Origin of the sequence: Mycobacterium sp. 94-17 (assembly GCF_035617725.1) — a bacterium.
Classification (GTDB): Bacteria; Actinomycetota; Actinomycetes; order Mycobacteriales; family Mycobacteriaceae; genus Mycobacterium.
This window is the reverse complement of sequence record NZ_JAPIYN010000011.1, coordinates 1-57,671: the sequence shown is the minus strand read 5'-3', so window position 1 is coordinate 57,671 and position 57,671 is coordinate 1. Positions and strand designations below refer to the sequence as shown.

General features: G+C 67.9%; 51 protein-coding genes (1 of these 51 running past the window's edge). 27 read left to right on the top strand and 24 right to left on the bottom strand.

The genetic code is table 11. The features are described 5' to 3' along the window. Both OQ789_RS14495 and tatB read left to right on the top strand, forming a co-directional pair. Positions 1-1,411 carry the 3' portion of a S1C family serine protease gene (locus tag OQ789_RS14495; RefSeq protein WP_420716116.1) on the top strand. The gene continues 137 nt to the left of window position 1, outside the view, so 1,411 of the gene's 1,548 nt are visible here — the last part of the coding sequence; its start codon lies beyond the left edge, outside the window; it ends in the stop codon at positions 1,409-1,411. Further along, the gene (tatB, locus tag OQ789_RS14490) at positions 1,411-1,827 is read left to right on the top strand and encodes a Sec-independent protein translocase protein TatB (protein ID WP_324686626.1); all 417 of its coding nucleotides are present in this window, start codon (positions 1,411-1,413) and stop codon (positions 1,825-1,827) included. The genes OQ789_RS14495 and tatB overlap by 1 nt, the downstream gene beginning before the upstream one ends. Before the next feature lie 35 nt (positions 1,828-1,862). On the opposite strand, the gene OQ789_RS14485 is transcribed toward tatB, so the two are convergent. From OQ789_RS14485 to OQ789_RS14465, 5 genes are all read right to left on the bottom strand, one after another. Next, positions 1,863-3,020 (bottom strand): Mrp/NBP35 family ATP-binding protein, encoded by a 1,158-nt coding sequence (locus OQ789_RS14485; RefSeq protein WP_324686625.1) that lies wholly within the window; start codon positions 3,018-3,020, stop codon positions 1,863-1,865. 122 nt (positions 3,021-3,142) lie between these two features. Continuing rightward, positions 3,143-4,465, bottom strand: coding sequence for a lytic transglycosylase domain-containing protein (locus OQ789_RS14480; protein ID WP_324686624.1), 1,323 nt, complete (start codon positions 4,463-4,465; stop codon positions 3,143-3,145). A gap of 107 nt (positions 4,466-4,572) precedes the next feature. Continuing rightward, positions 4,573-5,115 carry a DUF1003 domain-containing protein gene (locus OQ789_RS14475; RefSeq protein WP_324686623.1) on the bottom strand — a complete coding sequence of 181 codons (543 nt, stop codon included), beginning with the start codon at positions 5,113-5,115 and terminating at the stop codon, positions 4,573-4,575. After that, complete coding sequence (locus OQ789_RS14470; RefSeq protein ID WP_324686622.1) at positions 5,112-6,419, bottom strand: magnesium transporter MgtE N-terminal domain-containing protein; 1,308 nt, start codon at positions 6,417-6,419, stop codon at positions 5,112-5,114. The genes OQ789_RS14475 and OQ789_RS14470 overlap by 4 nt, the downstream gene beginning before the upstream one ends. Before the next feature lie 58 nt (positions 6,420-6,477). After that, entirely contained in the window at positions 6,478-7,080 is a 603-nt protein-coding gene (locus tag OQ789_RS14465) for a DUF4190 domain-containing protein (protein ID WP_324686621.1), read from the bottom strand. 178 nt (positions 7,081-7,258) lie between these two features. Between OQ789_RS14465 and OQ789_RS14460 the strand changes: the two genes are divergently transcribed. From OQ789_RS14460 to OQ789_RS14435, 6 genes are read left to right on the top strand one after another with little or no spacing between them, the layout of a single operon-like run. Then, a complete protein-coding gene (locus tag OQ789_RS14460) occupies positions 7,259-7,783 on the top strand; it encodes a general stress protein (protein WP_067355668.1) in 525 nt (174 codons plus the stop codon). Between the two features lie 22 nt (positions 7,784-7,805). Beyond that, positions 7,806-9,218: an extracellular solute-binding protein gene (locus OQ789_RS14455; RefSeq protein WP_324686620.1), complete on the top strand. Its 1,413-nt coding sequence runs from the start codon at positions 7,806-7,808 to the stop codon at positions 9,216-9,218. After that, positions 9,215-10,150, top strand: a complete 936-nt coding sequence (locus OQ789_RS14450) for a carbohydrate ABC transporter permease (protein WP_420716115.1) — start codon at positions 9,215-9,217, stop codon at positions 10,148-10,150. The genes OQ789_RS14455 and OQ789_RS14450 overlap by 4 nt, the downstream gene beginning before the upstream one ends. Then, entirely contained in the window at positions 10,140-10,982 is an 843-nt protein-coding gene (locus OQ789_RS14445; protein WP_324686619.1) for a carbohydrate ABC transporter permease, read from the top strand. The genes OQ789_RS14450 and OQ789_RS14445 overlap by 11 nt, the downstream gene beginning before the upstream one ends. Before the next feature lie 4 nt (positions 10,983-10,986). Further along, entirely contained in the window at positions 10,987-12,159 is a 1,173-nt protein-coding gene (locus tag OQ789_RS14440; protein ID WP_324686618.1) for a sn-glycerol-3-phosphate ABC transporter ATP-binding protein UgpC, read from the top strand. Continuing rightward, the gene (locus OQ789_RS14435) at positions 12,159-12,725 is read left to right on the top strand and encodes a suppressor of fused domain protein (protein ID WP_324686744.1); all 567 of its coding nucleotides are present in this window, start codon (positions 12,159-12,161) and stop codon (positions 12,723-12,725) included. Before OQ789_RS14440 ends, OQ789_RS14435 begins: the two co-directional genes overlap by 1 nt. Before the next feature lie 74 nt (positions 12,726-12,799). Here the strand turns inward: OQ789_RS14435 and corA are convergent, their stop codons facing one another. Then, positions 12,800-13,900, bottom strand: a complete 1,101-nt coding sequence (gene corA / locus OQ789_RS14430; RefSeq protein WP_324686617.1) for a magnesium/cobalt transporter CorA — start codon at positions 13,898-13,900, stop codon at positions 12,800-12,802. 213 nt (positions 13,901-14,113) lie between these two features. Between corA and OQ789_RS14425 the strand changes: the two genes are divergently transcribed. Genes OQ789_RS14425 through OQ789_RS14415 form a run of 3 tightly spaced genes read left to right on the top strand, consistent with a single transcriptional unit; the run spans position 14,114 to position 17,209 of the window. Then, complete coding sequence (locus OQ789_RS14425) at positions 14,114-15,103, top strand: malate dehydrogenase (protein WP_324686616.1); 990 nt, start codon at positions 14,114-14,116, stop codon at positions 15,101-15,103. A gap of 58 nt (positions 15,104-15,161) precedes the next feature. After that, positions 15,162-16,361 (top strand): NADP-dependent malic enzyme, encoded by a 1,200-nt coding sequence (locus OQ789_RS14420; protein WP_324686615.1) that lies wholly within the window; start codon positions 15,162-15,164, stop codon positions 16,359-16,361. Further along, on the top strand, positions 16,358-17,209 hold the full coding sequence (locus OQ789_RS14415; RefSeq protein WP_324686614.1) for a glycine betaine ABC transporter substrate-binding protein: 852 nt from the start codon (positions 16,358-16,360) through the stop codon (positions 17,207-17,209). The genes OQ789_RS14420 and OQ789_RS14415 overlap by 4 nt, the downstream gene beginning before the upstream one ends. A 3-nt stretch (positions 17,210-17,212) precedes the next feature. On the opposite strand, the gene OQ789_RS14410 is transcribed toward OQ789_RS14415, so the two are convergent. The 3 genes from OQ789_RS14410 to OQ789_RS14400 all read right to left on the bottom strand — a co-directional run bounded on the left by OQ789_RS14410 (position 17,213) and on the right by OQ789_RS14400 (position 22,854). Next, entirely contained in the window at positions 17,213-18,040 is an 828-nt protein-coding gene (locus tag OQ789_RS14410) for an SDR family oxidoreductase (RefSeq protein ID WP_324686613.1), read from the bottom strand. A gap of 77 nt (positions 18,041-18,117) precedes the next feature. Next, complete coding sequence (locus tag OQ789_RS14405; RefSeq protein ID WP_324686612.1) at positions 18,118-21,864, bottom strand: multifunctional oxoglutarate decarboxylase/oxoglutarate dehydrogenase thiamine pyrophosphate-binding subunit/dihydrolipoyllysine-residue succinyltransferase subunit; 3,747 nt, start codon at positions 21,862-21,864, stop codon at positions 18,118-18,120. Positions 21,865-22,074: 210 nt separating this feature from the next. After that, positions 22,075-22,854, bottom strand: a complete 780-nt coding sequence (locus tag OQ789_RS14400; protein ID WP_324686611.1) for a hypothetical protein — start codon at positions 22,852-22,854, stop codon at positions 22,075-22,077. 239 nt (positions 22,855-23,093) lie between these two features. Between OQ789_RS14400 and OQ789_RS14395 the strand changes: the two genes are divergently transcribed. Then, positions 23,094-25,067 (top strand): MFS transporter, encoded by a 1,974-nt coding sequence (locus tag OQ789_RS14395; protein ID WP_324686610.1) that lies wholly within the window; start codon positions 23,094-23,096, stop codon positions 25,065-25,067. 9 nt (positions 25,068-25,076) lie between these two features. Here OQ789_RS14395 and OQ789_RS14390 read toward each other — a convergent pair whose 3' ends face one another. Both OQ789_RS14390 and OQ789_RS14385 read right to left on the bottom strand, forming a co-directional pair. Next, a complete protein-coding gene (locus OQ789_RS14390; protein WP_324686609.1) occupies positions 25,077-28,493 on the bottom strand; it encodes a TM0106 family RecB-like putative nuclease in 3,417 nt (1,138 codons plus the stop codon). 60 nt (positions 28,494-28,553) lie between these two features. Then, the gene (locus OQ789_RS14385; protein WP_324686608.1) at positions 28,554-29,138 is read right to left on the bottom strand and encodes an LppP/LprE family lipoprotein; all 585 of its coding nucleotides are present in this window, start codon (positions 29,136-29,138) and stop codon (positions 28,554-28,556) included. A 28-nt stretch (positions 29,139-29,166) separates the two neighbouring features. Here OQ789_RS14385 and OQ789_RS14380 point away from each other — a divergent pair, with 28 nt between their 5' ends. The 3 genes from OQ789_RS14380 to OQ789_RS14370 are packed head-to-tail and all read left to right on the top strand — an operon-like array spanning position 29,167 to position 32,793. Continuing rightward, complete coding sequence (locus OQ789_RS14380; RefSeq protein WP_324686607.1) at positions 29,167-30,876, top strand: DEAD/DEAH box helicase; 1,710 nt, start codon at positions 29,167-29,169, stop codon at positions 30,874-30,876. Continuing rightward, positions 30,873-32,027, top strand: coding sequence for an acyltransferase (locus tag OQ789_RS14375; RefSeq protein WP_324686606.1), 1,155 nt, complete (start codon positions 30,873-30,875; stop codon positions 32,025-32,027). Before OQ789_RS14380 ends, OQ789_RS14375 begins: the two co-directional genes overlap by 4 nt. A 49-nt stretch (positions 32,028-32,076) precedes the next feature. Next, on the top strand, positions 32,077-32,793 hold the full coding sequence (locus OQ789_RS14370) for a siderophore-interacting protein (RefSeq protein ID WP_324686605.1): 717 nt from the start codon (positions 32,077-32,079) through the stop codon (positions 32,791-32,793). Positions 32,794-32,818: 25 nt separating this feature from the next. On the opposite strand, the gene OQ789_RS14365 is transcribed toward OQ789_RS14370, so the two are convergent. From OQ789_RS14365 to OQ789_RS14355, 3 genes are all read right to left on the bottom strand, one after another. Then, a complete protein-coding gene (locus OQ789_RS14365) occupies positions 32,819-33,400 on the bottom strand; it encodes a helix-turn-helix domain-containing protein (protein WP_324686604.1) in 582 nt (193 codons plus the stop codon). Further along, entirely contained in the window at positions 33,400-34,641 is a 1,242-nt protein-coding gene (locus OQ789_RS14360; RefSeq protein ID WP_324686603.1) for a cytochrome P450, read from the bottom strand. Before OQ789_RS14360 ends, OQ789_RS14365 begins: the two co-directional genes overlap by 1 nt. Positions 34,642-34,778: 137 nt before the next feature. Further along, positions 34,779-35,261 carry a MarR family winged helix-turn-helix transcriptional regulator gene (locus tag OQ789_RS14355; RefSeq protein WP_324686602.1) on the bottom strand — a complete coding sequence of 161 codons (483 nt, stop codon included), beginning with the start codon at positions 35,259-35,261 and terminating at the stop codon, positions 34,779-34,781. Positions 35,262-35,358: 97 nt separating this feature from the next. Between OQ789_RS14355 and OQ789_RS14350 the strand changes: the two genes are divergently transcribed. From OQ789_RS14350 to OQ789_RS14335, 4 genes are all read left to right on the top strand, one after another. Continuing rightward, on the top strand, positions 35,359-35,982 hold the full coding sequence (locus tag OQ789_RS14350) for an NADPH-dependent F420 reductase (RefSeq protein ID WP_324686601.1): 624 nt from the start codon (positions 35,359-35,361) through the stop codon (positions 35,980-35,982). 36 nt (positions 35,983-36,018) lie between these two features. Then, positions 36,019-36,957: an SDR family oxidoreductase gene (locus OQ789_RS14345; protein ID WP_324686600.1), complete on the top strand. Its 939-nt coding sequence runs from the start codon at positions 36,019-36,021 to the stop codon at positions 36,955-36,957. A 50-nt stretch (positions 36,958-37,007) separates the two neighbouring features. After that, positions 37,008-37,742: an SDR family NAD(P)-dependent oxidoreductase gene (locus OQ789_RS14340; RefSeq protein ID WP_324686599.1), complete on the top strand. Its 735-nt coding sequence runs from the start codon at positions 37,008-37,010 to the stop codon at positions 37,740-37,742. Between the two features lie 93 nt (positions 37,743-37,835). Continuing rightward, complete coding sequence (locus tag OQ789_RS14335; protein WP_324686598.1) at positions 37,836-38,261, top strand: nuclear transport factor 2 family protein; 426 nt, start codon at positions 37,836-37,838, stop codon at positions 38,259-38,261. Between the two features lie 76 nt (positions 38,262-38,337). On the opposite strand, the gene OQ789_RS14330 is transcribed toward OQ789_RS14335, so the two are convergent. Then, the gene (locus tag OQ789_RS14330; RefSeq protein WP_420716120.1) at positions 38,338-39,657 is read right to left on the bottom strand and encodes an FAD-binding oxidoreductase; all 1,320 of its coding nucleotides are present in this window, start codon (positions 39,655-39,657) and stop codon (positions 38,338-38,340) included. Between the two features lie 69 nt (positions 39,658-39,726). Further along, positions 39,727-40,974, bottom strand: coding sequence for an MFS transporter (locus OQ789_RS14325; RefSeq protein WP_324686596.1), 1,248 nt, complete (start codon positions 40,972-40,974; stop codon positions 39,727-39,729). A gap of 70 nt (positions 40,975-41,044) precedes the next feature. Between OQ789_RS14325 and OQ789_RS14320 the strand changes: the two genes are divergently transcribed. From OQ789_RS14320 to OQ789_RS14310, 3 genes are read left to right on the top strand one after another with little or no spacing between them, the layout of a single operon-like run. Next, a complete protein-coding gene (locus tag OQ789_RS14320; RefSeq protein WP_324686595.1) occupies positions 41,045-41,872 on the top strand; it encodes a uracil-DNA glycosylase in 828 nt (275 codons plus the stop codon). Positions 41,873-41,878: 6 nt separating this feature from the next. Next, positions 41,879-43,009 carry an FAD-binding protein gene (locus OQ789_RS14315; RefSeq protein ID WP_324686594.1) on the top strand — a complete coding sequence of 377 codons (1,131 nt, stop codon included), beginning with the start codon at positions 41,879-41,881 and terminating at the stop codon, positions 43,007-43,009. A gap of 53 nt (positions 43,010-43,062) precedes the next feature. Beyond that, positions 43,063-44,094, top strand: a complete 1,032-nt coding sequence (locus OQ789_RS14310; RefSeq protein ID WP_324686593.1) for an LLM class flavin-dependent oxidoreductase — start codon at positions 43,063-43,065, stop codon at positions 44,092-44,094. Positions 44,095-44,121: 27 nt separating this feature from the next. Here OQ789_RS14310 and OQ789_RS14305 read toward each other — a convergent pair whose 3' ends face one another. Then, on the bottom strand, positions 44,122-44,556 hold the full coding sequence (locus OQ789_RS14305; protein WP_324686592.1) for an HIT family protein: 435 nt from the start codon (positions 44,554-44,556) through the stop codon (positions 44,122-44,124). A gap of 76 nt (positions 44,557-44,632) precedes the next feature. Here OQ789_RS14305 and OQ789_RS14300 point away from each other — a divergent pair, with 76 nt between their 5' ends. Next, on the top strand, positions 44,633-46,018 hold the full coding sequence (locus OQ789_RS14300; protein WP_324686591.1) for an amidase: 1,386 nt from the start codon (positions 44,633-44,635) through the stop codon (positions 46,016-46,018). A 48-nt stretch (positions 46,019-46,066) separates the two neighbouring features. Here OQ789_RS14300 and OQ789_RS14295 read toward each other — a convergent pair whose 3' ends face one another. Further along, positions 46,067-46,591: a DNA-deoxyinosine glycosylase gene (locus OQ789_RS14295; protein ID WP_324686590.1), complete on the bottom strand. Its 525-nt coding sequence runs from the start codon at positions 46,589-46,591 to the stop codon at positions 46,067-46,069. A 40-nt stretch (positions 46,592-46,631) separates the two neighbouring features. On the opposite strand from OQ789_RS14295, the gene OQ789_RS14290 reads away from it, so the two are divergent. Both OQ789_RS14290 and OQ789_RS14285 read left to right on the top strand, forming a co-directional pair. Beyond that, positions 46,632-47,753 (top strand): adenylate/guanylate cyclase domain-containing protein, encoded by a 1,122-nt coding sequence (locus OQ789_RS14290; protein ID WP_324686589.1) that lies wholly within the window; start codon positions 46,632-46,634, stop codon positions 47,751-47,753. Between the two features lie 273 nt (positions 47,754-48,026). Beyond that, positions 48,027-48,626, top strand: coding sequence for a hypothetical protein (locus tag OQ789_RS14285; protein ID WP_324686588.1), 600 nt, complete (start codon positions 48,027-48,029; stop codon positions 48,624-48,626). Between the two features lie 27 nt (positions 48,627-48,653). Here the strand turns inward: OQ789_RS14285 and OQ789_RS14280 are convergent, their stop codons facing one another. The 4 genes from OQ789_RS14280 to OQ789_RS14265 form a co-directional block, all read right to left on the bottom strand. Further along, positions 48,654-50,522 carry a serine/threonine-protein kinase PknH/PknJ gene (locus OQ789_RS14280; protein ID WP_324686587.1) on the bottom strand — a complete coding sequence of 623 codons (1,869 nt, stop codon included), beginning with the start codon at positions 50,520-50,522 and terminating at the stop codon, positions 48,654-48,656. A 173-nt stretch (positions 50,523-50,695) separates the two neighbouring features. Beyond that, a complete protein-coding gene (locus OQ789_RS14275) occupies positions 50,696-51,838 on the bottom strand; it encodes a BTAD domain-containing putative transcriptional regulator (RefSeq protein WP_324686586.1) in 1,143 nt (380 codons plus the stop codon). Positions 51,839-51,989: 151 nt separating this feature from the next. Continuing rightward, on the bottom strand, positions 51,990-53,900 hold the full coding sequence (locus OQ789_RS14270) for an ABC transporter ATP-binding protein (protein ID WP_324686585.1): 1,911 nt from the start codon (positions 53,898-53,900) through the stop codon (positions 51,990-51,992). Beyond that, complete coding sequence (locus OQ789_RS14265; protein WP_324686584.1) at positions 53,897-55,663, bottom strand: ABC transporter ATP-binding protein; 1,767 nt, start codon at positions 55,661-55,663, stop codon at positions 53,897-53,899. The genes OQ789_RS14270 and OQ789_RS14265 overlap by 4 nt, the downstream gene beginning before the upstream one ends. Before the next feature lie 181 nt (positions 55,664-55,844). Here OQ789_RS14265 and OQ789_RS14260 point away from each other — a divergent pair, with 181 nt between their 5' ends. After that, entirely contained in the window at positions 55,845-56,402 is a 558-nt protein-coding gene (locus OQ789_RS14260) for a DUF3558 domain-containing protein (RefSeq protein WP_324686583.1), read from the top strand. 8 nt (positions 56,403-56,410) lie between these two features. Continuing rightward, a complete protein-coding gene (locus OQ789_RS14255) occupies positions 56,411-56,968 on the top strand; it encodes a DUF3558 domain-containing protein (RefSeq protein WP_324686582.1) in 558 nt (185 codons plus the stop codon). 36 nt (positions 56,969-57,004) lie between these two features. On the opposite strand, the gene OQ789_RS14250 is transcribed toward OQ789_RS14255, so the two are convergent. Continuing rightward, positions 57,005-57,508 (bottom strand): histidine phosphatase family protein, encoded by a 504-nt coding sequence (locus OQ789_RS14250; protein WP_324686581.1) that lies wholly within the window; start codon positions 57,506-57,508, stop codon positions 57,005-57,007. A gap of 35 nt (positions 57,509-57,543) precedes the next feature. Beyond that, positions 57,544-57,671 (bottom strand): hypothetical protein (locus tag OQ789_RS26010; RefSeq protein WP_420716119.1); only part of this gene is annotated, 128 nt, incomplete at its 5' end.

Here is a 57,671-nt window from a genome sequence, read left to right as displayed (position 1 = left end):
GTTCGGCCGTCCGGACGGGCTGCGCGGGTCGTTCGTGGCCGAACGGGTTCGTCCGCAGAAGTACCGGGATCAGTCCGAATTCCGGCCCAGTAGCCGAGGCGCCGACCCGGTCCTGCAGGAGGCATTTCACCGTCCGGACGGAAGTCCCGACTCGCTGCAACGCCACCCGGTGGACGCCGGCGCGCTGACCGCCGAGAAGAACGGCGCCGAGCCCGACGAGTTCGACGATCCCTGGCGAGACCCGGGGGCCGCGGCGGCGCTGGGCACGCCGGCGGTGGCGCCGTCGCGACCCGGGATCGCGGCGGGCTACGGCGGCAAACTGGGCGTGCGCGACGTGTTGTTCGGCGGCAAGGTGTCCTATCTCGCGTTGCTGGTGCTGCTGCTGATCGCGTTGGTCATCGGCATGCTCGGCGGTCTGATCGGGCGCAAGACGGCCGAGGTCGCCGAGGCGTTCACCACCTCCAAGGTGACGCTGTCGACCAACGGCAACGGCGAAGGCCCGGCGGGGCGCTTCGCCAAGGTGGCGGCCGCGACGACGGGCGCCGTGGTGACCATCGAGTCCAAGAGCGACCAAGAGGGCATGCAGGGCTCCGGCGTCGTCATCGACGGCCGCGGCTACATCGTCACCAACAACCACGTCATCTCCGAGGCGGCGAACAACCCCAGCCAGTTCAAGACGACGGTGGTGTTCAACGACGGCAAAGAGGTGCCGGCAAACCTGGTGGGCCGCGACCCCAAGACCGACCTGGCCGTGCTGAAGGTCGACAACGTCGACAACCTGTCGGTGGCCCGCCTCGGCGACTCCGACAAGGTCCGGGTGGGTGACGAGGTCCTGGCCGCGGGTGCGCCGCTGGGCCTGCGCAGCACCGTGACGCACGGCATCATCAGCGCGCTGCACCGGCCGGTGCCGCTGTCGGGGGAGGGCTCGGACACCGACACGGTGATCGACGCGCTGCAGACCGACGCGTCGATCAACCACGGTAACTCCGGCGGTCCGCTGATCAACATGGATTCGCAGGTGATCGGCATCGACACCGCGGGAAAGTCGTTGTCCGACAGCGCAAGTGGGCTGGGCTTCGCGATCCCCATCAACGAGGCCAAGCAGGTCGCCGAAACGCTGATCAAGGACGGCAAGATCGTGCACCCCACGCTGGGGGTCAGCACCCGGTCGGTGAGCAATGCGATCGCGTCGGGCGCCCAGGTGGCCAACGTGAAGGCGGGCAGCCCCGCGCAAAAGGGCGGAATCCTGGAGAACGACGTCGTCGTCAAGGTCGGCAACCGCAAGGTGGCCGACGCCGACGAGTTCGTCGTCGCCGTGCGGCAGTTGACAATCGGGCAGGACTCCCCGATCGAGGTCGTCCGCGACGGCAGGCACGTCACGCTGACCGTCAAACCAGACCCCGACAGCTGATGTTCGGCAGCCTGAGCTGGGAGCACATGCTCGTCCTCGTCGTGGTCGGGCTGGTGGTCCTCGGTCCGGAGCGGCTGCCGGGTGCCATCCGGTGGACGTCGAACGCCCTGCGCCAGGCGCGGGACTACCTCGGCGGTGTAACCAGTCAGCTGCGCGAGGACCTCGGGCCGGAGTTCGACGAGCTGCGGGTTCCGCTCAGCGAATTGCAGAAGCTACGGGGCATGACCCCGCGCGCGGCGTTGACCAAGCACCTGCTGGACGGCGACGACTCCTTCTTGACCGGCAGCTTCGAGCGACCGGTCAACGGCGCGCCGTCACTCACTCCGCAGCCGGGTCCGGCCGATGCAACAAGGCAGGCGCCGGGGCCGGACAGGCAGCCCGGCGATCACGCGCCCTTCGACGTCGACGCGACCTGACCGCCGTCGAGCGGCGCATCGTCGGCGTCGTGCGCTCAGCGCCGGGTCGGATCGAGCCCGAGCGATACGCCGGCGAGTCCACGCTTGCGCGCTGACAAGGTGTCGGCCACTCCGCGTAGCGCCTTGCCGACCGGCGAATCGGGCGCGCTGAGCACCAGCGGCGTGCCGGAGTCGGCCGCGGCCACCAGCTCGGGATCCAGCGGGATCTGCCCCAGCAGCGGCACGTCGGCGCCGACCGCCCGGGACAGCCGCTCGGCCACCTGCTGGCCGCCGCCCTCGCCGAACACCTGCAGCGTGGAGCCGTCGGGCAGGGTGAGCCCGGACATGTTCTCCACCACGCCGACGACGCGCTGGCGGGTCTGGATCGCGATGCTGCCGGCCCGCTCGGCAACCTCGGCAGCGGCCAGCTGGGGTGTCGTCACCACCAGGATCTCCGCGTTGGGGATCAGCTGCGCTACCGAGATCGCGATGTCGCCAGTCCCCGGCGGCAGGTCGAGCAGCAGCACATCCAGATCACCCCAATAGACGTCGGCCAGGAACTGCTGCAGCGCGCGATGCAGCATCGGCCCGCGCCACACCACCGGGGTGTTGCCCTCGGTGAACTGAGCGATGGAGATGACCCGCACGTCGTGCGCGATCGGCGGCAGGATCATCGACTCGACCTGGGTGGGCCGATCGGTGGTGCCCATCATCCGGGGGATGGAATGGCCGTGGATGTCGGCGTCCAGCACACCGACCGACAGGCCGCGGGCCGCCATCGCCGCCGCCAGGTTGACCGTGACGGTGGACTTGCCGACCCCGCCCTTGCCGGACGCGACGGCGTACACCCGGGTCAGTGAATTCGGTTGTGCGAACGGGATAACCGGCTCGCGCGCATCCCCGCGCAACTGCTTGCGCAGCTCGGTGCGCTGCTCGTCGTTCATCACATCCAGAGTGACCTTGACCGCGCCGGTGCCCGGGACGTCGGCGACCGCCTGGCTGACGCGATCGCTGATCTCGGTTTTCTTCGGGCAGCTGGCGGTGGTCAGGTAGATCGCGACGTGCACCGCGCCGTCGGGCTCGGTGTCGATGCTTTTGACCATCCCGAGTTCGGTGATCGGACGCCGCAGTTCGGGGTCGATCACCTTGCCCAGGGCGGCGCGGACAGCCGCGGTCAGGTCGGTTGCTGAATGAGAAGAGTCATCGCGGGACATCACCGCCGAGTGTAGGCGTGCGCGACGGAGCTGTTTGGCGGCGACCCGCTGCGCCCGGTTTCACCGCGCTTGCGATCGCGACGGAGCTGTTTGGCGGCGACCCGCTGCGCCCGGTCACCCGCTCAGTTGGCCGACGCGGGTCCCGGCTGCTTCGGCGTGCCCGACTGGCCGGCACGCTTGGGAGCCGGCGCGGCCGGTGCGGGCCCTGCGGCGGGATCCACCGGCGGGGGGCCGGCGTCCGGCGGCGCACCGAACGGCGGCGGCGCACCGAACGGCGGGGGCGCGGGGGGCGCCAACGGTGGCGGCGGAGCGGGCGGCGCGAACGGTGGCGGCGGGCCCGCGGGCGGCGTGCCCTGCGAACTGATGCAGATCACCGTGCAACCCGGGGTCTGGGCCGGCGCCTGCTGGGGCGTCATCCACGGGAACATCGGCTGAGGACTGCCCGCCACCGGGCTGCTCAAATCGATCAGCGGGACGCGGGCCAGCGGGTCGTTCAGCGGCAGGCCGTTGATGTTCATCGGCAGGTTGGGCCCGAGTCCTTCGGGGTGCTCGAAGTGCGCGTCGCCCAGCGGCGGGGGCGGTCCGGTCATCGGCGGCAGGTCGACCGGCACGACGCCGGTGGCGTAGGCCGCCGCCCAGCCCAACACGTTCTGCGCGTAGGGCATCGAGTTGTTGTACCGCAGGATCGCGGTCAAGACCTGCGACTGGTCACGCAGGTTGAGTCCGCCGGTGCACAGGTACCGGGCGGCCGCCAGGGTGGCGTCGAAGATGTTCTGCGGATCCGCGACGCCGTCGCCCTTGCCGTCGGAGGCGTAGCGCGCCCAAGTCCCCGGCAGGAATTGCATCGGCCCCATCGCGCGGGCGTAGGTGACGCGGTTGCCGGCGCTGCTCTGAATGATGGTCTCGTTGCCGGGCAGCGTGCCGTCCAGGGACGGACCGTAAATCGGGCTGATCGCGGTGCCGCGCGCGTCGACCGCGCCGCCGCCCGCGTGGCCCGATTCGATCCGGCCGATCCCGGCCAGCAGGTTCCAGCTGACACCGCAGCCCGGTGCGGCGACGGCCATCTTCTGTTCCGCATTGCGGTACGCGGCCAGCGCGATGCTTGGAATACCCAGCGCGCCACGCGCATTCACGATCATCGCCGGCGGCGGAGCGGACAACGCGGGCTCGGCGACATGGAAGACGGTCGGACCATGGTCGACCGCGACGACGGCGGGGCCGGTGAGGTCGGGATGGGTGGGGGAGATCGCGGCCACCGGCGTGACGGCCGTGTGTACCGGCGGCATCCGCACCGGAAGCGAAGGAGCCGCTCCGCTGACGGCGCCCGCGAATACCAATGGTGCGATCATTGCCACGCCGAAAATCGGCTTGCGCGTGTCCCGGAGTGCTCGCTGCCGCAGAGTTGCGGCGGCGGGGTCTTCACCCCGGCTTCCCCCTATGCGCACTCGACCGTCCTAGATGTGAGCCTGGGTCTGCTTTCTGTCCAGCTGCGTGAACCAGATCACCATACATAACTCTCGTGTTACGAGCGGCGCAATGGTGGAAATGGTTCTCATCTCGATTTCTTAGCCGTCCGCTCCAGTGCGTCGCCGTGCGCAACCGGGTCGGCATCCGCCATTTCCGGTCGCGGGTGTGTCAGTAATTCGCGCAGGTCATCGAGCTCGTGGCGCAAGTATTCACGCGTCACGACCTCGCCCACGGCCAGCCGCAGGGCGGCAAGTTCGCGCGCCAGATACTCGGTGTCGGCCTTCGTCTGCGCCGCCCGGCGGCGGTCGTCTTCGAGCGCGACGCGGTCCCGGTTCTCCTGGCGGTTCTGCGCCAGCAGGATCAGTGGCGCCGCGTAGGCGGCCTGCGTGGAGAAGGCCAGGTTCAGCAGGATGAACGGGTAGGGATCCCAGCGCAGCCCCACCGCGAGCAGGTTCAGCGCGATCCACACGAAAACCACGATGGTCTGCAGCAGCAGGTACCTGCCGGTGCCGAAGAAGCGCGCGATCGACTCGGTGAACTGCCCGACGGTGTCGGGGTCCAGCCGAGGCGAGTACCTGCGGGATGTCCGTGGGGTGTAGAGCCCCCGGGGAGCCGCGGACTTGCTCACGAGGATCCTCCCAGTGCGTCGAACCGGCCGGCGGTGTCGAATTCCTGCATGTCAACCCGCCAGTCCTGGGGCAGCAGGTGATCGAGCAGGTCGTCGACCGTAACCGCACCCAACAGATGGTTCTGGTCATCGACGACGGGCCCGCACGTCAGGTTGTACGCGGCGAAGTAGCGGGTCACGGAGAACATCGGTGTTTCGGGCGCCAAGGTCAGCAGGTCGCTGTCGACGATCCCGCCGACCAGTTCGCCGGGCGCCTCGCGCAGCAGTCGCTGCAGGGCCACACAACCCAGGTAGCGCCCGGTGGGGGTGGCCGTGGGCGGACGCACCACGAACACCATGGACGACAGCGCGGCGCTGAGGTCGGGATCGCGGACGCGGGCCAGCGCCTCGGCGACCGCCGTATCGGCGGTCAGCACGACCGGGCTCGAGGTCATCAAGCCGCCCGCGGTGTCGGGTGAATGTGTGAGCAGGCGGCGAACCGGGGCCGAATCCCCGGGATCCATCCGGGTCAGCAGCGTCTCGGCGTCGGTCGGGTTCAGCACGCCGAGCAGGTCGGCCGCGTCGTCGGGATCCATCTCCTCGAGCACGTCGGCGGATCGCTCCGTACCCAGCTGCGACAGCACGTCGGCCTGATCCAGCTCGGGCAGCTCCTGCAGGATGTCGGCCAGCCGATCGTCGTTGAGCGCCTTGAGCACTTCGTAGCGGCGCTTCGGCGGCAGCCCGCGGATGGCGTCGGCCACGTCGACAGGTTTGCGACCCTCGAACTGGTCCAGCAGTTGCGCCACGCCTTGGCCCGGCAGCGCCAGGGCCGAGGGCGTCAAACCCTGCACGTTGTGCCAGTTGACGACGTGGACCGGGCCCCGCCGTCGCAGCCGGCGCTGCGTGCGCACGGCGACCCGGCCCACCATCCAGTCCCGCGTTCGGATCTGCTCGATGCCCAGATCGGTGACGACCACGTCCAGGCCGGCCAGCTCCGGCAATTCCGGGTCGCTGACCTTGACGACGGTGTCGAGCACCTGACCGATCGCCAGCACCTCACCGGGCCGCTGGACGAAATGACGCAGAGACACGCTGCCGGTGCTCAGCGTCACCGCATTGGGCTCGATGGCGGCGACACGCAAGATCGGGATGAAGATGCTGCGCCGGGTCGCCAAGTCGACGACCAACCCGAGCACGCGCGGCTGCTGGCGCACGATGCTGATGCTGATCACGACATCGCGCACTCGCCCGACTGATTCGCCGAGCGGACCCAATACCAACATCCGCGACAGCCGCGCGACGTAAACCCTGTTGACCGATCCCATGGAGGTAGAGCCTAGGCAGCCGTCGGCCCGTTGGCTTAGCGCCCGGCTTCGCCGCGCGCTAATGCGTGTGCAGCGCGAAGAGCAGGAACACGAAAGTGACGCCCAAGGTGGCGATTCCGATGACGATGCCGGCGACTGCCAGACCGAAGCCGTCCTGGCCGGTCCGCTTGATCTGGCTCACGGCGATCGCGCCCAGCACCATGGCCACGATCGATCCGATGCAGCACAACAGCCCGGTGAACGACGAGATGAGAGAGGCGATCGCCAGCGCGTTCGTCCCGGCCTTCTGTGGCGTCGCGTAGTACGCGCCCCGGTAGTCCGGCGACGGGTAGTAGCCGCCCGGATACGCGGGAGGCCCGTAGGTGGGCGGGCCTCCATAGGGCGCAGGTGGCGGCGGATAGGCCGGAATGCCGTAGCCGGCCGACTGCTCGTACCCCGGTGGCGGAGGGACGGGCGGTGGGTAGTACGGCGGGTAGGCGGATGCATAGTCGGGGTTCGGCGGGGGATACGCCGGCGGCGGCGCCGATGCGGCTGGCGGTGGCGCGGCGGGCGGCTGCCAGGGCGCGGTCGCGTCCGACTGGCCGGCGGCTTCGCCGCCGGCGGGCGGGCCGGCCTTGTCGTCGTGCCCGCCCTCGCCGAAGCCGCCCCCGGGAGCTGTCATGGTGTTCAACCTAGCCCATGCGCAGGTGGCGGATGCCGCCGCGAATCGCCGGCGGTCACGCGAGGACGCCGCGACGGTTCGAACTCCCACCGCCCGGGCGCGGCGTGTTGACGCAGGTGACGGGGAGTGGGGAACCCTGAGATGAAACGACGGCCGAGGCGGAGCACAATGAGCGGCGATGACTAATCCTTTCCAGCCTGGCCAGGTTCCCGGCGCAACGCCCGCGGGTGCGGCGGGGCGTCGCGGGACGCCCGGATTGCCGACGCCGCCGCGGGGTTGGCCGGTCGGGTCCTATCCCACCTACGCCGAGGCGCAGCGCGCCGTCGACTACCTGTCCGACCAGCAATTCCCCGTGCAGCAGGTGACCATCGTCGGTGTTGACCTGATGCAGGTGGAGCGGGTCACCGGCAGGCTGACTTGGCCGAAGGTGCTTGGCGGCGGCGTGCTGAGTGGGGCATGGCTCGGGTTGTTCATCGGGCTCGTGCTCGGCTTTTTCAGCCCCAACCCCTGGGGGGCGCTGGCCACGGGTCTGGTCGCGGGCGTCTTCTTCGGGCTCATCACTTCCGCTGTTCCCTATTCGATGGCCCGTGGCACAAGGGATTTCAGCTCGACCATGCAGTTGGTAGCCGGACGCTACGACGTGCTCTGCGATCCGCAAAACGCAGAAAAGGCGCGGGACCTGTTGGCGCGCTTGGCGATCTGAGGCGCGCGAGAGGTGTGAACTGGTGGTGAGTCGTCGTGGGCTCGTGCGCCGGATAGGCGCCATCGCGCTCGCGGCGTCGATCATCGTCGCGGCGGCTTCGGGGTGCGGTTCGGGTACTCGCGGGCTGGTCATCAGCTTCTACACGACGGCCGCCGACGGCGCGACGTTCACCGCGGTGGCCCAGGACTGCACGAAGCAGTTCAACGGCCGCTTCGCGATTGCGCAGATCAGCCTGCCGCGGGCCCCCGGCGAGCAGCGTCTGCAGTTGGCCCGCCGGCTGACCGGGCACGACCGCACGCTGGACGTGATGTCGCTGGACGTGGTGTGGACGGCCGAGTTCGCCGAGGCCGGTTGGGCCTTGCCGTTGTCCGACGATCCCGAGGGGCGCGCCGAGGCCGACGCCACGATGGACACGCTGCCGGGGCCGCTGTCGACGGCGCGCTGGCAGGGCAGGCTCTTCGGCGCACCCGTCACCACCAACACCGAATTACTGTGGTATCGACCTGATTTGGTGACTCAGCCGCCGCGAACATGGGACGACATGGTGTCCGAGGCCACTAGATTGCACGACGCGGGCCGGCCCAGCTGGATCGGCGTGCAGGCCAACGAGGGCGAAGGACTGGTGGTCTGGTTCAACACGCTGCTGGCGAGCGGGGGAGGCCAGGTGCTCTCCGAGGACGGCCGCCACGTCACGCTCACCGACACCCCGGCGCACCGGGCCGCGACCGTCAATGCGCTGCGCATCCTCAAGTCGGTCGCCGTCGCGCCCGGAGGCGATCCGTCGATCAGCCGGACCGACGAGAGCACCGCGCGGCTGGCGGTGGAACAAGGCCGGGCGGCGCTCGCGGTCAACTGGCCGTACGCGCTGGCGTCGATGCTGGCGAACGCCGTGAAGGGCGGGGTGCCCTTCCTGCCGCTCAACAGGAATCCGCGACTGGCCGGCAGCATCAACGGCGCGGGGGTGTTCGTGCCGACCGACGAGCAATTCGGCATCGCGTATCAGGCGAGCCGTAAAGTCTTCGGCTTCGCGCCGTATCCGGGTGTGGCGCCGGGCCGCCCGGCCAAGGTGACCATCGGTGGGGCGAACTTGGCGGTGGCGAGCACCACCCGTCACCGTGCCGAAGCGTTCGAAGCCATTCGCTGCCTGCGTAATCTGCAGCACCAGAAGTACGTTTCGGTGGAAGGCGGCCTGCCCCCGGTGCGGGCCTCGCTGTATTCCGATCCGCAATTCCAGAGCAAATACCCGATGTACACCATCATTCGACGCCAGCTCACCGATGCGGCGGTGCGCCCGGCGACGCCGGTCTACCAGGGCGTGGCCATCCGGCTCGCCGCGGCCCTGAGTCCGATCGGCCGGATCGACCCCGAGCGGACCGCCGACGAACTGAGCACCCAGGTGCAGAAGGCGATCGACGGGAAAGGATTGCTGCCGTGACGCATGCTGGCACCGAAACCAGCACCGCGCGAACACCTTTCGTGCCACTGCGGCTGCGCGCCCGTTCGTCGGAGCGGCGGCTGGCGTTGTACCTGGTCGCACCGGCGGCGGTCCTGATGCTGGCGGTGACGGCATATCCGATCGGCTACGCCGTGTGGTTGAGCCTGCAGCGCAACAACCTTGCCGTCCCCGATGACACCGCGTTCGTCGGGCTGGACAACTACGTGACCGTGCTAAGTGACCGTTATTGGTGGACCGCGCTGATGGTGACGCTGGGCATCACCGCGGTTTCGGTGTCCCTGGAATTCGTGCTGGGCCTGGCGCTGGCACTGGTCATGCACCGCACCCTGGTCGGCAGGGGCCTGGTCCGCACCGCGGTCCTGATCCCCTACGGCATCGTCACCGTGGTCGCCTCGTACAGCTGGTATTACGCGTGGACGCCGGGTACCGGTTACCTGGCCGGCCTGCTACCGCAGGGCAGCGCGCCGCTGACCGATCAGATCCCGTCGCTGGCGATCGTCATCCTCGCCGAGGTCTGGAAAACCACGCCGTTCATGTCGCTGCTGTTGCTGGCCGGCCTGGCGCTCGTCCCGGAGGATCTGGTCAAAGCCGCCCAGGTCGACGGCGCGGGAGCGTGGCGACGGCTGACCAGAGTCACCCTGCCGATCATCAAGCCGGCGGTGGTGGTCGCCCTGTTGTTCCGGACCCTGGACGCGTTTCGCATCTTCGACAACATCTACGTGATCACCAACGGCGCCAACAACACCGGATCGGTGTCGATGCTGGGCTACGACAACCTGTTCAAGGGTTTCAACGTCGGGCTCGGCTCGGCTATCAGCGTGCTGATATTCGTCTGCGCCGGTGCGATCGCGTGGGTGTTCATCAAGGTGTTCGGCGCTTCGGCGCCCGGGGGTGATGCCGATGGTCGCTAACGGGCCGGCGCGCGCGGGACGCACCGCGATCTGGGCCGTCATCGACACCGTTGTGGTGGTGTATGCGCTCGTTCCGGTGGTGTGGATCTTCAGCCTGTCGTTGAAGCCGAGCTCAACGATCAAGGACGGCAAGCTGATTCCGTCGTCGATATCGATGGACAACTACCGGGGCATCTTTCGCGGGGACTTCTTCAGTTCGGCGCTGATCAATTCCGTGGGGATCGGGTTGATCACCACTGCGATCGCGGTGGTAATCGGTGCGATGGCGGCGTACGCGATTGCCCGGCTGGACTTTCCGGGCAAGCGGTTACTGGTCGGGCTAGCGTTGTTGATCACCATGTTCCCCGCGATCTCGCTGGTGACGCCGTTGTTCAACATCGAGCGCTTCATCGGCTTGTTCGACACCTGGCCGGGCCTGATTCTGCCCTACATCACCTTCGCGCTGCCGCTGGCGATCTACACGCTGTCGGCTTTCTTCCGGGAGATCCCTTGGGATTTGGAGAAGGCGGCGAAAATCGACGGCGCCACCCCGGCTCAGGCGTTCCGCAAGGTGATCGTGCCGCTGGCCGCGCCGGGCGTGGTGACGGCGGCGATCCTGGTGTTCATCTTCGCCTGGAACGACCTGCTGCTGGCGTTGACGCTGACGGCCACCAAGGCGGCCATCACCGCGCCGGTGGCGATCGTGAGCTTCAGCGGCAGTTCGCAGTTCGAGGAGCCGACGGGCTCGATCGCGGCCGGCGCCGTCGTGATCACGGTCCCCGTGATCGTTTTTGTTTTAATCTTCCAACGACGAATCGTCGCCGGTTTGACCTCCGGCGCGGTGAAGGGATGACTCGATGGCCGAGATTGTGCTGGACCACGTCAGCAAGAGTTATCCCGACGGTGCGATGGCGGTGGAAGACCTGAGTCTCACCATCGCCGACGGCGAATTCCTGATCCTGGTCGGCCCTTCGGGTTGCGGCAAGACCACGACACTGAACATGATTGCCGGACTCGAGGACATCTCGTCGGGCGAGCTGCGCATCGGTGGCGAACGGGTGAATGAGAAGGCGCCCAAAGACCGCGACATCGCGATGGTGTTCCAGTCCTACGCGCTGTACCCGCACATGACGGTGCGGCAGAACATCGCCTTTCCGTTGACCCTGGCAAAGATGAAGAAGTCCGATATCGCCCAGAAGGTCGAGGAGACGGCGAAAACCCTTGACTTGACCCAGCTTTTGGATCGCAAGCCATCGCAGTTGTCGGGCGGGCAGCGGCAGCGGGTGGCCATGGGCCGCGCCATCGTGCGTCATCCCAAGGCATTTCTGATGGACGAGCCGCTGTCGAACCTGGACGCGAAACTGCGGGTGCAGATGCGCGGCGAGATCGCCAGGCTGCAGAAGAGGCTGGGCACCACGACGGTCTACGTCACCCACGACCAGACCGAGGCCATGACGCTCGGCGACCGCGTGGTGGTGATGCATTCCGGTGTCGCGCAACAGATCGGCGCACCGGACGAGCTGTACGAGCATCCGGCCAACCTCTTCGTCGCCGGCTTCATCGGCTCGCCGGCGATGAATTTCTTCCCCGCCACGCTCACGCCCGTCGGGCTCACCCTGCCGTTCGGCGAGGTGATGTTGGCACCCGAAGTCCAAGAGGTGATCGCCCGGCATCCGCGACCGGCGAACGTCATCGTCGGCGCGCGGCCCGAGCATCTGTCCGATGCCGGACTGATCGACGGTTACCAGCGCATCAGGGCGCTGAGCTTCGAGGTGAAAGTCGACTTGGTCGAGTCGTTGGGCGCGGACAAGTACGTCTACTTCTCCACCGCGGCGTGGGCCGCGCACTCGGCCCAGCTGGACGAGCTGGCCGCCGAGTCGGGCGCCCACGAAAACCAGTTCGTGGCAAGGGTTCCGGCTGAATCCAAAGCCGCCATCGGGCAATCGATCGAGTTGGCGTTCGACACTTCCAAGATAGCCGTCTTCGACGCCGACTCCGGTGTCAACCTCACCGTCGCGCCCACCGAGTGATGCTGGACCACGTCCGCGCACACCTGCGCGATCACTTCGCCGGCGTGCAGCCCGATTCGGCGAGCGTGACATTTCTGGGCACCGAGACCATTGAGGTGCTCCGCTTCCACGCCGAGGGGGTGACGCACTATGTGACGCTGGGCTGCTCCCGCCACCCGATGACCGACCCGGCCGAGTTCGTCACCGACGAAACGGGGCCACGTGCGGAAATTATTCTGCGCCTGCGTGATCCGGGATCGGTGACCGGACTGGCACGCAGCCTGGCGATAGTGGCCGCCGCACCCGCGGTGGAGGGCACGGTGCTGGTGCCCGACGCGTTGATCGATCTGGGCACGCCGCTGTGGAGCCGGGCGCCGTTCACGGCAATGTTGTTGGACCGCAGCGATATTGCCGACCTTGCGTTGGATCCGCCCAGGGAGCCGGTGCGGTTCCTGTCGGCGACCCCCATCACCGCCACCGAGGCGGCGTGGGTGCGGCTCAAGGGCGCCGAGGCGATGCGCCAAGCGTGGGACAACGACGGGGTTGACGTGCTCGACCCTGATCGCCATGCCGCGCAACCTAATTGACCGCGCCGAACGTGCAATGCGGGCGAAAAATCGGCCGAAAAATCGCACAACGAGTGCACGCCGTGCGACGTCCGCTAGAGCCAGTCCTGCTTCCGGAACCGGAAGTAGAGGAGTATGCAGACGAGAACCATCGCACTGACCACCGTCGGGTAGCCCCACTTCTCGTCCAGTTCGGGCATGAAGTGGAAGTTCATGCCGTAGATGCCGGCGACCATGGTGGGGACGGCGATGATGCCGGCCCAGGCCGAGATCTTGCGCATGTCCATGTTCTGCTGCATGCCGACCCGGGCCAGCGCGGCCTGCACCAGCGAGTTGAGCATGTCGTCGTACGCGGCGATCTGCTCGGCGGCCTCGGTCTGGTGGTCGGCGACATCGCGCAGGTAGCGCCGCACTTCCTTGGAGATCAGGTCCTTGTTCTCGGTCTGCATGCGCGCGAACGCACCCGACAGCGGGGCCACGCACCGGCGCAACTCGACGACCTCGCGCTTGAGCAGATAGATCGGTTCGACGTCGATCTTGCGGCCGGGAGAAAACGCCACCACCTCGATCGCGTCGACGTCGCCCTCCATCAACTCGGTGACCTCGAGGTAGTGGTCCACCACGTAGTCGGAGATCGCGTGCATCACCGCGTGGGGGCCCAGCCGGAGGTGCTCGGGGTCGGCGTCCATCCGTTTGCGCACCTCGTGCAACCCGCCGTGGTCACCGTGGCGGACGGTGACCACGAAGTCCGCACCGACGAAGATCATGATCTCCCCGGTCTCGACGATCTCGCGGGCCAGCACCACCGACTCGTGCGGCACGTATTTGACGGTCTTGAGCACCAGGAACAGCGTCTCGTCGTAGCGCTCCAGCTTGGGCCGCTGGTGGGCGTGTACGGCGTCCTCGACCGCGAGCGGGTGCAGTCCGTACACGTCGGCGACATCCTGCATCTGCGCCTCGGAGGGTTCGTGCAGCCCCACCCACACGAATGCGTTCTGCCCGGACAGGCCCAGCTCCCGCACCTTGGCCAGCGCGTCGGTGGGCGCCCACTTGCCGGGCAGCCGATCGCCGTCGAGGTAGACACCGCAGTCGATGAGCGTCTCGGTCGCCGGGTCGGCCACCGCGTGGACGTGCTGAGTGCGCGGCCGCGCGACCGGTCTCAGTGCTTCGGGCAAAGCGTCGAATCCAGGAAACACGTCCACCTCCTATCGCCGCGTGTGCCTGCTGAGCGGTGGTTCATCGTACGCGTCTCGGGGCAACAACAGGAGACGAGCGGCGCCGCTGGCAGCGAATTCCCCGCCGCCGGTCGGACCGGGCGAATTCGCGGCGGCGCCGGTGCGCTAGTTTCGACCCCGAACCCGTCAAGTGGATCCGTCAGATGAACAATCCGTCAAAGGAGCAGAACCGACGTGAGCGCAAGTCCTCTCAAGGTCGCTGTCACCGGCGCCGCCGGCCAGATCGGCTACAGCCTGTTGTTCCGCCTGGCCAGTGGCTCGTTGCTGGGCCCCGATCGCCCGATCGAGCTGCGCCTCCTTGAGATCGAGCCCGCCCTCAAGGCGCTGGAGGGCGTCGTGATGGAGCTCGACGACTGTGCGTTCCCGTTGCTGTCCGGCGTCCAGATCGGCGCGGACGCGAACAAGATCTTCGACGGCGTGAACCTGGCGCTGCTGGTCGGCGCCCGGCCGCGCGGCCCGGGCATGGAGCGCAGCGACCTGCTGGAGGCCAACGGCGCGATCTTCACCGCCCAGGGCAAGGCGCTCAACTCCGTCGCCGCCGACGACGTCCGCATCGGCGTGACCGGCAACCCGGCCAACACCAACGCGCTGATCGCGCTGAGCAACGCCCCCGACATCCCCAAGGAGCGGTTCTCCGCGCTGACCCGCCTGGACCACAACCGGGCGATCAGCCAGCTGGCCAAGAAGACCGGCGCCGCCGTCACCGACATCAAGAAGCTGACCATCTGGGGCAACCACTCGGCCACTCAGTACCCCGACATCTTCCACGCCGAGGTCGGCGGCAAGAACGCCGCCGAGGTGGTCAACGACCAGAATTGGATCGAGAACGACTTCATCCCGACGGTCGCCAAGCGCGGCGCGGCGATCATCGACGCGCGGGGCGCCTCCTCGGCCGCCTCGGCCGCGTCGGCCACCGTCGACGCCGCCCGGTCCTGGCTGCTCGGCAGCCCCGAGGGCGACTGGGTGTCGATGGCGGTCTACTCCGACGGCTCCTACGGGGTTCCGGAGGGAATCGTGTCGTCGTTCCCGGTGACCACCAAGGACGGCAACTGGTCGATCGTGCAGGGGCTGGATATCGACGAGTTCTCCCGCGGCCGCATCGACAAGACCACCGCCGAGCTGGTCGACGAGCGCTCCGCCGTCACGGAGTTGAAACTCATCTGAGATCGACCGCACACGTCGCAAATTAGGGCTACTAATGAGTAGTCAGTACCCTGGGGCCGTGTCCGAATTGCTTGAATCGATACAGAACGCCGAGCAGGGCGGAATCAGCGACGCGGAGATCTTCGACGCACACGTCGGCGGCAAGCTTTCGATCGGCCTGACGGCCCCGCTGGACAGCCAGCGCGCCCTTTCGGTCGCCTACACCCCGGGCGTGGCGCAGGTCAGCCGCGCGATCGCCGCCGACGCCACGCTGGCCGGCCGCTACACCTGGGCGAGCCGCCTGGTGGCCGTCGTCAGCGACGGCAGCGCCGTGCTCGGTCTCGGTGACATCGGGCCCGCGGCATCGCTGCCGGTGATGGAAGGCAAGTGTGGCCTGTTCAAGGAGTTCGCCGGCCTGGACGCGATCCCCATCGTGCTGGACACCAAGGATCCCGACGAGATCGTCGAGACGCTGATCCGTATGCGCCCGACGTTCGGTGCGGTGAACCTCGAGGACATCTCCGCGCCGCGCTGCTTCGAGATCGAGCAACGGCTCATCGAGGCGCTGGACTGCCCGGTGATGCACGACGACCAGCACGGCACCGCGATCGTGGTGCTGGCGGCGATGATGGGCGCCGCGCGGGTGCTGGGCCGCGACATGACCACGCTGCGGGTCGTGGTGTCCGGTGCCGGGGCGGCCGGCGTCGCGTGCTCGAATCTTCTTCTGGCTAGCGGGATTTCGGATGTGACGGTGCTCGACTCGCGCGGCATCCTGCACCTCGGCCGCGATGGCATGAACAGCGTGAAGGCCGACCTCGCGCGGCGCAGCAACCCGCGGGGCCTGGCCGGGGGCATGGTGGAAGCGCTCGCCGAGGCCGACGTGTTCCTCGGGCTGTCCGCGGGGGTGGTGCCCGAGGAACTGATCGCGACGATGACTCCAGGCGGGATCGTGTTCGCGCTGTCCAACCCCGACCCGGAGATTCACCCCGAGGTCGCGGCCAGGTACGCGGCGGTGGTGGCCACCGGTCGCAGCGACTTCCCCAACCAGATCAACAACGTGCTGGCGTTCCCCGGACTGTTCCGCGGCGCTCTGGATGCCGGGGCCCGGCGCATCACCCAGCAAATGAAGGTCGCCGCGGCCGAAGCGATCTTCTCCGTCGCCGTCGATGACCTCGCGCCGGACCGGATCGTCCCCAGCCCGCTGGACCTGCGCGTCGGGGAGGCGGTAGCTGCCGCGGTTGCCTTCGCGGCAGCCGACGGGGCCGACATCCCGGTGTGACCAGGCTGGCCGCGCTGCTGCTGGCGGCGCTGCTGGCGGTGGCGGGCTGCGACGAGCGCCGCCCCGCTCCCGAATCGGTGGTCGGGTCTTGGCCGGACGGCCAGTCGATCCTGCTGGCCGATATCTACGTCGCGGCGTTGCGGTCCTACGGCTTCGCTGCTCGGGCCGCCACCGCGGACGACCCCAGGCCGCAACTGGATTCCGGCGCATTCACCGTCCTGCCCGTGTTCACCGGCCGCACGTTGGAGACCTTGCAGCCCGGCGCGACGGCAATGTCGGACAAGGACGTCTACCGCGCGATGATCGCCGCCCTGCCCGAGGGCGTGGTGGCGGGCGACTACACGACGGCCGCCGAGGACAAGCCGGTGTTGCTGGTCAGCCAGCCCACCGCCAAGGCGTGGGGCGGTAGCGATGTCAGCGCGGACCTGACCACGCTGCCGCGCCACTGCGACGGCCTCGTCGTCGGGACCGTCGCCGGACATCACCAGCCGTCGGCGGTCGGCTCCTGCAGGCTTGGCCAGCCACGTGAATTCCCCGATGGCGCAACGATGTTCGCCGCGATCCGGACGGGGCAGCTGACGGCGGGCTGGACCACCTCGGCCGACCCCGCCACACCGGGCGACCTCGTCGCGCTGGCCGACGGCAAACCCGCGCTGATCCGCGCGGAGAATGTGGCGCCGCTTTACCGCCGCAACACGCTGAGCGATCGACAGTTGCTGGCGATCAACGAAGTGGCCGGTGTGCTGGACACCGCCGCCCTGGTCGAGATGCGCCGGCAAGTGGGCGCCGGTGCCGACCCGCAGGCGGTGGCCGGCGGCTGGCTGGCCGAGCACCCGCTCGGGCGCTGACGATCACGGCCTGGGCAGCAACCGCCCCATCACCGGACCGAACAGCTGCTGGTAGCCCGATCCGGTCAGCCGCACCAGGATGTCCAGGAACTTCGCGTCGGGGCCCACCAACACCCGCGCCTTCTTCTTGCGCACGGCGTCCAGGATGATCTGGGCGGCGCGGTGGGGGGTGGTCTTGGCCAGCCGCTTGTCGAACAACTTGGCCAGCTCGGCCTGGTCGAGGCCGTCGGCGGCGGTGGCGTTACGCGCGATGGCGGTCTTGATGCCGCCCGGGTGCACCGTGGTCACCGCCACCGGGTGGCCGGCCGCCCCCATCTCCTGGCGCAGCGCTTCGGTGAACCCACGCACCGCGAACTTGGCCGAGTTGTAGGCCGCCTGCCCGGGCACCGCGAACAGCCCGAACACGCTGGACACGTTGACGACGTGCCCGTCGCCCGAGGCGATCAGGTGCGGCAGGAACGCCTTGGTGCCGTTGACGACACCCCAGAAGTCGACGTCCATCACCCGCTCGATGTCCTTGAACTGGCTGACTTCGACGTCGCCGGTGAAAGCGATGCCGGCGTTGTTGTAGACCTGGTTGACCTTGCCGAAGTGCTCCTTGACGCCGTCGGCATAGGCCAGAAAGGCCTCCCGCTCGGTCACGTCGAGCCGATCGGACTTGAACGTCGCGCCGATCGCCTTGAGCTGTTCCTCGGTGCCGGCCAGGCCCTCGATGTCGACGTCGCTGATCGCCACCTTGGCGCCCGAGCGGGCCAGCTCCAGGGCCAGCGCCTGCCCGATACCTGAACCCGCGCCCGTCACCACCGCGACCTTGCCGGCGAACCCTTGCATGAGCACCCTTCCTTATCGGCACGTTTGCGTCGAGGTTAGCCGGTACCGGCGGTCCCCGATTCTTGCGGGTGGCTCGATCAGGCGAACGCGGTGTCGATGATCTCCTGCTGCTCGACGGCGTGCACCTTGGACGATCCCGACGACGGCGCCGACATCGCCCGCCGCGAGATCCGCTTGAGCCCGGTCAGCTTGTCGGGCAGCAGTTCGGGGAGCTCCAGCCCGAATCGCGGCCACGCGCCCTGGTTGGCCGGTTCCTCCTGGACCCAGAAGAACTGCGTGGCATTGGGGTAGCGGTCCAGCGTTTCGTTCAGGCGCCGCTTCGGCAGCGGGGCCAGCTGTTCGATGCGGACGATCGCCACGTCGTCGCGGTTGTCCTTGGCCTTGCGCGCCACCAACTCGTAGTAAACCTTGCCGCTGGTCAGCAGGAGCCGGGTGACCTTGCCGCGATCGCCGATGCCGTCCTCGTAGGTGGGTTCCTCGAGCACCGAGCGGAACTTGATTTCGGTGAAGTCCCGGACGTCGCTGACCGCCGCCTTGTTGCGCAGCATCGACTTGGGCGTGAACACGATCAGCGGCCGCTGAACGCCGTCGAGAGCGTGCCGGCGCAACAGGTGAAAGTAGTTCGACGGCGTCGAGGGCACCGCGATCGTCATCGAACCCTCGGCCCACAGCTGCAGGAAGCGCTCGATGCGGCCCGAGGTGTGGTCGGGGCCCTGGCCCTCGTGGCCGTGCGGCAGCAGCAGCACGACGCTGGACAGCTGGCCCCACTTGGCCTCACCGGAGCTGATGAACTCGTCGATGATCGATTGCGCGCCGTTGACGAAGTCGCCGAACTGCGCCTCCCACAACACCAGGGCGTCGGGGTTGCCCACCGTGTAGCCGTACTCGAAGCCGACGGCGGCATACTCCGACAGCGGCGAGTCGTAGACCAGGAACTTGCCTCCGGTGGGGGTGCCGTCGGGGCTCCTCGCCAGCAGCCGCAGCGGCGTGAACTCTTCACCGGTGTTGCGGTCGATGATCACCGAGTGCCGCTGGGAGAAGGTGCCGCGCCGGGTGTCTTGACCCGACAGCCGCACCAGCTTGCCCTCGGCCACCAGCGTGCCCAGCGCCAGCAGCTCCGCGAAGGCCCAGTCGATCTTGCCCTCGTAGGCCATCTCGCGCCGCTTCTCCAGCACCGGCTGCACCCGCGGGTGCGCGGTGAAGCCGTCCGGGGTCGCCAGGAAGGCGTCACCGATGCGGGCCAGCAGAGCCTTGTCCACCGCGGTGGCAAGGTGCGCAGACAACATCTGGTCGGCCTCGACCGATTCGCTCGGCAGCGCGCCGTGTTTCTCCAGCTCGCGGACCTCGTTGAACACCCGCTCCAGCTGGCCCTGATAGTCGCGCAGCGCGTCCTCGGCCTCTTTCATCGAGATGTCGCCGCGGCCGATCAGGGCTTCGGTGTAGCTCTTGCGGACTCCGCGCTTGATGTCGACGACGTCGTACATCGCGGGGTTGGTCATCGACGGGTCGTCGCCCTCGTTGTGCCCGCGCTTGCGGTAGCACAGCATGTCGATCACGACGTCCTTCTTGAACTCCTGGCGGAAGTCGACGGCCAGCTTGGCCACCCACGCGCAGGCCTCCGGGTCGTCGCCGTTGACGTGGAAGATCGGTGCCCCGATCATCTTCGCGACGTCCGTGCAGTACTCGCTGGACCGTGAGTACTCCGGCGCGGTGGTGAAGCCGATCTGGTTGTTGGCGATGATGTGGATGGTGCCGCCCACGCGGTAGCCGGGCAGGTTGGTCATGTTCAGCGTCTCGGCGACCACGCCCTGACCGGCGAACGCGGCGTCGCCGTGCAGCATCATCGGCACCACCGAGAACGCTTTTTCGTCCCCGTGGTCTTCAGCGCCGTGATTGAGCAGGTCCTGCTTGGCGCGCACCAGACCCTCCAGCACCGGGTCAACGGCTTCCAGGTGCGATGGGTTGGCGGTCAGCGACACCTGAATGTCGTTGTCGCCGAACATTTGTAGATACACGCCGGTGGCGCCCAGGTGATACTTGACGTCGCCGGAGCCGTGCGCCTGCGACGGGTTCAGGTTGCCCTCGAACTCGGAGAAGATCTGCGAATAGGGCTTGCCGACGATGTTGGCCAGCACGTTGAGCCGGCCGCGGTGCGGCATCCCGATGACCACCTCGTCGAGTCCGTGCTCGGCGCACTGATCGATCGCCGCGTCCATCATCGGGATGATGCTCTCCGCACCTTCCAGTGAAAAGCGTTTCTGGCCAACGTATTTGGTCTGCAGGAAGGTTTCGAAAGCCTCGGCCGCGTTCAGTTTGCTCAGGATGAACTTCTGCTCGGCCACGGTCGGCTTGACGTGCTTGGTCTCGACGCGCTGCTGCAGCCATTCCTGTTGGGTGGGATCGAGGATGTGGGTGTACTCCACGCCGATGTGGCGGCAGTAGGCGTCGCGAAGCAGCCCCAGCACGTCGCGCAGTTTCTTGTACTCGGACCCGGCGAAGCCGTTGACCTTGAACACCCGGTCGAGATCCCACAGCGTCAGGCCGTGGTTGAGAATCTCGAGGTCGGGGTGGCTGCGGAACCGGCTGCCGTCCAACCGCAGCGGATCGATGTCGGCCATCAGGTGACCGCGATTACGGTAGGCAGCAATCAACTCCAGCACCCGGGCGTTCTTGTCGACGATCGAGTCGGGGTGGTCGGTGCTCCAGCGCACCGGCAGATAGGGGTTGCCCAGCTCGCGGAAGATGTCGTCCCAGAAAGCGTCCGACAGCAGCATCTCGTGGATGGTGCGCAGGAAGTCGCCGGACTCCGCGCCCTGGATGATGCGGTGGTCATAGGTGGACGTCAGGGTGATCAGCTTGCCGATGCCCAGCTCGGCGATGCGTTCCTCGCTGGCGCCCTGGAACTCCGCGGGGTACTCCATGGCGCCGACCCCGATGATCGCGCCCTGTCCGTTCATCAGCCGCGGCACCGAGTGCACGGTGCCGATGGTGCCCGGGTTGGTCAGCGAAATGGTCACGCCGGCAAAGTCTTCGGCGGTCAGCTTGCCGTCGCGGGCGCGCCGCACGATGTCTTCGTAGGCGGTGACGAACTGTGCGAACCGCATGGTTTCGCAGCCCTTGATCCCGGCGACCACGAGGGAACGCTTGCCGTCTTTGCCCTGCAGGTCGATGGCCAGGCCAAGATTGGTGTGCGCCGGTGTCACCGCGGTGGGCTTGCCGTCGACCTCGGCGTAGTGCCGATTCATGTTCGGGAACTTCTTGATCGCCTGCACCAGCGCGTAGCCCAGCAGATGGGTGAACGAGATCTTGCCGCCCCGGGTGCGCTTGAGCTGGTTGTTGATGACGATCCGGTTGTCGATCAGCAGCTTGGCCGGAACGGCACGCACACTGGTCGCCGTCGGCACGTCCAGTGACGCCGACATGTTCTTGACGACGGCCGCCGCGGCGCCGCGCAGCGTCTGCAGCTCGTCGCCTTCCGCGGGCGCAGGTGTGGCGGCTTTGGCCGGCCGCGCCGCGGCCCCATTGCCGGCGGTCCCGCCTGCGGGGGCGGCGGGCTTGACGGTTTCGGTCGGTGGCGCGGGCGCCGCCGCCGGCTTCGTCGTTGCAGCCGCGGCCGCGGCCGCGGCTGGGGCTGGGGCGGCGGGCGGCGGGCCATCACCGCTGGTCGGGGAGGCCGGTGCGGATTCGCCGGCGGACTCGGGGTTGTAGTCGACCAGGAACTCGTGCCAGCTCGGATCGACGGACGAGGGGTCGTCGCGATACTTGCGGTACATCTCCTCGACCAGCCATTCGTTTTGCCCGAATGGTGAACTTATGTTGCTCACGACCGCAGCTCGCCTCAATCCTTCTGTCCCGCAAGCGCATTCCCGCGGCGCCTGCACCTTTGTCGGCAACGGATGACCGAACACCTGACACCCATGGCGATACCTATCATTTCCGCCCTCTAAAGGCTAACCTTTCGCCGCCGATTCGCCAGGCTGACCGGGGGCGCGGGCATGGGCGATCAGCTACGGTCGCGAAGGCGGCAATCCCCGCTAGCCGGCCTCGTGGATCGGGGGCACCAGATGCAGCGCGCGGGGCCACCGCGCGGGCGGGGCGCCGAACGCCCTGTTGGCGTTGCGGATCATCTTCTTGCCGGCGAGGTAGTTGCCGATGGCCCCCACCACGACCCCGATGCCGACCGGCAGCAGTTTGCCGAACAGCAGCGCACCGCGCCGCAAGGTGTACTTGCGGACCCACGACTTGAGCAGCCGCGAATTCAGCTTCGACATCGACGACAGCGGCAAGGCGGCCAGGCTCTCGGAGATCCAGCCGCCGTGGGTGCGGCCCGGCCCGATCAGCTGGGCGACGGCGCGCTCGCTGTTGTCACCCGCGAGTACCGCCAGCACCAGCGCGCGTCGGCGTTCCCGGTGCTCGGCCGGAATGTCGTGGACCACCGCCACCGCCAGCACGTAGAACGCGGTGGCCTCCAGGAATGTCACCGTCTCCGCGGCCGCCGCGGACAGCGCGCTGATCGTGCCGATCCCCGGGACGGTCGCGGCGGCCCCCACGGCAACGCCGCCGGCCGTCACGATGGCCAGGTATCGCTTCTGCAGCTTGCCCAGGATCTCAGCCGGGGTGGCGCTGGGGTTCGCGTTGCGCAGCCGGGTCACATAAGCCTCGGCGGCCGGGCCCTGAATCCACGAGCTCCGCTCGATGACCTGCGCCAACGCCCGCGCGGACATCTTGGGCCGAGCGTTGTCGCCGGCCGGCGGCCGGCCGTCTTTGGACATGGTGAAGAACCGGTTCGGCGACCTTTTCCGTCGAGCCCGCATATTGTCTCTCCTGCAAATGGCGTTCCCCCAGGCTAACTCGCCCGCGGGAAAATCCGGCGGGTTACGCGCCTTGACCGAGGTCCTCGGCTGCCGGTCGATTGCCTCACCGGGAATAATGCAGGCTGGATGTCTGCGACGGTCCGTGCCGTTTGGCCGGTTTTCATGCTGTTTGGCGCGCTGCGCGTGTGGTCTGCCACTCGCTCAACAACAGCGTCCGGGAACGAAACGAGGTGGGCTGGATGACGACGGCTACGCCCCGCACGCCCGGGGGAACCGGGAGCGCGAAATCGGAGCCGGCCCGGGCCGCCACCCGCTGGGACTATCTGACCCGGAGCTCGCCGCAGTCGCGGAATCCCTGGAACCCCCTCTGGGCGATGATGATCGGCTTTTTCATGATCATGGTCGACTCGACCATCGTCGCCATCGCGAACCCGACCATCATGACCAGCCTGCGCATCGGCTACGACACCGTGGTCTGGGTGACCAGCGCCTACCTGCTGGGCTACGCGGTCGTCTTGCTGGTGGCCGGGCGTCTGGGTGACCGGTTCGGGCCCAAGAACCTCTACCTGATCGGCCTGGTCGTGTTCACCCTCTCCTCGGTGTGGTGCGGGTTGGCCGGCAGCGCCGCCATGCTGATCGCGGCGCGCGTCGCGCAGGGCGTCGGCGCGGGGCTGCTCACGCCGCAGACCCTGTCGACCATCACCCGGATCTTCCCGTCGGAGCGTCGCGGCGTCGCGGTGAGCCTGTGGGGCGCCACCGCCGGCGTGGCCAGCCTGGTGGGCCCGCTGGCCGGTGGTGTCCTGGTCGACGGGCTGGGCTGGCAGTGGATCTTCTTCGTCAACGTCCCCATCGGCGTGGTCGGGCTGGCGTTGGCGTATTGGCTGATTCCGGTGCTGCCCACACAGTCGCACCCCCTCGACCTGATCGGGGTCGTGCTGTCGGGCATCGGCATCTTCCTGGTCGTGTTCGGGCTGCAACAGGGGCAGGCCGAACACTGGCAGCCCTGGATCTGGGCGTTGATCGTCGCGGGCGTCGGATTCATGACGGCCTTCGCGTTCTGGCAGTCGCTGAATGCGCACGAGCCGCTGATCCCGTTGGTGATCTTCGGCGACCGCGACTTCAGCGTGTGCAACGTGGGGGTCGCCATCGTCTCGTTCACTTCAACGGCCATGATGCTGCCGCTGACGTTCTACGCGCAGGCCGTGTGCGGTCTGTCGCCGACGCGCTCGGCCCTGTTGATCGCGCCGATGGCGATCGCCAACGCGGTCTTCGCGCCGTCCGTCGGCAGGATCGTCGACAAGTACCATCCGCAGCCGGTGCTCGGCTTCGGCTTCTCGGTGCTGGCGATCGCGCTGACCTGGCTGACTTTCGAGATGTCGCCGACAACACCGATCTGGCGGCTGGTGTTGCCGTTCTTCGCCACGGGTGTCGGCATGGCGTTCGTATGGTCGCCGCTAACCGCTACCGCGACACGCAACCTGCCGCCGGAGTTGGCCGGCGCGGGATCGGCGGTGTACAACTCCGTGCGCCAGCTCGGCGCGGTGCTGGGCAGCGCCGGCATGGCCGCGTTCATGACGTGGCGGATAACCGATGAGATGCCGCGCCGGCCGTCCGGCGGGGCCGTCGGCGAGGACGCGGTCGGCCTGCAGTTGCCCGGGTTCCTGCGCGAGCCGTTCGCGGCCGCGATGTCGCAGTCGGTGCTGCTGCCGGCCTTCGTCGCGCTGTTCGGGATCATCGCCGCACTGTGTTTGGTGGGCTCCGCGCCGTGGGTCGGCAAGGGCGACGGCAGGGGCGGTGACGATCCGCCCGGCCCCGACGACGGCCTGGTCGACGACGACTATGACGACGACCAGTATGTGGAGTTGATCCTGGTGCGCGAGCCCCACGCGGAGCGGGGCGGCGGTCCGGCGCGCACCGACCGGTCGCGCCGGTCACCGACCGATTCGTGGCGGACAGCCGGCGACGACGTGGCGCAGGATCAACCAATCAGCCACGCCCACAACGGGTCTCATGTGGACGGCGGCAAGCGCCTTCGTCAGGTGGCGGTGCTGCGCCCGCCCCGCTCGCTCCCGCCCGGTGATCGGCTCACCAGGCCGCCGCGCCGCAGCCCCGACGGTCCGGCGGGGCGGCATTTCTCCGACGGCGACTCGCTGCGAGGCCAGCATCCCGACGACGACCCCACCGGTCGGGGGCGGCATTCGTCAACCGGTTAGATTAGACGGTCACCGCGGATCGGGCTGCGTGAGCGCCAGAAACGCGCCCAAGTCCACCAGGCCCGCGGGGGTGGCGGGCAGATACTCCGTCAGCGACGGGGAGCGCACGATCACGGCCGCGTACTGAGCCCGGCTTACCGCGACGTTGAGCCGATTCCTGTTGAGCAGGAAGGAGATTCCGCGGGGCACCACATCCATCGACGACACCGTCATCGAGATGAAGACCACCGGCGCCTGCGCGCCCTGGAACTTGTCGACCGTCCCCACCCGGACCCCACCGAGGTCCGCGGCGGCCAACCGGTGACGCAGCAGCGCCACCTGCGCGTTGTAGGGCGCCAGCACCAGCACGTCGGCAGCGCTTAGCGCGCGGGCGCCGTGTTCGTCGGTCCACGACGCGCCGAGCAGGCGCTTGATCTCGGCGATGATCGCGTCGGCCTCCTCGGGACTCTCGGTCGAATTGCCTTGATGCTCAACCGAAAGCAGCTGCACGCCGGCCCCGCAGCCGTCGAGGTGGCGCGCGGCGGCGCACTCGTGGGAGTGCAGCCTGTCCTCGTAGGAGAGCGCCGAAACCGCGGCGCAGACCGCCGGATGCATGCGGTACGAGAGGTCCAGGAAGTAGCCGCGTTCGGCGGGCAGGGTGCGCTGACCGTCGACCAGCCACTCCAGCGCGGAGGTGTCCACCGGCTCCGGATGAGTGCCTTGGCTGACCTGTGGCAGCTGCTGGGGGTCCCCGAGCAGCAGCAGGTTCGCGGCGGCCGGGGCCACCGCGATGGTGTTGGCCAAACAGAACTGGCCGGCCTCGTCGACGACCAGCAGATCCAGGCTCCCCGGTGGTATCCGAGTGGCGTTGGCGAAATCCCATGCCGTTCCGCCGATCACACACCCCGCAGTCTCGGCGAGAAACGCGGCGTACGCGGCGCCGTCGATCTCCCGCCAGCGCGGACCCCGGTGGTCGTGGCGCTTCTTCGCGACCCGCTGCGGATCCAGGCCCGCGTCGATCACGCAATCCAGCAGGTTCTCCACGGTGGCGTGCGATTGCGCGACCACACCGACGCGCCAGCCGTATTCGGTGACCAGGCCGTGGATCACCCGGGCGGCGGTGTGCGTCTTGCCGGTGCCCGGCGGCCCGTGCGCCGCCAGGTACGACGAGTCCAAGCTGAGCAGCGCGGCGGTGATGTCGGCGACGGTGTTGCCGCCGCGCGGCAGGGGAGTGCCGTCCCGCGCGCGTGGGGCGCGACGCAGCAGGACGTCGACGATGGCGCTGCGGGGCAGTTGCGGCAGCCCGGCGGCCACCGCGGCCGCGGTCGCTTCGATCGACTCGCGCAGGGCCGTCGTCGGGATGGGCGGCCCCGGGGTCAGCGCAGCCGGCAACTGGTGAAAGGTCTTGTTGTCGTTGCCGACTCGTTCAACGACCACCACCTCGGTGGGAATCGCGGGATCGTCGGCTTCGACGACCGTGGCCCGCCCGGCCGCCCGCCGGTGGGGGCTGTCGGTCATGCCGGTCGGGGCCGGCGGGTCGTAGAGCGCAAACACGTCGTTCTTCAACTCGCCTCGCGCCAACTCGCCGCGCAACTCCAGCCGTCGCTGCGGTTTGCGTGCCCGGGGAGGTGTGTGCCAGTCGACGCTTACCGACGCGTGCTCGGCGACGAACACGTCGGTGTTGTCCGCCCACTCGTCGATGGGGAAGTTCAGCCGGTCGAAATGCGCCCACCAGAAGGGCTTGTCCTCGCGCCGGTGATAGCCGCGCGCCGCGGCCAACAGCGCCACCGCCGTCTGCTGCGGGCCGCGGTCGCCGATGCCGGCCGCTCCGCTGAATGTCGACAACGTCACCGCGAGCCGGTCGCGGTCGTCGACGGTGTTGCCCTCGGGCACGGGCTGGGCGCCGACCGGCACCACGCCGGACTCGTAGGCGCGCAGGATCAACCAGTTCCGCAGTTCTTGCGTCGACCGGCAGTCGTAGTGGTTGTAGTCCTCGATCTCCTTGAGCACCGATGCGGCCTCGTCGTCGCGGCCGTCGGCCCGCAGTTCGCAGTACCGTGCGAAGGAGGTGATCGACCCGGTGGCCGTGGTCACGTCACCCGCGCGCAGTTGTGCCCCCATGTAGAGCGGCTCGAGTGCCTTGAGGCTGAACGACTCCGCGCCCACCCGAATGCTCCTGCGCACCAACGGGTATAGGTCAACCAGCGTACCGCTGCGCAGCAGTTCGTCGACGTCGTCCTCACCCACTCCGTAGCGTCCGGCGAGCCGCAACAACGCGGTCTTCTCGTAGGGCGCGTAGTGGTAGATGTGCATGTTCGGGTGACGCCTGCGGCGTTTGGCCACCAGCGCCAAAAAGTCGATCAGCGCGGTGCGTTCGTCGGCCCGGTCATGTGCCCAGAGTGGGCGAAACCTGCCCGTCGGCCCGGCCTCGAGCACACCGAACAGATATTCCAGGCCCCACTCGCGCCCGTCGGTGGTCCACAGCGGGTCGCCTTCGAAGTCGAAGAACAGGTCGCCGGGATCGGGCTCGGGCAGCAGGGACAGCGGCTGCGGGTCGATGACCTCGACCTGCGGAATGCCGGTTTCACGTTGACGCACTTGCAGTTTCGCCTGGATGACGAGTTTGTTGAGCACGCCGGCCGCCAAGCCGGGCACGGGCTCGCGTGCATCGGCCAACTCGGCGACGGTGCCGATCCCTGCGTCAAAGAGCTTGTCGCGCTGGCTCACTCGCATACCGGCCACCAACAGCACGTCGTCGGCCGCCCGCAGCTGCTCGAGGCACGACGGGCAGCGAAAACAGGCGCCAACCCCGTCGTCTTCCCAGCGGACCGGGACACCGCGCGCGTTGTGCTCGTCGAGGAGGCGCTGCAGGCGGGCCCGCTGGGTGCGGTACACCGGGATCAGGTCGCACACGCGGTGCCGCACCGTGGTCTGATCGCCGAGCCGCAGCTCGGCCTCCGGCGCGACCGGGATGCCCGAGGCGGCCAACGCGTCGGCGTAGGCGGCCACCTGCAACAGCGCGGTCACCGTGGCCGAGCGGGCCAGTTTGGTGTCGACGACCCGGTATCGCTCGCCGACGCGCACCAGGAAGTCCGCGAAGCCGACGAAGCGGCCATCGAACATCGCGGCCTGGTACACCACGGGCGCGCGGTCGGCGACGGCACGGCGGGTGGCGTCGGCGGCCGCCGCGAGGCCGGCGGGCGTGTAGGCCGGGCGGCCGATGATCGCGACGGCCGTCCCGAACCGGTCGCGCAGCACGGCGAGTTCGCGTCGTTCATGTTCGCTGCCGAGGTCGGCCGTGCGGGTGAGGAGTTCGTCCTCCGGGGTGACGAGCGCGGGGCCGCGGCCCAGCTTCGCGTCGAAATCCCGCAGTAGCGCGAATTCGCAGCGGGCGGCGGCGGCAAGATCCGATGCGCTGTACACGATGCCGTCGCCGGAGACCAACATTGGAGCCACTGTAGGTCAGCGCACCGACAGGACGGCCGTGCCGGGCGCGCCTGGCCCCGATCAGTGGGCGGGGGCGTTGCCGATGAGTTCGACCGCGTTGCCGTTCCAGTGAAACTTCACATCGGTGTTCAAGCCGTTGATCCCGCCGGGATAGGTCAGCGCCACCGTGTCGCCCGTGGTTTGCGCCGCGTCGATGCCGTTGAACCCGTACGTGTCGGGCACGCCCTGCGGGATGAATTGGCCGAGGTGGAACAGCACAGCACGGGTGGTCGGGCTCACCGCGTTGGTGTTGGCCTTGATGATGATCGCCGACAGCGGCGCGCACTGGTTGTAATTGCCGGCCAGCGGTTCGGGGTTCCACGGCTGCTGGCTGCGCGGGTCGCGGGGCAGCTCCGACACCACCTCGGCGATGGTGGGCGAGGCGAGGTTGACCGCGCAGGGATCGGCCGGCGGGGCCTGGGCGGCCGGCGAGGGCGTGGGCGGGGCCGCGATCGGCGCGGTCTCCGACGCGGTCCTGGGCGGCGGCGTCTTCGCGACGGTGGAGTCGCCCGAACCGCAGCCGGTCAACGTGAACGCGATCAGAGCGAGGACGGCCGAGCCGGTCAGTGGCTCGGTACGGCAAGGCGGCGACCACACACCGGGCACCGTACCGTCCCACTAGACTCCTTGGACGATGACCCTCTCGGACAGCTCGACTGACGCTGCCTCGCCGACGTTTGCCGACCTGCAGATCAATCCCTCGGTGTTGCGGGCGATCGCCGACGTCGGCTACGAGTCGCCCACCGGCATCCAGGCCGCGACGATCCCGGCGCTGATGGCGGGCTCCGACGTGGTCGGACTCGCCCAGACCGGCACCGGCAAGACCGCCGCGTTCGCGATCCCGATCCTGTCCAAGATCGACGTCAGCAGCACCGCCACCCAGGCGCTGGTGCTCGCCCCCACCCGGGAACTGGCCCTGCAGGTGGCCGAGGCGTTCAGCCGGTACGGCGCCCACCTGCCCAAGATCAACGTGCTGCCGATCTACGGCGGCTCCTCCTACGGCGTGCAGCTGGCCGGGCTGCGCCGCGGCGCCCATGTGGTGGTCGGCACCCCGGGCCGGGTCATCGACCACCTCGAGCGAGGGACGCTGGATTTGTCCCGCGTCGACTACCTGGTGCTCGACGAGGCCGACGAGATGCTCACCATGGGATTCGCCGAGGAAGTCGATCGCATCCTCTCCGAGACACCGGAATACAAACAGGTGGCGTTGTTCTCCGCGACCATGCCGCCCGCGATCCGCAAGATCACCGCCAAGTACCTGCATGATCCTCTCGAGGTCAGCACGAAGGCGAAAACCGCCACCGCCGAAAACATTTCGCAGCGTTACATCCAGGTCGCGGGCCCGCGCAAGATGGACGCGCTGACGCGGGTACTGGAAGTCGAGCCGTTCGAGGCGATGATCGTCTTCGTCAGGACCAAGCAGGCCACCGAGGAGGTTGCGGAAAAGCTCAGGGCCCGAGGGTTTTCCGCGGCCGCCATCAACGGAGACATCCCGCAAGGCCAGCGCGAGCGCACCGTCGCGGCGCTGAAGGACGGCAGCATCGACATCTTGGTCGCCACCGACGTGGCCGCGCGTGGGCTGGACGTGGAGCGGATATCGCACGTGCTCAACTACGACATCCCGCACGACACCGAGTCTTACGTGCACCGCATCGGGCGCACCGGCCGGGCCGGGCGTTCGGGAACCGCGCTGCTGTTCGTCTCCCCCCGGGAACGTCACCTGCTCAAGGCGATCGAGAAGGCCACTCGCCAGACGCTCACCGAAATCGCGTTGCCCACCGTCGAGGACGTCAACGCGCAACGGGTGGCCAAGTTCGCCGATTCCATCACGACCGCGCTCGGTTCGCCCGGAATCGACCTGTTTCGCAAGTTGGTTCAGGACTACGAGCGCGAGCACGACACGCCGATGGCCGACATCGCCGCTGCGCTGGCACTGCAATCCCGCGACGGCGAGGAATTCCTGATGGCGCCCGAACCGCCACCGTCACCGGAACGGCGTGAACGGCGCACCGAACGGCGCGATCGCCCCGAAAGGCCCGGTAGCGCACGGCCATTGGCGACCTATCGCATCGCGGTGGGCAAGCGGCACAAGATCGGCCCCGGCGCGATCGTCGGGGCCATCGCCAACGAGGGAGGGCTGCACCGCAGCGACTTCGGCCATATCGCGATCGGGCCGGATTTCTCCCTGGTGGAGCTGCCCGCCAAGTTGGCTAAGTCGACATTGAAAAGGCTTGAGCACACCCGTATTTCGGGGGTTTTGATCAACCTTCAGCCGGAGCGCTCCTCCGCCGGCAAACCCCGCGGACGGGACGGCGGGAAGCCGCGCAGGAAACACGGCGGATGACGCTGTCCGAAGAGCAGGACGCCCAGGGCGGGCTCGAGCAGACCTCCCGCGTCGACCGGGTCGCCTCGCTGACCGGGATTCGTGCCGTCGCGGCGCTGCTGGTCGTCGGCACCCACGCGGCCTACACCACCGGCAAGTACACGCACGGGTATTGGGGCCTGGTGGGTTCCCGGATGGAGATCGGCGTGCCGATCTTCTTCGTGCTCTCCGGCTACCTGTTGTTTCGCCCATGGGTGAAGTCGGCGGCGCTCGGCGGCGCACCGCCGTCGCTGAGTCGCTATGCGTGGCACCGGGTTCGGCGCATCATGCCGGCCTACGTGATCACGGTGTTGTTCGCCTACGTGCTCTATCACTACCGCGACGCCGGGCCGAACCCCGGACACAGCTGGTTGGGGCTGGCGCGCAACCTGACCCTGACGCAGATCTACTGCAACGGCTATCTGGGCAAGTACCTGCACCAGGGGCTGACCCAGATGTGGAGCCTCGCGGTGGAGGGATCGTTCTACGTCCTACTGCCGCTGCTGGCTTACCTGCTGCTGGTGGTGATCTGCCGGCGGCAATGGCGGCCGAAACTGGTGTTGGGCGCCCTGGCGGGGCTGGCGCTGATCAGCCCGGCCTGGCTGGTCCTGGTGCATACCGATCACTGGTTTCCTGACGGCGCACGGTTGTGGCTGCCCACCTACCTGGCGTGGTTCGTCGCCGGCATGATCCTGACCGTGCTGCAGGAGATGGGGGTGCGCGGCTACGGATTCGTGGCGATACCGCTGGCGGTCGTCTGCTACTTCATCGTGTCCACCCCCATTGCCGGCGCCCCCACGACCTCCCCGGCGACGCTGAGCGAGGCGCTGTTCAAGACGTGTTTCTACGCCGTCATCGCCGCGCTGGCGGTGGCACCGCTCGCCCTCGGCGACGCTCTTGGCACCCCCCAAAGCTGGTATTCGCGAATCCTGGCCAGCCGCCCGATGGTGTGGCTGGGGGAGATCTCCTACGAGATCTTCCTGATCCACCTGATCACCATGGAATTCGCGATGGACTACGTGGTCGGCGCGCACGTCTACACCGGCTCGATGTTGTATCTGTATGTCGCGACGCTGGTCGTGACGATCCCGCCGGCGTGGTTGTTGCACCGCCTGACCATGGTGCGTGACTGACTCGGTCGTGTAGGTTAGCCTTACCTAATTTCAAGGAGGGCTGCTGCGCATGGGCGAACAACACGGCTTACGAGGCTGGACCGGCACGGTGCTCAAACTGCTGGGGGCGGGCGACTACCGGCTCACCGTGACCGCACGGCACGAAATCGGCCCGCATTATCTGCAACTGAGCTTCGACGATGGCGGGCTGCTCGGCCGGCACGGGGTGCATCCGACGATGTGGGTCCGGCTGTGGTTCGTCGACGGCGACAAGCTGCACCAGCGCGGATACACGCTGGTCGACCCCGACCCGGCGGCCGGCGCGCTGGACATCGAGTTCGCGCTGCACCACGGGATCGCGTCCCAGTGGGCACGGGCGGCGCAACCCGGTGACACGATCGACGCCACCGTGCTCGGCAGCAAGTTCGCGATTCCCGATCCGGCTCCGGCCGGATACGTGATCGTCGGCGACTGCGCCTCGCTGCCGGCGATCAACTCGCTGCTCGCGTCGATCGGCGACGCGTCCGCACGGGTATTCCTGGAGGCGGGCCACGACGACGACAAAGACCTGCCGGTGGTGGTCGGCGCCGACATCACCTGGGTGGACCGCAAGGACGCCGGCCAGTCCTTGCTCGAGGCGGTGCGCTCGGCCGCGTTTGACGCCGGTGACCACTTCGGCTGGGTGGCGTGCGACAACCGCACCACCCGCTCGGTTGCCAGGGCGCTGCAACAGGACTTCGGAATCCCACGCAAATCCATTAAGGCGCAAGCTTATTGGGTGGCCTGACCGCACAGAAGAGACGGCTGGGAGGCTATCGGCGGGCGCTTGCCGGGGCGATGATCGGGACGACGAATTCCTCGATCATCGCCCGCTCTTCGTCAGCGTCGCGGCCCGGGTGCGTCAGCAGCGAGACGATCACCCGCACCGTCCAGCGGGCCCGGCGTTCGATGACGGCGGGATCGTCGGGGCCCAGCGAGTTCAGGAACGCCACCGCCAGGGCCGCGATCACGTCGGACTGCCCGGCCAGTTCGCCACCGACCGGCGGGCGCGTGGTGGCGAACCACGATGCCAGCGCGGGGCTTTCGCGCACCATCGTCAGTGTGACGAGGAGGCTGGCGACCAGCCGTTCGCGTGGGTCCTCGATGTCACCTGTCCGAGAGACGATTTCGCGGCCCAGCCGACGGGTTTCACGGTGGATGTAGGCGATTCGCAGCGCCTCGCGGCTCTCGAAGTAGCGGTACAGAGTCGCTCGGGAACAGCCTGCCGCCCTGGCGATTTCGTTCATGCCGATCGAGTCGGAGTCACGCTGGGTGTAGAGCTGTTCGGCGGCGTCGAGGATGCGGTCGGCGGCGGCCTCGGTTCGGTGCGTTCCCAGCCAGTTGTTGCCGGGCATCAGGACGTCACCCGGACTGGCACCGACAGCGGACGCCGGACATAGCTGCCGCCGGCCCACACGATGGCGGATTCGTCCACCTCGAAGTCCGGGCAGCGGTCCAGCAGTTCGGTCAGCGCAACCCGGGACTGCATTCGGGCCGCAGCAGCGCCCAGGCAGTGGTGGGCGCCGTGGCTGAATGTCAGGATGTTGCGCGGGCAGCGGGTGACGTCGAGTTCGTCGGCGTCCGAACCGTATTGGCGCTCGTCGCGGTTGGCCGAACCGTAGAGCAGCAGCACCCTGCGCCCGGCGGGGATGGTGGTCTCACCGACGGTCACGTCGCGCGTGACGGTGCGGGCCAATCCCTGCGCCGGCGAGGTCAGCCGCAGCAATTCCTCTACCGCGTCCGGAATGCGGTCCGGGTCGTCCACCAGCAGCCGGCGCTGGTCGGGTCGTTGGTGTAGTAGCGGCATCGAGCCGCCGAGCATCCCGGTGACGGTGTCGTTGCCACCGGTCACCATGGTGAACGTAAAAGCCAGGATCGACAGCGTGCCGGCGATGTCGCCGTCGGCACCGACGCCGGCCGCCACCAGGTGCGAGATGGTGTCGTCCTCGGGCTCGGTCCGGCGCCGTTCGATCAGTCCGGTGAAGTAGGTCATCATCGAACCGACCGCGTCGCCGACGGTTTCCAGCGCGCCGGCGACGCCCCCTTCGGCGGTGTTGGCCGCGACGATCGCCTGCGTCCAGCCGTCGAATTGTGCCCAGTCTTCCTCCGGCACACCGAGATAGTGGGCGACCACCATCGACGGGAGGGGTTTGAACAGATCCGTGACGATGTCGCCGCCGCCGGCCGAGCGCAACCCCTCGATGCGCTCAACGACGAACTCCCGGACTTTGGGCTCCACCGCCTCGACCTGCCGCGGCGTGAACCCGCGTGACACCAGCTTGCGAAACTGCGTGTGCACCGGAGGATCCTGCATGACAAACGGTGGATTGTCTTGCAGGCCAATCATTTCCAGGTCGCCGTAGTTGACGGTCAATCCCTGTGCGGAGGAATAGGTTTCGTGGTCGCGTGCCGCGGCCCAGACGTCGGCGTGCCGGGACAGCACGTAGTAGTCATCCTCGGGATGCTTCGCCGGAACGACGTGGTGCACCGGATCGTGATCTCGCAGGGCGCGGTACATCGGCCACGGATTCGGCCAGGTCTCGGCGGTGGCGAGCTGAAACTTGACCGGCGCCTCGTGAGACATGACAGCTGGCATGTCTCATTAATACGACAGTGGAGGCAGGATGTCAACCGCCGCCCGCTGCCGAGCGCCCGGGCGCGAAGGCTGTGTGCGCCGAGGGATCCCAACGATGTCGCGTTCTGGATGGGCCCAACGCTCGCGGCTGATGAAGGTTACGAAGGCTCGTCTTCGGCGGCGGCGTCGTGGTTTGTGGCCAGGTGGTGCAGGATTCGTTCGTTGAGGGTGGCGAGCGTGTCGAGCTCGGCTGGGGTGAGCAGGTCGACGAAGTTGCGGCGGACGTCCTGCACGTGCCGGGGCGCCGCCTTCTCGATGGCGGCGCGGCCAGCCGGCAGCAGGCAGACCACGGTGCTGCGGGCGTCGTCGGGGTTGGGCTCACGGCCAATCAATCCGTCCTTTTCCATGCGCCGCACCTGGTGGGAGACGCGGCTCTTTTCCCAGCCCAGCGCGTTGCATAGTTTGCGGGCGGGCATGCGGTCCCCGTCGTGGGCTGAGAGCACGGCCAGGACTTCGTAGTCGGATCCGGTTAGCGCCGATTCCTGCAGGCTTCGGTTCAGGTGCGCGATGAGCTGATGATGCGCGTGCATGAAGGCGCGCCAGGCGCGGTCTTCGCGGGGGTTGAGCCAGTTCGGTTCCATCAGCGCCATGCTACCCCAATTGGTTGACACATCATCCAAAGTCTGATTAAGGTTGACGAGTCAACCATTCTCTGTAAGCGTCAGGACGCGACAATCCATGAACAGCATCAGCATCATCGGCACCGGAAACATGGCCCGTGCCCTCGGCGCGCTCGCAGTAGCGGGCGGCAACACCGTTGAGATCGTGGGCCGCGATCAGTCCAAGGCCGCTGAACTGGCCAAGGCTCTCGGCGGCAGCGCCATGACGGGAGAGTTCGGCGCCGTCCCGGCCGGCGACATCGTAATCGTGGCCCTGCCGTATGCCGATGTCGTTCCGGTCGTCACCCAGTACGGTTACGCGCTCGCGGACAAGGTCATCGTCGACATCAGCAACCCCTTCAATGCCGCGGGCGATGGGCTGGCGATCCCCGATAGCACCTCCATCGCGCAGGAAGTTGCGAAGGCGGCCCCGGCCAGCGCCAGCGTGGTGAAGGCGTTCAACACCATCTTCGGTGTCGTCCTGGCCCAGGGCCGGACGCTGGACGTCTTCATCGCCGGCGATGACGCGCGGGCCAAGGCGAGCATGTCGGCGTTTATCGAGAGCTTAGGGCTGCGCCCTCTCGACGTCGGGCTGTTGCCGATGGCGCGGGTCCTGGAGAACGCCGGGCTGCTGCAGATGGGCCTCATGTCGCAAGCCGCGAAGCACACAAACTTCGCTCTCGGCATCAGCGTTTTCAGCTGAGCAGGTTCGTACCGCCTACCTGAGAAGGACTGTCACATGCACGTTTTCGTCACCGGCGGGACCGGCCATGCCGGCTCGCACATCATCCCCGAGCTGATCGGCGCCGGGCACGAGGTCACCGGCCTGGCCCGGTCGGACGACGCCGCGGCGGCACTGTCCGCGCTCGGTGCCAAGGTGCGCCGCGGCAACATCGAGGACCTCGACGGGCTCAAGGAGGCAGCCGCGGAATCCGACGGTGTCATCCACGTCGCGTTCCGGCGCGACCAGCTCGCAGCCGGCGGGATCGATGCCGTCACCGCCGTGGAGTTCGAGCAAGTCGCGGCGCTCGGCGAATCACTGGCGGGAACAGGAAAGCCATTAGTCACCGCGGGCAGCATAGGCAGCCCCGGGGAGGGCCTCGGCCGGCCGGCCACCGAGAACGACCCGGTCCTGCCCGGGGGCGAAAAGTACAAGGGCACCCTGAGGTTTCGTAACGCCGTGGAGGCAGCCGTACTCGGCCTCGCCGACCGAGGTGTGCGGTCTTCGGTCGTACGGCTTCCGCTCATCGCGCACAGCACCACCGATACTGCCGGCTTCCTCCCAGGGCTGATCGCACTCGCAAAGGAGAAGGGCGTCGCAGGCTACCCCGGAGACGGTGCAAACCGGTGGGTCACCGTGCACATCCGTGACGCGGCCTCGCTGTTCCGCTTGGCGCTGGAGAAGAGTCCGGCCGGTAAAGCATGGCACGCGGTAGAGGACGGGGGCATCGCGTTCCGCGCGATTGCCGAGGCCATCGGCAAGCATCTGGGCCTGCCCGTCGTGAGCGTCCCGGCGGACGTCCTCATGCTGCCGGGATACTTTGGCGCCTTGGCGTATCCGGTCACGATGGACCTCCCGGCATCCAACCTCATCACTCGCCAGACCCTCGGCTGGGAACCCGCTCAGCCCGGCCTGTTCGCCGATATGGACAACGGCAACTACTTCCCCGCCGACTGACGGTCCAAGTGTTCACGACGGACGACAACCCGCAAACGAATGGAGAGATCGTGGGAAAACTCGATGGCAAGGTCGCGGTAATCACCGGCGCGACAAGTGGCATGGCGCTGGCCGGCGCCAAGTTGTTCGCCGACGAAGGAGCGCACGTCTTCATCTCGGGCCGGAGGAAGGACGTGCTGGACGAAGCGGTCGCGATGATCGGCGGCAATGTTACTGGTGTGCAAGGTGATTCGGCGAACCTCGACGATCTGGACCGTCTGTTCGACACGGTCAAGCGAAAAATGGGTGCAATCGACGTGTTGTGGGCAAGTGCCGGCACGGGCGAGGCGCGCCGGCTCGGCGACATCACCGAGGCGGACTTCCATGACGCCTTCTGGCTCAACGCGCGCGGCACGCTGTTCACGGTCCAAAAGGCGCTGCCGCTGTTCAACGATGGCGGCTCGATCTTCATGACGGGGTCAAACGCGTCGCTCAAGGGCTACCCCGAGTGGAGCGTGTACGCAGCGAGCGAGGCCGTGCTGCCCGCCTACGCGCGGGTGTGGGTTTCCGAGTTGAAGGACAGGAAGATTCGGGTCAATGTCCTGACCCCCGGCGCGGTTATCACGCCACTCCAGGAGCAGGTGCTGACTGACGAGGCGAAGGCGCAGTTCGAATCCCTGATCCCGCGGAAAGAGATGGGCCGCCCGGAGGAGATCGCGTCGGCCGCATTGTTCCTCGCCTCAGACGACTCGAGTTATGTCAACGGCATTGAATTGGTTGTTGACGGCGGAATGTCGGCAATCTGATTGAGAGACAGCGGTATTCGCACACCAAATCACATGGTGGACGCGCCGACCAGGCCTCACGAACCACCGGCAACGAAGGCCATAAGGAGTCACATGACAACGTTCGCCCCGCACCGCGACGCCGTGGAGTCTTTCGTCGACTGCATGCACGGCGGCGCAGACAAAGACGCTCTTTCCGCGATCCTCGCCGAGGACGTGGTGCTGTACGGCCCGCTCAACGATGAGCCACTCATCGGCCGCGAAACAGTCCTAGAAGCCATGCGGACCGTCGGCACGGTAGCTGCCGATCTCACCTACAAGGAAGTCCTCAGCGGCGAGACGCACCACGCCGCATACTTCCGGCTGCAGATCGAAGACACCGTGGTCGACGGGGTGGACTACTTCCTGCTCGACGCGCACGGCAAGATCGCCGAGGTGACCATATGGTGGCGCCCGCTGCCTTCCGGCGTCCAGATGCAGGGGCGCCTGGCGAGTCTCCTCGGCATGAAACCCTGGGAACTTCACACCGATATCGAGTAACGGTGAAGGGCGCCCCGCCGGGCGTGCGCCGCACACCGACCTCCCCGCGAGTCGGGCGCTCGATCGCCGGGCAGAACTAGATCGCCGAGCCGGGGTTAAGGATGTCCAACGGGTCCAGCGCCCGCTTGATGCGCTGGTTGAGCTCCATCACGTCGGGGCCCAGATACCCGGCCAGCCACGGCCGTTTGAGCCGCCCGACGCCGTGTTCCCCGGTGATCGTGCCGCCCAGCCCGACGGCCAGGTCCATGATCTCGCCGAACGCGAGGTGGGCGCGCTCGGTCATGTCGGCATCGGCGGGGTCGTAGGCGATCAGCGGGTGGGTGTTGCCGTCGCCCGCGTGCGCGATCACCGAGATCATCAGGTCACGCTCGGCGGCGATGCGCGCGATCCCGGTGACCAGCTCGCCCAGCGCCGGAAGCGGCACCCCGACGTCCTCGAGCAGCAACGCTCCCTTGGCCTCGACGGCCGGGATGCAAAACCGCCGCGCGGCGACGAACGCCTCGCCCTCATCGGGGTCATCGGTCGAAAACACTTCCGTCGCAGCGTGTTCCGCGAAGATCTCGGCCATGATTTCGGCGTCCTCGCTACCGGCGCGCCCGCGCTCGTCGGACGCGGCGACCAGCATCGCGGCCGCCCCGCGGTCCAGGTCCATGCGCATGCTGTCCTCGACGGCGTTGATCGCGACCGAATCCATGAACTCCAGCATCGAGGGACGAAGCCGCGCGGTTACGCCGAGCACCGCTTCGACCGCGTCCTCGATGGTCGCGAAACTGGCCACCACGACGCTGGACGCGTTCTGCTTGGGCACCAGCCGCAGCGTCACCTCTGTGACCACGCCCAAAGTGCCCTCGCTGCCCACGAACAGCTTCGTCAACGACAGCCCCGCGACATCCTTGAGGCGCGGGCCGCCGAGCCGGACCGCGGTGCCGTCGGCCAGCACCACCTCCATGCCCAGCACGTAGTCGGTGGTGACGCCGTACTTCACGCAGCACAGCCCGCCGGCGTTGGTGGCGATATTGCCGCCGATGCTGCAGATTTCGAACGACGACGGATCCGGCGGATACCACAGGCCGTGCTCGGCGGCGGCCGCCTTCACCTCGGCGTTGAACAGCCCGGGCTGGCACACCGCGGTGCGGGTCACCGGGTCGACGGCGATGTCGCGCATCTTCTCGGTGGACAGCACAATGCCGTTGTCCAGCGCGGTCGCCCCGCCGGACAGCCCGCTGCCCGCGCCGCGGGTGACGACGGGCACGCGGTGTTCGGCGGCCCAGCGCAGCACGGTCTGCACCTCTTCGGTGCGCCGCGGCCGCACCACGGCCAGCGGCTTGCCTGCCGACGGGTCGAAGGCGCGGTCCTGGCGATAGCCTTCGGTCACGGTCGGGTCGGTGACGACCATCCCGTCGGGCAGGGCGGCGATCAAGCCGGCCACGGCATCAGAGCTCACCCGCCCGATACTAGGCCCGTCTCACGCCCCCGGGTCGCCGGCGAACTCCGGCGCGCGGTCGAGTTCGTACAGCGACGGCAGCCGGCAGGCGACCAGACCGATCAGCATGATCGGCACCGCCAGCACCAGAAACGTCACCTTCAGCCCGGCCGCGTCGGTCAGCGGACCGGCCACCAGCAAGCCCAAGGGGCCCGCCGCGTAGGTCAACCCGGTCATCACCCCGACGATGCGGCCGCGGAGCCGCTGCGGGGCCCGGGTCTGCATGGTGAAGTTGTAGATCGGCTGGATCGGCCCGTAGACCAGGCCGGTGATCGCGCACAGCACCAGGATCACCGGCAACGGCGGCAGGAACGCGATGCCGGCCGCCGCGGCGCCGAAGGTGAGGGTTGCGGTCAGCACGGCCGTGCGCCGCCGGCTGTACTTCGAGAGCACCGCGTAGCCGAGCGCGCCCACCACCCCACCGAGCCCGAGCGCCATCAACGCCCATCCCAACTGGGCGGGTTGGTGGTGGTCGGTGAAGTACTTCGGAAAGAGCACGCTCTCCATCGGCAGGTACAGCGCCGTGACGAACAGATCGATCAGGCCGAGCGTGCGGAGCACCCGCAGGTTCCAGACGAAGCGCAACCCTTCGGCGATGCCGGCCTTCCACCCGCCGGGCCGGTCCGCCGGCGCAGGACTACCGGCGCCTGTGAGCCGCAACGCCCCGATGGTCAGGAAGGACGACCCGAAACAGCCGGCCGTGATCCACATCGTGTCGACGCCGCCCACTGTGGCGATCATCAGACCGCCGATGCCCGGGCCCAGGATGTAGGCCACGTTCAGAATCGCTTCGTAGACGCTGTTGGTGCGGTCCAGCGACCAGCCCGCGCGGGTGGCGGCCTCGGGCAGCATCGACTGGCGGGCGGTGGTCCCGGCAGGGTCGAAAGCGGCTGAGAAGAAGGCCAGCACCGCCAGTTCGGCGACGTTGATCGCGTCGGTCCCGAACAGCCAAGCGGTGAGGGGCGCACCGGCGACCGCGATGCCGGAGAGCGCATCGGAGACCAAAGACACCCGGCGGCGCCCGAAGAAATCGACCGCGGCGCCGGCGATCAGTGTGGAAAGCACCAACGGCAGCGTCATGGCCGCGGCCACGATCGAGGCATCCTTGGCGCTGTCGTGATGCTGCAACGCCAGCCAGGGGAACGCGACGATCGAAATGCCGGTGCCCGTCGTCGCGAGCAGCGTCGCCACCAGGATCAGGGAGGCCGGGCCGCGGCTCGCATTACTCATGGATATCGCGGCAAAATCTAACCGCAATCCGGCGGCGGGAGCCACTGGATTTCGTGGTCCCCACCGGTGCATGCAGGATGTTCATGTGCTCGCCCACCCCCGCACCGGCCAGGCGTTCAGCTCTCCGGTCGGCGCGGGCACCGGCTGGCCGGGCGATCCCGCCACACCCCAGACCGCGGTGGCGGGCGACGCCGCCGCCGTCGGCGAGCGCGCCGCACATGCCGGCTCGATTCCCCAACTCGATGCCCTGGTCAGCGTCTGCCGGGCCTGCCCGCGGCTGGTCAGCTGGCGCGAGGAAGTCGCGGTCGTCAAACGCCGGGCCTTTGCCGACCAACCGTATTGGGGGCGCCCCGTGCCCAGTTGGGGATCGGCGCGGCCCCGACTGTTGATCGTCGGGCTGGCACCCGCGGCACACGGCGCCAACCGCACGGGGCGCATGTTCACCGGCGACCGCTCGGGCGACCAGTTGTACGCGGCGCTGTACCGGGCCGGGCTGGTGAATCAGCCGACCAGCGTCGATGCCGCGGATGGGTTGCGAACCAACAAGGTTCGCATCGTCGCGCCCGTGCGGTGCGCGCCTCCCGCCAACGCCCCCACGCCGGCGGAGCGCGACGCCTGCTGGCCCTGGCTGCAAGCCGAATGGCAGTTGGTGTCCGGCGATGTTCGCGTGGTGGTGGCGCTGGGCGGGTTCGGCTGGCAGATCGCGCTGCGGCTGCCGGGCGCCGCGACGGGGCGCAAGCCCCGCTTCGGTCATGGCGTCGTCGCCGAGCTGGCGCCCGGTGTGCGATTGCTCGGCTGCTACCACCCGAGCCAGCAAAACATGTTCACCGGTAGGTTGACACCAGCAATGCTCGACGACGTCTTCCGTGACGCAAAGGAACTGGCGGGGATCAAGTGACTTCTCATGTCTAGTGTTCTGGTGTCCGGCGCCAGCGTGGCCGGTGCCGCCACGGCCTTTTGGCTTGGACGGCATGGCTTTTCGGTGACGGTGGTCGAGCGCCATCGGGGGCCGAGGCCGGGCGGTCAGGCGATCGACGTGCGCGGGCCCGCGCTGACGGTGCTCGAGCGCATGGGCCTTCTGGGCGCCGCCCAGACACGCAGAACGCAAATCCGCGGCTCCTCGGTCGTCGACCGCGACGGCAACGAATTGTCCCGGGACACCGAGTCGACACCCACCGGTGGGCCCATCGACAGCCCCAACATCGAGCTCCTGCGCGACGACTTGGTCGAATTGCTTTACGGCGCAAGCCAATGGACGGCCGAGTACCTCTTCGACGACACCATCACCGCGGTACACGACGATGGCGCGGCGGTCAGCGTCACCTTCGAGCGCGCCGCCCCGCGCAGTTTCGACCTCGTCATCGGCGCCGACGGTTTGCACTCCAACGTGCGGCGGTTGGTGTTCGGGCCGGAAGAGGATTTCATCGAGAGGCTGGGCACGCACGCAGCGATCTTCACTGTGCCCAACTTCTTGGACCTGGATTATTGGCAGATGTGGCACTACGGCGACGCCACCATGGCTGGCGTCTACAGTGCGCGCAACAACGCCGAGGCGCGGGCCATGGTGGGTTTCATGGACACCGATCTGCGTATCGACTACCGCGACACCGCGGCCCAATTCGCCGAGCTGGAGCGGCGGATGGCCGGCGATGGCTGGGTTCGCCCGCAACTGCTGGAGTACATGCGCAGCGCGCCGGACTTCTACTTCGACGAGATGGCGCAGATCAAGATGGATCGCTGGTCGCGGGGGAGGGTGGCGCTGGTCGGTGACGCCGGATACTGCTGTTCGCCCCTGTCGGGTCAGGGCACCAGTGTCGCGCTGCTTGGCGCTTACCTCCTCGCCGGTGAGCTCAAGGCGGCCGCCGAAGGCGAGAACCTGGACTATGAAGCCGGATTCGCCAACTATCATCGCGAGTTCAGCGATTACGTCAAGCGCAACCAGTGGCTGGTCGTGGACAACATTCCCGGCGGTGCGCCGATACCGCAAGAGGTGTTCGACCGTATCGTCGCCTCGATCACGCTGAAGGACTATTGAGCCGCGTCACGGCCGACGGGAACGTTTGCGGGCCCGCACGCGTTGACGCCATCGTGCGTCTATCCGTCCTCGATCTCATCCCGGTGCGCACCGACCAGACCACCGGCCACGCGCTGGCGGCCACCGTGCAGCTGGCGCAGGCCGCCGACCGGCAGGGTTTCACCCGCTACTGGGTCGCCGAGCACCACAACATGGCTTCGGTGGGTGCCACCAGCCCGCCGGTGGTGATTGCCTACCTGGCCGCGCAGACCTCGCGACTGCGGCTGGGCTCGGGCGGTGTGATGCTGCCCAATCACGCCCCGTTGGCGGTGGCCGAGCAGTTCGCGCTGCTGGAGGCCGCCGCCCCGGGCCGGATCGACCTCGGCATCGGCCGCGCGCCCGGCTCCGATCCGGTGACGTCCTATGCGCTGCGTGGCGGCCAGGGCGATCGCGACATCGAGAACTTCCCGGAATATCTCGACGACGTGGCGGCGCTGATGAGCGCACGCGGCGTTCGGGTTCCGTTGCGCTCGGGCGATTACACGCTCAAGGCCACGCCGGCGGCAGCCGGCGAGCCGCGGCTGTGGCTGCTGGGCTCGTCGATGTATTCGGCGCATCTGGCGGCCGCCAAGGGGTTGCCGTACGTGTTCGCACATCACTTCTCCGGCAACGGAACCGAAGAGGCGCTCGAGGTCTATCGCGCTCGGTTCAGGCCCAGTGGGCTCACGGCAGAGCCGCTGACGTTTTTGACGGTTAACGCCGCGGTAGCCGAAACTCGGTCAGAGGCAACGGCATTGATGTTGCCCAACCTGCAGATGATGGCCCGGCTCCGAACGGGGCAGCCGCTCGGGCCGGTACCGCTGGTCGAGGAGGCGCAAGTGGCCGAGCTGACCGGGCCACAACAGCGGATCGTCGAAAGCGGCCTGCGACGCGCCGTTGTGGGGACGCCGGCGGAGGCCGCCGACCAGATCCGGGAACTGGCTGGCCGGTTCGGCGTCGACGAAGTCATGGTGAACCCGGTGGCCTCGGCCCGCCGCGGCACCGATCCCGCCACCGCGCCCGCGCGGGTGGCCACGCTGGAGCTGCTGGCCAAAGAGCTGTTCTAGGACCAACGAATCTCGTTGCGGCAGAGATTAATCCGGCCGACTGGCGTCGATGCGGGCCAACGCGGTGCGCAGAATCTGGCCGGTCGCCTCCCGGTCGGGATCGCGGCGCAGCAGCAGTCCCTTGGCCACCGACAGCTTGTCGCCGTTGCGGCGGGGCAGGACGTGCAGGTGGATGTGGAACACGGTCTGGAAAGCGGCGCTGCCGTCGTTGACGGCGATGTTGGTCGCATCGGCGAGTTCGGTGCTGCGCGCGGCCCGGGCGATGCGTTGGCCCAGCGTGATCATCCCGGCCAGCGTCTCGGGCGGGGTGTCGGTGAGGTCGGCGCTGTGCCGTTTGGGCACGACCAGGGTGTGGCCGCGGGTGAACGGGCGAATGTCGAGGATGGCCAGGTAGTCGTCGTCTTCGTAGATCCGGATGGCCGGGGCCTCGTCGGCGACGATCGCACAGAACACGCAGGACATGTCGCCCACGGTACTGGTTGCCGCAGGCGGCGGCGCGGGGCCGGTCGGGGGCCGCCCGATCCGATACGCTGCCGCGGTGAGCAATCTCGCCTTCGCCGGCGCGGCGGCACACGCGCGCATGCTGGCCGACGGTGAACTGGCCGCGCCGGAATTGCTCGAGCACTACCTGACGCGGATCGCGCAGTTGGACAGCCAGCTGCGTTGCTACCGCGTGGTGCTCGTCGACGAGGCTCGTCATGAGGCCGCGGTGGCCCAGGCGCGCCTGGACGCCGGCGAGCGGCTACCGCTGCTGGGCGTGCCGATCGCGATCAAAGACGACGTCGACGTCGCGGGCCAGGTGACGACCTTCGGCAGCGGCGGCCACCGGCCCGCCGTCACCTCCGATGCGGAGGTGGTGCGCCGGTTGCGCTCCGCGGGTGCGGTGATCATCGGCAAAACCAATGTGCCCGAGCTGATGATGTTGCCGTTCACGGAGTCGACGACGTTCGGAGCCACCCGTAATCCGTGGAACCTGACCCGCACCCCGGGCGGCAGTAGCGGGGGGAGCGCCGCCGCGGTCGCCGCCGGGTTGGCTTCGCTGGCATTGGGATCCGACGGCGGCGGCTCGATTCGCATCCCCTCGACCTGGTGTGGAGTTTTCGGCCTGAAGCCGCAACGCGACCGCGTGTCACTGGAACCCCACGATGACGCCTGGTACGGGCTGAGCGTCAACGGCCCGATCGCGCGAACGGTGCTCGACGCCGCCGTGTTCCTGGATGCCACGTCGACCGTGCCCGGTCCCGAAGGCGAGTTTGCCTGCGCGGCGGAGCGCAGTCCCGGCCGCTTGCGAATTGCGTTGAGCACCAAGGTTCCAACCCCACAGCCGGTCCGAGTCGGCAAGCCCGAGCTGATGGCGGTCGACCAGGCCGGTGCGTTGCTGCGCGACCTCGGCCACGACGTTGTCAGGGCCGACCCCGAATATCCGATGTCGGCGATGTTCGCCAACTATCTGCCCCGCTATTTGCGCGGCATCTGCGATGACGCGGACGCCCTGGCCCATCCGGAACGGCTGGAACCCCGCACCCGCAAGATTGCCCGCATGGGGTCGTTCTTCTCGGACCAGCGAATGGACGCCATCCGCGCGAACCAGGACGCCGTGATCGCGCGGATTCAGGCGATCTTCGACGACGTCGACGTGGTCATCACACCCGGCACCGCGACGGGCCCGTCGCGCATCGGCGCCTATCAGCGCCGCGGAGCCGTGTCGACGTTGCTGCGGGTGGGGCAATACGTTCCTTATCAGCAGGTTTGGAACCTGACCGGGCAGCCGGCGGCGGTGGTGCCGTGGGGCTTCGACCGCGACGGCCTGCCGATGTCGATCCAGCTGGTCGGCAGGCCCTACGACGAAGCGATGCTGTTGTCGCTGGCGGCGCAGATCGAAGAGGCCCGACCGTGGGCGCACCAGCAGCCACCGGTGTCATAGCGGCCTGGCTTCGCCCGGCTGCGCCGCGCTCGCGATCACACGCGGGGTTTATGGGCGGTGACCCGCTTCGCCCGGCTGCGCCGCGCTCGCGATCACACGCCAGGCCGAGAGCTTGGCGCCCGGCCCCATCACGTGGGCCGGGCTGGTCGACGGCAGGCGCTCACACCGGATCCGATCGGGCGCCCGCACCAGCCTGCGGAACAGGTCGGCGGCCTTGGCGCCGTTGAAGTACACCGCCGTGATGGCGGGACGGCGCGCGAACAGCCGGCCAAATTCGTTGACCACCAGACTGTTGGGCTCGATCGCCGAGTCGGAGCTGCCGACCCGTCGACAGGCGTGCAGCACATCCCAGAGTGCGACGCCATGGGACTGCAGCGCCGCGAGCCGCCTGTCGTACGTCGCGGCGGCAGCGAAGCCGAACAACTCACCGGTGATCGACCAGAACGCATTACGCGGATTGGCGTAGTACTGGCCGGTCGCCAGTGATTGCGCGCTGGGAAACGAGCCCAGGACCAGCGTCCTGGCGCGCTCATCGACGATCGGCGGGAATCCCCGCAACAGCGGTGTGCTCATCGCCTCACATCATGGCTTGCCCGCGTTGTACGTTGGCGACGTGCAGGACGGGGCCGACGACAACATCGACGATCTGCTCGACGGGCTCGAGGGAAGCGCACGCAGCGAACGTGCCGAACTCGTGAACTGGCTGCTGGATCAGGGCGTCACCGCCGAGGAGATCCGCGCGACCAATCCGCCCCTGCTGCTGGCCACCCGCCACCTCATCGGCGACGACGGCAGCTACGTGTCCACCCGTGAAATCAGCGAAACCCACGGCATCGACCTGGATTTGCTGCAACGCGTGCAACGCGCGATCGGCCTGGCCCGGGTCGACGACCCCGACGCGGTTGTGCACATGCGCGCCGACGGTGAATCCGCCGCCTTCGCCCAGCGGTTCGTGGAGGCGGGCCTGGATCCCGAACAGGTGGTCCTGGTGGTTCGGGTGCTCGCCGAAGGCCTTTCGCGGGCGGCTGAAGTCATGCGCTACTCGGCGCTTTCGGCGATCATGCATCCGGGAGCCAGCGAAATCGAAATCGCGAAGGGCTCAAAGGCTTTGGTGTCCGAGATCGCCCCAATGCTCGGCCCGATGATTCAGAACATGCTGTTCATGCAGCTGCGTCACATGATGGAGACCGAAGCGGTCAATGCCGCGGAGCGCGCCGCGGGCAAGCCGCTACCGGGCGCACGTCAGATCACCGTCGCCTTCGCGGACCTGGTCGACTTCACCCGGATCGGCGAGGCGGTATCGCCCGAGGAGCTGGGGCACCTGGCCAACCGGCTGGCCATCCTCGCCCGGGACATGACCGTGCCGCCGGTGCGATTCATCAAGACCATCGGTGACGCGGTGATGTTCGTCTGCCCCGACCCGCTGCCGTTGCTGGACGTCATCGTGAAACTCGTCGAAACCGTCGACACCGACAACGACTTTCCCCGGCTGCGAGCGGGATTGGCGTCCGGCATGGCGGTGAGCCGGGCCGGAGACTGGTTCGGCAGTCCGGTCAACGTGGCGAGCCGTGTCACCAACGTGGCGCGCCCGGGCACCGTGCTGGCCGCGGATTCGGTCTGGGACGTCGTCGGCGACAACGGTCAGTTCTCCGGGTCGTTCGCCGGCGCACGCCGCCTCAAGGGCATCAAGAACGAGGTGAAGCTGTTCCGCGTCCGGCGGGGCGACGGCGACTGACGACCGGGCCAAAGGAGAACACATGGGCAGGCCCGGCGCGACTACTGGGGGCGTCTGACTCCGTCTTATGCGTGTCCTACGCGGCCGGATTCCTACCCCGTGTTCCGGCACTTCGAATTGGTCGCTTCCGGGCCTGCTTCGCTATTGAAAATACGCCGTCGAACAGCCCAGATCAACGGGTTGCCACAGGGAAGCGGGTCGGCCCTCAAGCCGGCCGTTCGCTGCCGGTGAAACGCTATTCCCACCAGGTTGTAACGATGTAATTATGTAATCATGAAACCTCACCACACACATGGGCGGCGGTATGGCCGCCCCGGGGGCTGGCAGCAAGCCCAGCAGCCCGACGCCGGCGACGCCGCGGATTGGTTCGCCGGACGTCTTCCGGATGACTGGTTCGACGGCGACCCGACGGTGATCGTCGACCGCGAAGAAATCACCGTCATCGGCACGCTCCCACAACCGGCGGGCGCGGAAAGGGAAGCCAGCGAGGCCCGCGCGGCCGGGCGGGCCTCGCGATTCCGCGAAGACACGCGGTCGGAGCGAATGCGCATCGCCGACGAGGCGCAGGATCGCTATGGCCGCAAGGTTTCCTGGGGCGTGGAGGTCGCCTCTACATCAGGAAACGAGACGCCAGGCACTGAGCGAATTCTGTTCACCCACATAGCAGTACCGGTCATGACGCGGCTCAAACAACCCGAACGTCAAGTCCTGGACACGCTGGTCGATGCCGGGGTCGCACGCTCGCGGGCCGACGCTCTCGCGTGGTCGGTGAAGCTGGTCGGTGAGCACGCCGATGAGTGGCTGGCCAAGTTGCGCGGCGCGATGTCAGCGGTTGACGACCTGCGCGCAGAGGGTCCCGACCTTCGGTCGTAAACACGGCCTGAGCGCCTCGAGTGGTGGTCAGCCTTCCGGCTTCACGCTGTCGATCTTGGCGACGATCTTGTCGGCGATCTGGCCGCCCTGATCGCTGATGTGGTACCCGCACGCGTTGATGTCGACGACCACGTTGTTGGCCACGCTGAGCGCGCGCTGGCACTCCCAGCCGTCGGCAGCCTCCTGGGTGTCTATCAGCGTGATCCTGGGCGGCTCGCCCTGAACCTGGGCGAACGTCCACCGATAGGTCTTGCTCTTGTTGTTGACCGTCACGGTCTTGCCGGCGCAGCCCTTCCACTTCTCCGCGGAGTTCTCCACGAAGCTCTTGGCCTTGTCGGCGGACGGGAACAGCACCACGGCCTGGTTGACCCAGTGGTCGTAGTTATCGCCCGGCTCGGAGGACACCAGTCCGCTGACCGCCGAGTAGCCGGTGCCGGCGTACACCGGATCCTGGGTGGTGTAGAGCGCGCCCTGGCAATCGGGCGCCGAGACCGTCACCGAGGAGCTGTCCGTCGCCGTGATCGGTTTGCCCGGCTGCATCGATGACGAGCCCATCACCGTGTTGACGTCGGCCGGACCGAGCAGCAGGGCACTGAGGCGTTCGGGCCCAAGCGGGGCGGCCTGGGGTGGTTGCGGCTTCGGTCGAACGGCCAGCCAGATTCCCACCCCGCCCGCGATCACCACGAGCACCACGACGACGGCCGCGATGATCGGCCAGACATTGCGGTGCGCCTTGGGCGGAGGCTGAACCCACGGTGTCGAGCTGCTGAACTGTGGCGGGCCGCCCCAGTTGGCGTTGCCGCCTTGGTAATTGGCGTTGCCGCCTTGGTAATACGGCGGCGCAGGTTGCCCGGCGGTCCACGTCTGAACGCCCGGCGTTGGTATCGGACCGGAACTGGCGGCCGGCGGCGGGTCGAAGGGCGACGGCGGCGGGGTGTTGAAGGTGGGCTGGTACGCCGGTGGCGGCGCCGGAGTGTTGGCCCGCGCACCGTCGATGTCGGTGGTGGGCAGCGCGGATTCCTGGCTGCGGCGCAAAATGGTCGCGGCCCGGTCCTGGTCCGGGTTGCTGAGCGCTTCCCTGGCGGCCAGGGCCAGGTCACCGGCGCTGGCGTAACGGTCTTCGGGCCGCTTGGCCATGCCGCGGGCGATCACCGCGTCGAAGGCCTTGGGGACGCCCGGGCGCTGCTCGCTGGGCGCGGGGACGGGGTCCATCATGTGGGCGGAGACCAGCACCCCGGCGCTGTCGGCACGGTAGGGCGGGGATCCGGTCAGGCACTCGAACAGCACACAGGCAAGTGCGTAGATATCGGCACGGTAGGTGACCTCTGCGTCGGAAAACCGTTCCGGCGCCATGTATTTCCATGTGCCGACCGCGGTGCCGAGCTGTGTGAGCTTCTCGTCGGTGGTGGCGCTGGCGATGCCGAAGTCGACAAGGTAGGCGAAGTCGTCGCGGGTGATCAGAATGTTCTGCGGCTTGACATCGCGGTGCATCACGCCGGCAGCGTGGGCGGCGTCGAGCGCCGAGGCGATCTGGGTAATGATGGCGACCGCGCGGGGCGGGGTCAGCGGGCCGAAGCGCTTGAGCACGCTGTCCAGGTCGGTGCCCTCGACCATACGCATCTCGAGGAACATCTGACCGTCGATCTCGCCGTAGTCGTGCACCGGCACCACGTGCGGTTCCTGCAAACGACCGGCGGTGCGGGCCTCGCGTTTCAATCGTTCGCGAAACACCGGGTCTCTGCTGAAGCTTCCGGAGAGGAGTTTGACCGCGACCGTCCACTCCTTGACGGTGTGCTCGGCCTCGTAGACCTCACCCATCCCACCGCGGCCCAGCAACCGCTTCAGGTGGTAGGGGCCGAACATCGACCCCGCCCGTGAGGACTGCTCGTCACTCATTCCTCATCCTTCCAACCCGCCCTGGCCTGCCGCTCTCGGTGGAGACTTTGCGGACAGGCACATGATCGCAGCCCGTGACTGAGCAATCATGACGGTAAGCGCCCACGCCGTACCACCGCACCATAACGGGAACAATCGCCGCGCGGCTCGGCGCGGTGCGGCCTGCCGGCGTCCTACCGCGCGTCGTCGCCGTTGTCGGCGGCGATCCGGAAGGTGAATTCGCGGTCGCAGATCCGGATGCGGTCGCCGTCGCGCAGCGTCGCGGCCGAACCGATTCGCTGGTCCCGCACGTGCACGCCGTTCGAGGACCGCAGGTCCTCGATGACGTAACCGCTTCCGGTATCGACGATGACGGCGTGGTGGCGGCTGACCTTGGGGGAGTCCAGGACGATGTCGTTGTCGCCGAGCCGCCCGATCGTTGTCGACCGTTGCAGCGGATGGCTACGCCCGGACGTTTCGTGCAGGAAGGCGACCGTCTTGGTGTCGCACGTGTACTGCTCGAGCACGGTGATCGCGACCGCCGCGGTCGTCATCGCATTCTTCTTGGCATCCAGCGGTTCTTGCCGCAGGATCCGGTCGTTGAGGGCCCGCAGGTTCGGGCCTGGGTCGATTCCGAGGTCGTCGGCAAGCGACTTTTGCACGCGGCGGTAGGCCGCCAGCGCCTCGGATTGGCGGTCGGTGAGGTAGTAGGCGGTCATCAATTGGGCCCACAGCTGCTCACGGTAGGGATGCTCGGCCGTCAGGCCCTCCAGTTCCGCGATCACGGTATAGGCGCGTCCGCAGGCGATTTCGGCCTCGGCCTGTGCCGTGTGGGCCAGGATCTTCTCCTCCGCGAGCGACGCGGCGAAGGCGTCGACGAACCGGAAGTCGTCCAGGTCCTCGAGCACCGGGCCGCGCCATTCGGCCAGCGCGGCCGACAGGTGCCGGCCGGCCTGTTCGAAGCGGCCCGCGGCCGCCGCGTGCACACCGGCGGTCTTTTCGGCGATGAAGCGGCCGACATCGCATGCGTCCTCGCCGATGTTGAGCCGATAACCGGGCGGTGCCGCGACCAGAGTCGTCCGCGGGTCGACGCCGGCGCCGGTGAGCAGCCTGCGCAGGTTGGACACGTAGGAGTGAATGCCGGCCCGCGCGCCCGAGGGCGGCGACTCGTCCCACAGCGCGCCGATGAGCCGGTCGACGCCGACCGGGTTGTTGCGGTTGATCAGCAGCATGGCCAGCACCGCCCGCTGTTTGGGCGTGCCCAGCGGCACCAACGCACCGTCAACGCTCATCTGCACCGGCCCGAGCAGACCGAAGGTCAGACGTTGGTCGGCCATCGCGCCTACCAGCCTTTCCGCGTCCGCGGCGTGGGATGCCGTGAGGTCACACTTGTGATTGTGACGTCACATGGGCGGCTTCGTTGACAATCCCGGCAACCCGGCGCGCTCCGCGGCTGAAAAGTGTTCGTACCCAATTGGACCCGTCTGGCTAGGCCTGGGTCATCGCGTAATACGCTCCGCGCCGGGCCAGCAACTCGGTGTGGTTGCCCTGTTCGACAATGCGGCCTGCCTCGACCACCACGATTCGGTCCGCATCGCGGATCGTCGAAAGGCGGTGCGCGATAATGAAACTCGTGCGATCGCGGCGCAGTTCGCGCATCGCGCGCTGGATGAGGGCTTCGGTGCGCGTATCGACCGAGCTGGTGGCCTCGTCGAGGATCAGCAACTGTGGGCGGGCGAGAAAGGCGCGTGCGATGGTGATGAGTTGCTTCTCGCCGGCGCTCACGTTGCCGCCGTCGCCGCTGATCCGGGTCTGGTAGCCGGCCGGCAACGTCCGCACGAAGCGGTCGACGTAGGCGGCTCTGGCGGCGTCGAGGACCTCGTCTTCACCGGCGTCGGGACGTCCGTAGGCGATGTTCTGCGCGATGGTGCCTTCGAACAGCCAGGTGTCCTGCAGCACCATGCCGATTCGCGACCGCAGCGACTGGCGGTCCATCGCGGTGATGTCGACCCCGTCGAGCCGGATCTGGCCGGCGTCGACGTCGTAGAACCGCATCAGCAGGTTCACCAGTGTGGTCTTGCCCGCTCCGGTTGGCCCGACGATCGCCACCGTGCTGCCCGGCTCGGCCACCATCGACAGGTCTTCGATCACCGGTGTGCCCGGCCGGTAGCCGAAGGACACATGGGCGAACTCGACGCGGCCGGCGGGTCGCGGCGCGGTGCCGGCAGGGCCGGGCGGGTTGGCGGGCGCGGGATCCGGCGGCTCCTCGGGTTCGTCGAGCAGCGCGAAAACGCGTTCCGCGCTGGCGGCCCCGGACTGTAGGGTGTTGTACATCCCGGCCAGCTGGCTCAGCGGTGAGTTGAATTGCCGCACATACTGAATGAACGCCTGGATGTTGCCCAGGGTGATATGGCCGGTGGCCACCTGCAGGCCGCCCACCACGGCGACGGCGACGTAACCGAGGTTACCGATGAACGTCGTCGCCGGTGCCACCATCCCGGAGGCGAATTGGGCACCGAAGCTGGCGTGGTAGACGTCGGCGTTGAGGGCGCGGAACTGTTCGCGCGCGGCCGCCTGGTGGCCGAACGTCGTGACCACCGTGAATCCGCTGTAGGTCTCCTCGATGTGCGCGTTGAGGCGTCCGATGCTGCTCCACTGGGCGGCGAACAGCCGCTGTGAGCGTCGCGCGATCGCCCGCGTCGCCAACAACGACAATGGCACCGTCAACACGGTGATCACCACCAGCAGCGGCGAGATGGACAGCATCATCGCCAGCACCGCGACCACGGTCAGAACCGCCGTGAGCAGCTGGCTTATCGTCATCGAGAGCGACGACAGGATGTTGTCGATGTCGTTGGTGACCCGGCTCAGGAGCTCACCACGCTGGCGGCCGTCGAAGTAGGACAACGGCAATCGGTGGATCTTGTCCTCGACATCGGAACGCAGCGCCATCATGGTGCGCTGCACGGTGACGTTGAGTAGCCGGGCCTGCGCCCAAATCAGCAGCGCGGATACGAGATAGAGGGCCAGCGCCAACGCCAGCGTTCGTGCGACCGCCCCGAAATCCACGCCCCGGCCGGGTACCACATTCATCCCGGACAGCAAGTCGGCGAAGGTGTCGGCGCCGCGGCCGCGTTCGGCGGCGACGGCCTGCGCCTTGGTGATTCCAGCGGGGAGCCGGCGCCCGATCACCCCGTCGAACAGCAAATCGGTGGCATGCCCCAGGATCCGCGGAACGATCACCCCGATCGCCGTGCCGGTGAGGCCCAGAGCGATCACCGCGAGGCACAGCCGCCGTTGCGGCGCAAGCTGTTTCACCAGACGGGCGGCCGTGCCCCAGAAGTCACGCGAACCGGTGACGGGGGCGGCCCGAGCGGCCGTGACGGTCGCGCGGGTCACCGCGAGCCTCCGACTCGCCCCGATCGCGCGACGCCGACCGACTGCGAGTCGGCGAATTCGGCGTAGGTGGCACACTCGGCCAGCAGCGATTCGTGTGTGCCCGCGCCCACCAGGTTCCCGTTGTCGATCACGATCACCTGGTCGGCTTTGGCTGTGATCGAAATGCGTTGTGTGACAATGATAACGGTGGCTTGGCCGGAAATCTCCCGCAGCGAGGCGCGGACCCGGGCGTCGGTGCGCGCGTCGAGCGCGGCGAACGAGTCGTCGAACAAGTAGATGGCCGGGCGGCGGATCACCGCCCGCGCGATGGCGAGTCGTTGCCGCTGTCCGCCGGAGAAGTTGCTACCGCCCTGGGCGACGCGCATGTGCAGCCCGTCGTCGTGGGCTCGTACGAAATCGTCTGCGGCGGCCACCCGTAACGCGTCCCACATCTGTTCGTCGGTGACCGTCTGGTGTGGCGCGGCGCCGTACCGCAGGTTGTCGGCGACCGTTCCGGAAAAGAGGTAGCCGCGCTGGGGGACCAGACCGATCGCCGACCACAACCGCTCGGTCCGGTAGTCGCGGACGTCGATGCCGTCGACCGAGACGATGCCGCCCGTCACGTCGTAGAGCCGGCATATCAACGAGACCAGCGTCGACTTCCCCGACCCGGTGCCGCCGACGATGGCGGTGGTGGTTCCGGGCCGCGCGGTCAGTGAAATATTTTGCAGCACTGGCCGATCGGCGCCCGGATAGGTGAATGTCGCGCCGTCCAATCGAACCGTACCGGTGATCTCACCACGTGGGGACCGCGGGTTGGGCGGGTCGGTGACGGCGGGGCGGGTGGTGAGCACCTCGGTGATCCGTTCGGCGCAGACGGAGGCACGGGGCAACACCACCAGCGTCATCGTCGCCATCAGCACCGCCATCAGGATTTGGGTGAAATAGGCCAGGAAGGCGGTCAACGAGCCGACTTGCATCTGGCCTCGGTCGATGCGCAATCCGCCGAACCAGATCAGCGCGACGCTGGACACATTGATGGTCAGCGTGGTCACCGGCAGCATCAACGCTTGCCAGTTGCCCGCGGTCAGCGCGGTCTTCGACAGGGCGGTATTGGCGCGGGCGAAGCGGTCACGCTCGAAGCCTTCCCGGGCGAACGCCCGGACAACCCGCACGCCGGCCAGCTGGTCACGCATCACCCGGTTGATGCCGTCGATCAGGCCTTGCATTCGGCGGAACAGGGGCAGCATGTGTGACATCACCCAGTAGTTGGCCACCGCCATGATCGGCACGCTGACCAGCAGCAGCCACGTCAGCGCGGCCTCCTGGCGGATGGCCATGAAGATCCCGCCAAGGCACATGATCGGTCCCGTCACCAGAACGGTGCCCGTTATCTGAACCAGGTACTGGATCTGCCGCACGTCGTTGGTGCTGCGCGTCAGCAGCGTCGGCGCTCCGAAGTGGGCGGTCTCGCGCTCGGAGAAGGTGGTGACGTGTTCGAATATCGCGGCCCGCAGGTCGCGTCCGAAACCCATACCGGTGCGCGAGCCGAAATAGACCGCCCCGACCGAGCACAACACCTGTAGAGCGGTGACCCCGAGCATCACCATGCCCAGCCGGACGATCGTGGTGGTGTCGCCCTTGGCCACGCCCTCGTCGATGATGGCGGCGTTGACCGTCGGCAGATACAGCGACGCGAGGCTGCTGATCAGCTGCAGCGCCATCAGCACCGCCACCAGCCGTCGGTACGGCGCGATGTACTGGCGCAGCAGTGCCAGGAGCATGGGGTAACTGTCGCATACCGCCCGCCCGGCCGTCCCCGGCGACCGCCGGCGGTCACCGTCGCCACCGCACTTGTTTGCAACCGAAAATTACCTGCTCAGGCGCGTCGGTGGTTGACCCGCTGGGCTGCCGCTACAGTGCATCGTGTGGACCAGCAGCGGGGGCGACGGAAGCAGCGCAGCGGTGCGGCGTAACGCGAGGGCGCTGGCTCTCGCAGCGTCGGCGTTGACGATCCTGGTTCCGGCGGCCGCGGGTTGCTCGGATTCCGGCGACAACAAGCCGGGGGCGACGGCGTCGTCGACGCCGCAGAACGGCCGGGGCAGCCACGGTGCGATGTTCCCGCAGTGCGGGGGCATCAGCGACCAGACCGTAGCGGAGCTCACCAAGGTGACCGGACTGATCAACACCGCGCGCAACTCCGTCGGGTGTCAGTGGCTCGCGGGTGGCGGCATCCTCGGGCCGCACTTCTCGTTCTCCTGGTATCGCGGTAGCCCCATCGGCCGCGAGCGCAAGACCGAGGAACTCTCCCGCGCCAGCGTCGACGACATCAACATCGACGGCCACGGCGGTTTCATCGCCGTCGGCAACGAACCCAACCTGGGTGACTCGCTGTGCGAGGTGGGCATCCAGTTCCAGGACGACTTTATTGAATGGTCAATCAGTTTCAGTCAGAAGCCGTTCCCGCCGCCGTGCGACATCGCGAAGGAACTGGCTCGTCAGTCGATTGCGAACTCGAAATGACGACCTCGATGCCCGCCGGATCGCGCAGAAGGACGGCCCGCATTGTCGCGGCGGTCGTGATCGCGGCGCTGCTGGTGTTGACGGGCTGTTCCCGCTCTATCGGCGGCAACGCGGTCAAGGCGGGTGGCAATGTGCCCCGCAACAACAACTCTCAGCAGCAGTATCCGAATTTGCTCAAGGAGTGCGAAGTCTTGACCAGCGACATTCTGGCCAAGACCGTGGGCGCCGACCCGCTCGACATCCAGAGCACGTTCGTCGGTGCGATCTGTCGCTGGCAGGCTGCCAACCCGGCCGGCCTCATCGACATCACCCGGTTCTGGTTCGAGCAGGGCAGCCTCAGCAACGAGCGCAAGGTCGCCGAATTCCTGAAGTACAAGATCGAGACCCGTTCGATCGCCGGCATCGACTCGATCGTGATGCGTCCCGACGACGCGAACGGCGCGTGCGGCGTGGCCAGCGATGCCGCCGGGGTGGTCGGATGGTGGATCAACCCGCAGGCGCCGGGCATCGACGCGTGCGGACAGGCGATCAAGCTGATGGAGCTGACGCTGGCCACCAACTCGTAGCGGCTCGCCGGCAACGACCAGCTGCGCCGGCCAACGTCAGCGCGGCACCTCGAAGCCGATCAGCGTCGCCGCCCCCAGTTCGAGCTGCTTCCAGGCGCACGGCACGGTGAGTACCGCGATCGCCGACGTCGGAAACTTGACCGAAATTCGTTCGGCCGCAGCGATGTTCGTATCTGCGGTGCCGCTGAGCCCCAGCGCCAGGGTGGACATCGTCGGCTCGTGTCCGATGACGAGCAGCGTGCTGACGTCGTCGCCGGTGTTGTTGATCTCGTCGATCACCGCGCCCGGGGTGGCGGCATAGATGCGCTCGCTGAACCGCGTTGGCGCATCGACACGGGTGCGCAGCAGCGTCTCCCGGGTGCGCGTCGCCGTGGAGCACAGCACGCCGTCGACGGTGGGCGCGTGGGCGCGCAACCAGTCGCCGGCGAGACCGGCCTGCCGAATGCCGCGCGGCGCCAACGGCCGATCATGGTCGGCGACACCGGGCGGGTAGTCGGACTTCGCGTGCCGCATCAACAGCAAGGTGTGCTGATCAGTCACGAGAAGTCAGAGTAGTCAGTGCGGCGGCATGTGTGCTACGCCGCGTGGCCGTCGCCGCCATCGTGTTCGTCGTCGTCTTCGTGGTGGAGGAGTTTTTCGGGGTGGTGGAAGGTGTTGGTGCGGGGTTGGCCGCGCTCGAGGTGCGGGGGTGGGATCCATTCGG

Bases quoted from the DNA above. Each gene is read 5' to 3' on its own strand.
- tatB (WP_324686626.1), top strand. From the start codon at position 1,411: ATGTTCGGCAGCCTGAGCTGGGAGCACATGCTCGTCCTCGTCGTGGTC.
- OQ789_RS14485 (WP_324686625.1), bottom strand. From the start codon at position 3,020: ATGTCCCGCGATGACTCTTCTCATTCAGCAACCGACCTGACCGCGGCT.
- OQ789_RS14470 (WP_324686622.1), bottom strand. From the start codon at position 6,419: ATGGGATCGGTCAACAGGGTTTACGTCGCGCGGCTGTCGCGGATGTTG.
- OQ789_RS14465 (WP_324686621.1), bottom strand. From the start codon at position 7,080: ATGACAGCTCCCGGGGGCGGCTTCGGCGAGGGCGGGCACGACGACAAG.
- OQ789_RS14460 (WP_067355668.1), top strand. From the start codon at position 7,259: ATGACTAATCCTTTCCAGCCTGGCCAGGTTCCCGGCGCAACGCCCGCG.
- OQ789_RS14445 (WP_324686619.1), top strand. From the start codon at position 10,140: ATGGTCGCTAACGGGCCGGCGCGCGCGGGACGCACCGCGATCTGGGCC.
- OQ789_RS14440 (WP_324686618.1), top strand. From the start codon at position 10,987: ATGGCCGAGATTGTGCTGGACCACGTCAGCAAGAGTTATCCCGACGGT.
- OQ789_RS14435 (WP_324686744.1), top strand. From the start codon at position 12,159: ATGCTGGACCACGTCCGCGCACACCTGCGCGATCACTTCGCCGGCGTG.
- OQ789_RS14410 (WP_324686613.1), bottom strand. From the start codon at position 18,040: ATGCAAGGGTTCGCCGGCAAGGTCGCGGTGGTGACGGGCGCGGGTTCA.
- OQ789_RS14400 (WP_324686611.1), bottom strand. From the start codon at position 22,854: ATGCGGGCTCGACGGAAAAGGTCGCCGAACCGGTTCTTCACCATGTCC.
- OQ789_RS14395 (WP_324686610.1), top strand. From the start codon at position 23,094: ATGACGACGGCTACGCCCCGCACGCCCGGGGGAACCGGGAGCGCGAAA.
- OQ789_RS14390 (WP_324686609.1), bottom strand. From the start codon at position 28,493: ATGTTGGTCTCCGGCGACGGCATCGTGTACAGCGCATCGGATCTTGCC.
- OQ789_RS14380 (WP_324686607.1), top strand. From the start codon at position 29,167: ATGACCCTCTCGGACAGCTCGACTGACGCTGCCTCGCCGACGTTTGCC.
- OQ789_RS14375 (WP_324686606.1), top strand. From the start codon at position 30,873: ATGACGCTGTCCGAAGAGCAGGACGCCCAGGGCGGGCTCGAGCAGACC.
- OQ789_RS14370 (WP_324686605.1), top strand. From the start codon at position 32,077: ATGGGCGAACAACACGGCTTACGAGGCTGGACCGGCACGGTGCTCAAA.
- OQ789_RS14365 (WP_324686604.1), bottom strand. From the start codon at position 33,400: ATGCCCGGCAACAACTGGCTGGGAACGCACCGAACCGAGGCCGCCGCC.
- OQ789_RS14360 (WP_324686603.1), bottom strand. From the start codon at position 34,641: ATGCCAGCTGTCATGTCTCACGAGGCGCCGGTCAAGTTTCAGCTCGCC.
- OQ789_RS14355 (WP_324686602.1), bottom strand. From the start codon at position 35,261: ATGGAACCGAACTGGCTCAACCCCCGCGAAGACCGCGCCTGGCGCGCC.
- OQ789_RS14350 (WP_324686601.1), top strand. From the start codon at position 35,359: ATGAACAGCATCAGCATCATCGGCACCGGAAACATGGCCCGTGCCCTC.
- OQ789_RS14345 (WP_324686600.1), top strand. From the start codon at position 36,019: ATGCACGTTTTCGTCACCGGCGGGACCGGCCATGCCGGCTCGCACATC.
- OQ789_RS14335 (WP_324686598.1), top strand. From the start codon at position 37,836: ATGACAACGTTCGCCCCGCACCGCGACGCCGTGGAGTCTTTCGTCGAC.
- OQ789_RS14330 (WP_420716120.1), bottom strand. From the start codon at position 39,657: ATGGTCGTCACCGACCCGACCGTGACCGAAGGCTATCGCCAGGACCGC.
- OQ789_RS14325 (WP_324686596.1), bottom strand. From the start codon at position 40,974: ATGAGTAATGCGAGCCGCGGCCCGGCCTCCCTGATCCTGGTGGCGACG.
- OQ789_RS14320 (WP_324686595.1), top strand. From the start codon at position 41,045: ATGCAGGATGTTCATGTGCTCGCCCACCCCCGCACCGGCCAGGCGTTC.
- OQ789_RS14315 (WP_324686594.1), top strand. From the start codon at position 41,879: ATGTCTAGTGTTCTGGTGTCCGGCGCCAGCGTGGCCGGTGCCGCCACG.
- OQ789_RS14305 (WP_324686592.1), bottom strand. From the start codon at position 44,556: ATGTCCTGCGTGTTCTGTGCGATCGTCGCCGACGAGGCCCCGGCCATC.
- OQ789_RS14295 (WP_324686590.1), bottom strand. From the start codon at position 46,591: ATGAGCACACCGCTGTTGCGGGGATTCCCGCCGATCGTCGATGAGCGC.
- OQ789_RS14285 (WP_324686588.1), top strand. From the start codon at position 48,027: ATGAAACCTCACCACACACATGGGCGGCGGTATGGCCGCCCCGGGGGC.
- OQ789_RS14280 (WP_324686587.1), bottom strand. From the start codon at position 50,522: ATGAGTGACGAGCAGTCCTCACGGGCGGGGTCGATGTTCGGCCCCTAC.
- OQ789_RS14275 (WP_324686586.1), bottom strand. From the start codon at position 51,838: ATGGCCGACCAACGTCTGACCTTCGGTCTGCTCGGGCCGGTGCAGATG.
- OQ789_RS14265 (WP_324686584.1), bottom strand. From the start codon at position 55,663: ATGCTCCTGGCACTGCTGCGCCAGTACATCGCGCCGTACCGACGGCTG.
- OQ789_RS14255 (WP_324686582.1), top strand. From the start codon at position 56,411: ATGCCCGCCGGATCGCGCAGAAGGACGGCCCGCATTGTCGCGGCGGTC.